47 protein-coding genes and 1 rRNA gene (1 of these 48 running past the window's edge) are annotated in these 57,671 nt (G+C 61.4%); 8 read left to right on the plus strand and 40 right to left on the minus strand.

Annotation, left to right across the window (positions count from 1 at the left end; translation table 11 throughout):
* From F8C90_RS04930 to F8C90_RS04980, 11 genes are all read right to left on the minus strand, one after another.
* A 16S ribosomal RNA gene (locus tag F8C90_RS04930) occupies nt 1-102 on the minus strand; the annotation flags it as partial.
* A gap of 733 nt (nt 103-835) precedes the next feature.
* Nucleotides 836-1,675, minus strand: coding sequence for a 4-hydroxy-3-methylbut-2-enyl diphosphate reductase (gene ispH / locus F8C90_RS04935; RefSeq protein ID WP_158049349.1), 840 nt, complete (start codon nt 1,673-1,675; stop codon nt 836-838).
* Entirely contained in the window at nt 1,672-2,502 is an 831-nt protein-coding gene (locus F8C90_RS04940; protein WP_158049350.1) for a lysophospholipid acyltransferase family protein, read from the minus strand. Before F8C90_RS04940 ends, ispH begins: the two co-directional genes overlap by 4 nt.
* 81 nt (nt 2,503-2,583) lie before the next feature.
* Entirely contained in the window at nt 2,584-3,258 is a 675-nt protein-coding gene (gene cmk / locus F8C90_RS04945; RefSeq protein WP_158049351.1) for a (d)CMP kinase, read from the minus strand.
* On the minus strand, nt 3,255-4,646 hold the full coding sequence (gene aroA / locus F8C90_RS04950) for a 3-phosphoshikimate 1-carboxyvinyltransferase (protein ID WP_158049352.1): 1,392 nt from the start codon (nt 4,644-4,646) through the stop codon (nt 3,255-3,257). The genes cmk and aroA overlap by 4 nt, the downstream gene beginning before the upstream one ends.
* Nucleotides 4,636-5,808: a prephenate dehydrogenase/arogenate dehydrogenase family protein gene (locus F8C90_RS04955; protein WP_158049353.1), complete on the minus strand. Its 1,173-nt coding sequence runs from the start codon at nt 5,806-5,808 to the stop codon at nt 4,636-4,638. The genes aroA and F8C90_RS04955 overlap by 11 nt, the downstream gene beginning before the upstream one ends.
* A 65-nt stretch (nt 5,809-5,873) precedes the next feature.
* Nucleotides 5,874-6,692: a pseudouridine synthase gene (locus F8C90_RS04960; protein WP_158049354.1), complete on the minus strand. Its 819-nt coding sequence runs from the start codon at nt 6,690-6,692 to the stop codon at nt 5,874-5,876.
* 2 nt (nt 6,693-6,694) lie between these two features.
* Complete coding sequence (gene scpB / locus F8C90_RS04965) at nt 6,695-7,597, minus strand: SMC-Scp complex subunit ScpB (protein ID WP_158049355.1); 903 nt, start codon at nt 7,595-7,597, stop codon at nt 6,695-6,697.
* A gap of 2 nt (nt 7,598-7,599) precedes the next feature.
* Nucleotides 7,600-8,394, minus strand: coding sequence for a segregation and condensation protein A (locus F8C90_RS04970; RefSeq protein ID WP_158049356.1), 795 nt, complete (start codon nt 8,392-8,394; stop codon nt 7,600-7,602).
* Nucleotides 8,395-8,406: 12 nt separating this feature from the next.
* On the minus strand, nt 8,407-9,090 hold the full coding sequence (locus tag F8C90_RS04975; protein ID WP_158049357.1) for a site-2 protease family protein: 684 nt from the start codon (nt 9,088-9,090) through the stop codon (nt 8,407-8,409).
* Nucleotides 9,091-9,308: 218 nt separating this feature from the next.
* Nucleotides 9,309-12,953: an RCC1 domain-containing protein gene (locus tag F8C90_RS04980; RefSeq protein ID WP_158049358.1), complete on the minus strand. Its 3,645-nt coding sequence runs from the start codon at nt 12,951-12,953 to the stop codon at nt 9,309-9,311.
* Between the two features lie 210 nt (nt 12,954-13,163).
* Between F8C90_RS04980 and F8C90_RS10915 the strand changes: the two genes are divergently transcribed.
* From F8C90_RS10915 to F8C90_RS04995, 3 genes are read left to right on the plus strand one after another with little or no spacing between them, the layout of a single operon-like run.
* Nucleotides 13,164-13,565: a zinc ribbon domain-containing protein gene (locus F8C90_RS10915; protein ID WP_170264550.1), complete on the plus strand. Its 402-nt coding sequence runs from the start codon at nt 13,164-13,166 to the stop codon at nt 13,563-13,565.
* Complete coding sequence (locus F8C90_RS04990) at nt 13,549-14,073, plus strand: hypothetical protein (protein ID WP_158049359.1); 525 nt, start codon at nt 13,549-13,551, stop codon at nt 14,071-14,073. The genes F8C90_RS10915 and F8C90_RS04990 overlap by 17 nt, the downstream gene beginning before the upstream one ends.
* The gene (locus F8C90_RS04995; protein WP_158049360.1) at nt 14,066-15,061 is read left to right on the plus strand and encodes a hypothetical protein; all 996 of its coding nucleotides are present in this window, start codon (nt 14,066-14,068) and stop codon (nt 15,059-15,061) included. The genes F8C90_RS04990 and F8C90_RS04995 overlap by 8 nt, the downstream gene beginning before the upstream one ends.
* 97 nt (nt 15,062-15,158) lie before the next feature.
* Here F8C90_RS04995 and F8C90_RS05000 read toward each other — a convergent pair whose 3' ends face one another.
* From F8C90_RS05000 to F8C90_RS05040, 9 genes are all read right to left on the minus strand, one after another.
* Nucleotides 15,159-15,626 carry a tRNA (cytidine(34)-2'-O)-methyltransferase gene (locus F8C90_RS05000; protein ID WP_343030125.1) on the minus strand — a complete coding sequence of 156 codons (468 nt, stop codon included), beginning with the start codon at nt 15,624-15,626 and terminating at the stop codon, nt 15,159-15,161.
* A 178-nt stretch (nt 15,627-15,804) separates the two neighbouring features.
* Nucleotides 15,805-17,895 (minus strand): ribosomal protection-like ABC-F family protein, encoded by a 2,091-nt coding sequence (gene abc-f / locus F8C90_RS05005; RefSeq protein ID WP_158049361.1) that lies wholly within the window; start codon nt 17,893-17,895, stop codon nt 15,805-15,807.
* Between the two features lie 363 nt (nt 17,896-18,258).
* Nucleotides 18,259-19,140, minus strand: a complete 882-nt coding sequence (locus tag F8C90_RS05010) for a 4Fe-4S binding protein (protein ID WP_158049362.1) — start codon at nt 19,138-19,140, stop codon at nt 18,259-18,261.
* Nucleotides 19,137-19,754, minus strand: coding sequence for a 4Fe-4S dicluster domain-containing protein (locus F8C90_RS11295; protein ID WP_170264551.1), 618 nt, complete (start codon nt 19,752-19,754; stop codon nt 19,137-19,139). The genes F8C90_RS05010 and F8C90_RS11295 overlap by 4 nt, the downstream gene beginning before the upstream one ends.
* A gap of 28 nt (nt 19,755-19,782) precedes the next feature.
* The gene (locus F8C90_RS05020) at nt 19,783-20,499 is read right to left on the minus strand and encodes a TorD/DmsD family molecular chaperone (RefSeq protein ID WP_158049364.1); all 717 of its coding nucleotides are present in this window, start codon (nt 20,497-20,499) and stop codon (nt 19,783-19,785) included.
* 155 nt (nt 20,500-20,654) lie between these two features.
* The gene (locus tag F8C90_RS05025; RefSeq protein WP_158049365.1) at nt 20,655-21,500 is read right to left on the minus strand and encodes a DmsC/YnfH family molybdoenzyme membrane anchor subunit; all 846 of its coding nucleotides are present in this window, start codon (nt 21,498-21,500) and stop codon (nt 20,655-20,657) included.
* A gap of 5 nt (nt 21,501-21,505) precedes the next feature.
* Nucleotides 21,506-22,141: a 4Fe-4S dicluster domain-containing protein gene (locus F8C90_RS05030; RefSeq protein WP_158049366.1), complete on the minus strand. Its 636-nt coding sequence runs from the start codon at nt 22,139-22,141 to the stop codon at nt 21,506-21,508.
* Nucleotides 22,138-25,185: a molybdopterin-containing oxidoreductase family protein gene (locus tag F8C90_RS05035; RefSeq protein ID WP_158049367.1), complete on the minus strand. Its 3,048-nt coding sequence runs from the start codon at nt 25,183-25,185 to the stop codon at nt 22,138-22,140. The genes F8C90_RS05030 and F8C90_RS05035 overlap by 4 nt, the downstream gene beginning before the upstream one ends.
* Nucleotides 25,186-25,249: 64 nt before the next feature.
* A complete protein-coding gene (locus F8C90_RS05040) occupies nt 25,250-26,047 on the minus strand; it encodes a hypothetical protein (RefSeq protein ID WP_158049368.1) in 798 nt (265 codons plus the stop codon).
* Nucleotides 26,048-26,256: 209 nt separating this feature from the next.
* Between F8C90_RS05040 and F8C90_RS05045 the strand changes: the two genes are divergently transcribed.
* The gene (locus tag F8C90_RS05045; protein WP_170264552.1) at nt 26,257-27,780 is read left to right on the plus strand and encodes a helix-turn-helix transcriptional regulator; all 1,524 of its coding nucleotides are present in this window, start codon (nt 26,257-26,259) and stop codon (nt 27,778-27,780) included.
* 69 nt (nt 27,781-27,849) lie between these two features.
* On the opposite strand, the gene F8C90_RS05050 is transcribed toward F8C90_RS05045, so the two are convergent.
* From F8C90_RS05050 to F8C90_RS05080, 7 genes are all read right to left on the minus strand, one after another.
* The gene (locus tag F8C90_RS05050) at nt 27,850-29,229 is read right to left on the minus strand and encodes an MFS transporter (protein ID WP_170264553.1); all 1,380 of its coding nucleotides are present in this window, start codon (nt 29,227-29,229) and stop codon (nt 27,850-27,852) included.
* 328 nt (nt 29,230-29,557) lie between these two features.
* Nucleotides 29,558-29,959 (minus strand): pyridoxamine 5'-phosphate oxidase family protein, encoded by a 402-nt coding sequence (locus F8C90_RS05055; RefSeq protein ID WP_170264554.1) that lies wholly within the window; start codon nt 29,957-29,959, stop codon nt 29,558-29,560.
* 97 nt (nt 29,960-30,056) lie between these two features.
* On the minus strand, nt 30,057-31,556 hold the full coding sequence (locus F8C90_RS05060; RefSeq protein WP_158049372.1) for a purine-cytosine permease family protein: 1,500 nt from the start codon (nt 31,554-31,556) through the stop codon (nt 30,057-30,059).
* 304 nt (nt 31,557-31,860) lie between these two features.
* Nucleotides 31,861-33,180 carry a GntP family permease gene (locus F8C90_RS05065; RefSeq protein ID WP_158049373.1) on the minus strand — a complete coding sequence of 440 codons (1,320 nt, stop codon included), beginning with the start codon at nt 33,178-33,180 and terminating at the stop codon, nt 31,861-31,863.
* A gap of 206 nt (nt 33,181-33,386) precedes the next feature.
* The gene (locus F8C90_RS05070; protein WP_158049374.1) at nt 33,387-34,130 is read right to left on the minus strand and encodes a 4Fe-4S dicluster domain-containing protein; all 744 of its coding nucleotides are present in this window, start codon (nt 34,128-34,130) and stop codon (nt 33,387-33,389) included.
* Nucleotides 34,131-34,134: 4 nt separating this feature from the next.
* Nucleotides 34,135-36,726, minus strand: coding sequence for a molybdopterin-containing oxidoreductase family protein (locus tag F8C90_RS05075; protein ID WP_246155789.1), 2,592 nt, complete (start codon nt 36,724-36,726; stop codon nt 34,135-34,137).
* Nucleotides 36,727-37,163: 437 nt separating this feature from the next.
* A complete protein-coding gene (locus F8C90_RS05080) occupies nt 37,164-38,093 on the minus strand; it encodes a LysR family transcriptional regulator (RefSeq protein ID WP_158049376.1) in 930 nt (309 codons plus the stop codon).
* A 287-nt stretch (nt 38,094-38,380) separates the two neighbouring features.
* Between F8C90_RS05080 and F8C90_RS05085 the strand changes: the two genes are divergently transcribed.
* Nucleotides 38,381-38,917 (plus strand): gamma carbonic anhydrase family protein, encoded by a 537-nt coding sequence (locus F8C90_RS05085; RefSeq protein ID WP_158049377.1) that lies wholly within the window; start codon nt 38,381-38,383, stop codon nt 38,915-38,917.
* A 302-nt stretch (nt 38,918-39,219) separates the two neighbouring features.
* Here the strand turns inward: F8C90_RS05085 and F8C90_RS05090 are convergent, their stop codons facing one another.
* From F8C90_RS05090 to trxA, 8 genes are all read right to left on the minus strand, one after another.
* Entirely contained in the window at nt 39,220-40,203 is a 984-nt protein-coding gene (locus F8C90_RS05090; RefSeq protein WP_158049378.1) for a 2-hydroxyacid dehydrogenase, read from the minus strand.
* Nucleotides 40,204-40,235: 32 nt separating this feature from the next.
* A complete protein-coding gene (locus F8C90_RS05095) occupies nt 40,236-41,918 on the minus strand; it encodes an SLC13 family permease (protein WP_211361028.1) in 1,683 nt (560 codons plus the stop codon).
* A gap of 115 nt (nt 41,919-42,033) precedes the next feature.
* Entirely contained in the window at nt 42,034-42,873 is an 840-nt protein-coding gene (locus F8C90_RS05100) for a purine-nucleoside phosphorylase (RefSeq protein WP_158049380.1), read from the minus strand.
* Between the two features lie 87 nt (nt 42,874-42,960).
* Nucleotides 42,961-44,019, minus strand: a complete 1,059-nt coding sequence (locus F8C90_RS05105) for a N5-glutamine methyltransferase family protein (protein ID WP_158049381.1) — start codon at nt 44,017-44,019, stop codon at nt 42,961-42,963.
* A 303-nt stretch (nt 44,020-44,322) separates the two neighbouring features.
* Entirely contained in the window at nt 44,323-45,396 is a 1,074-nt protein-coding gene (gene prfA / locus F8C90_RS05110; protein WP_246155790.1) for a peptide chain release factor 1, read from the minus strand.
* A 160-nt stretch (nt 45,397-45,556) separates the two neighbouring features.
* Nucleotides 45,557-46,837 (minus strand): CAP and S-layer homology domain-containing protein, encoded by a 1,281-nt coding sequence (locus F8C90_RS05115; protein ID WP_158049382.1) that lies wholly within the window; start codon nt 46,835-46,837, stop codon nt 45,557-45,559.
* A gap of 216 nt (nt 46,838-47,053) precedes the next feature.
* The gene (gene trxB / locus F8C90_RS05120) at nt 47,054-47,983 is read right to left on the minus strand and encodes a thioredoxin-disulfide reductase (protein ID WP_158049383.1); all 930 of its coding nucleotides are present in this window, start codon (nt 47,981-47,983) and stop codon (nt 47,054-47,056) included.
* 123 nt (nt 47,984-48,106) lie between these two features.
* Nucleotides 48,107-48,415, minus strand: coding sequence for a thioredoxin (trxA, locus tag F8C90_RS05125; protein WP_158049384.1), 309 nt, complete (start codon nt 48,413-48,415; stop codon nt 48,107-48,109).
* A gap of 264 nt (nt 48,416-48,679) precedes the next feature.
* Between trxA and F8C90_RS05130 the strand changes: the two genes are divergently transcribed.
* Nucleotides 48,680-49,561, plus strand: coding sequence for a patatin-like phospholipase family protein (locus F8C90_RS05130; RefSeq protein WP_158049430.1), 882 nt, complete (start codon nt 48,680-48,682; stop codon nt 49,559-49,561).
* A 149-nt stretch (nt 49,562-49,710) separates the two neighbouring features.
* Nucleotides 49,711-51,312, plus strand: coding sequence for a cation:proton antiporter (locus F8C90_RS05135; RefSeq protein ID WP_158049385.1), 1,602 nt, complete (start codon nt 49,711-49,713; stop codon nt 51,310-51,312).
* A gap of 69 nt (nt 51,313-51,381) precedes the next feature.
* Here the strand turns inward: F8C90_RS05135 and panF are convergent, their stop codons facing one another.
* From panF to thrS, 4 genes are all read right to left on the minus strand, one after another.
* On the minus strand, nt 51,382-52,872 hold the full coding sequence (gene panF, locus F8C90_RS05140; RefSeq protein WP_158049386.1) for a sodium/pantothenate symporter: 1,491 nt from the start codon (nt 52,870-52,872) through the stop codon (nt 51,382-51,384).
* Nucleotides 52,865-53,170: a YhdT family protein gene (locus F8C90_RS05145; RefSeq protein WP_246155791.1), complete on the minus strand. Its 306-nt coding sequence runs from the start codon at nt 53,168-53,170 to the stop codon at nt 52,865-52,867. The genes panF and F8C90_RS05145 overlap by 8 nt, the downstream gene beginning before the upstream one ends.
* Before the next feature lie 83 nt (nt 53,171-53,253).
* Nucleotides 53,254-54,057: a tRNA (guanine(46)-N(7))-methyltransferase TrmB gene (gene trmB, locus F8C90_RS05150; RefSeq protein WP_246155792.1), complete on the minus strand. Its 804-nt coding sequence runs from the start codon at nt 54,055-54,057 to the stop codon at nt 53,254-53,256.
* A gap of 142 nt (nt 54,058-54,199) precedes the next feature.
* Nucleotides 54,200-56,092 (minus strand): threonine--tRNA ligase, encoded by a 1,893-nt coding sequence (gene thrS / locus F8C90_RS05155; RefSeq protein WP_158049389.1) that lies wholly within the window; start codon nt 56,090-56,092, stop codon nt 54,200-54,202.
* A 198-nt stretch (nt 56,093-56,290) separates the two neighbouring features.
* On the opposite strand from thrS, the gene F8C90_RS05160 reads away from it, so the two are divergent.
* Nucleotides 56,291-57,157: an SDR family oxidoreductase gene (locus F8C90_RS05160; protein ID WP_158049390.1), complete on the plus strand. Its 867-nt coding sequence runs from the start codon at nt 56,291-56,293 to the stop codon at nt 57,155-57,157.
* A 48-nt stretch (nt 57,158-57,205) separates the two neighbouring features.
* Here F8C90_RS05160 and F8C90_RS05165 read toward each other — a convergent pair whose 3' ends face one another.
* Nucleotides 57,206-57,671 carry the end of an NYN domain-containing protein gene (locus F8C90_RS05165; RefSeq protein WP_211361029.1) on the minus strand. 980 nt of this gene lie beyond the right edge of the window, so the window shows 466 of its 1,446 coding nt (coding positions 981-1,446); its start codon lies beyond the right edge, outside the window; it ends in the stop codon at nt 57,206-57,208.

The following is a 57,671-nucleotide window of genomic DNA, read 5'->3' on the forward strand; positions in this document are numbered from 1 at the left end:
TCGCCACTTTATCCGCGGCCGAAGCCGCCTTAACCGTTCGACTTGCATGTGTTAGGCACGCCGCCAGCGTTCATCCTGAGCCAGGATCAAACTCTTCGTTCGGGCGCCCCCTTGAGGGGCGCCTAAGTTCGAATCAAAATAAAGAAAAAGCCATCGGAATGATGGTTCGGAGCCCGGGATCGGGCTCCTTTATGGAATTGGTCTCTCGTCGGAGATCTCCGCCGGCCTCATCGCCGGCGGGGGCCCCGCACGCGTTCCTATCCGTTTTCCTCGGTATCCGGTTTTCAAGGTTCCCGGGGCGTCTTATCCGCCCCGCCCCGCCGCTTCCTTCCGTCCGCGGCGCAAGGAGATATATTACGCGACCCTTCGCCTGCCGTCAAGGGGGCTTTCCCGCCTTTTTCCCGGGAAGGGGCGCATTAAGGGACGTTTTCGCCGTACGACCTGGGGCGACGCGCTTCTATTGCCCTTCGCGCCCCGCACACATTCCCTCCATAAGCCCAGGAAGGGCGTTGGGAGGCGAGAATGCGACCCTGCATATAGGGGCGCTTCGCCGCAGGGGGCTCCCCGCCGCAGAGGGATTCCCTCCGCCCTACGGCGACGCCCCTTGCTATGCAAAGAGGCCGGGCGACTCTCAGTTGCGCCCGGCCTCTCAAATAGATAGATAGATAGGGCGATCGCCTCCGGCATTCGCCCCGCAGAGGAGATTTCACTTCGGCACGCTGCTTATATATGCGCGGCTACCCTCCGGCGCTTCTATCTCGTGGGACAGAAGCGCCGCGCAGGAGGCGGCGCCTTCAACGAGCCCGCACGCTTTCAAAGAATAGAAGACTCCGCTCTACCCCAAGCTAGCGATGCGCGCTTCGACGGCGGCGATCTGATCTTCTGGCGTGCTCGCACCCGCCGTGATTCCCACCTCGGTGCACTGGTCAAACCAGACAGGATCGAGCTCAGAAGCGCGCTCGATGTGATGCGTATTCCCACACACCAACGAGCAAATCTCGGCAAGACGGGTCGTATTCGATGAGTTGCGCCCACCGATGACGATCATCGCATCGACCTCCCGGGCAAGCGCCGCCGCGGATTCCTGCCGCTCGCGCGTCGCGAGGCACACCGTATCCTTCACCACGCACTCGACGCCACGATCGCGAAGCGCCGCAAGCACCTCCTCGAACGCCTCGCGCGTCTGGGTGGTCTGCACCACCACCCCCACCTTGCCCGAAAGGCCTGCTGGCACGTCCGCCTCCCGCCCGGCGACGAGCACTTCTCCGCCAGCCTCTCGCGCGTAGGCGACAAGCCCCTCGACCTCGGGATGGCCTGCTTCTCCCACGACGACGACGTGCCCGCATTCGCGAGCGAGCTTCGCTGCCGCCTTCTGCGCCCGAGCGACATGGGGGCACGTCGCATCGACCACGGGAAGCCCGCGCGCCTCTATCTCGCGTCTGACCTGTGGCGTAACACCATGGCTGCGAATAATGACGCTGCCCTCGACGGCTTGCTCGGGGCTTTCGACAGCGCGGATACCCCGCTCGGCAAGCTGCGCCACGACCTGAGGGTTGTGAATCAGCGGGCCAAGCGTGACGGCGCGCGATCCTTCCGACACGGTATCAAGCGCCATGTTGAGCGCGCGCTGGACCCCGTAGCAGGCTCCCGCGCATTTCGCACGCGTCACGTTCATTTCGACTCCTTCGCCGCGATAATCTCCTCGGGAGTGTGCTCGGGAATCGCATGATTCGCAAACACGTCCGTGAAATCGCGCCCGTCAGGGAACAGTGCCACCATGTCGACCTCATCGCGCGGCACGCGCTGGGAGAGGGCGAAGCACTCGCGCATCGCGTACCACGTGCATCCTTCCAGGCGGTCTTCCTTAGGAAGGAAGTCGAAATCACCGACGAGCAGGGGCGACCCAAACTCCATCGTGATCTTGGGGAAACGGAAGAACTTGCCCTTCTGCTTCACATACTCGGCATTGCGCACGGTCATAGGGAGGATAGGCGCATGCCCCATCTTCGCGATGAACGCGGCGCCGGAATGGATTTCGGGCTTCTTGGTTCCCTTACCGCGGCGCGTTCCCTCGGGGAGGATGCCGACGAGCTCGTTGTTCTTCAGGTTGCGCGTCGCGCGCTTGATGGCCACGCGGTCGGCCGCATCGCGTTTGATGGGGAATGCGCCGACGCGCGAGAGAATCTGGCCCACAAGACCGCGGGCGTTGTCGAAGAGCGTCTCACGGCCGAGCAGGCGCACCCACTGGCTGGGACGGCATGCGATGTACATGCAGGCCACGTCGAGAAACGACGTGTGGTTTGCCACAAGGAGCACGCCCGATTTCTTGTTGAATGCCCGCAGGTTCTCGCGCCCGTCGACGCGATAGCGGAAACAGATTTTGAACACGAAGGCGACGACCACCCAAACGATGTTCCCAAACCAATGGGGAATCTGCTTTTCGGTCGACGTGCCCCCGAGCGGCATGTCCCACATCTTCTCGTATGGCAGAAAGACGCTCATGCGCAGCCCTTTCTCTTGAATATGCGCGCGAACCCTGCAAGTTGGGCGCCCCGCCTCGAGAGGCCGGACGCCATTTTGCGATTACCCCTGAGCCTGCTCGGCACGCAAGCAGATGAAGGAGATGATTTCCTCGATGGTTTTGCCGGTGGAATCGAGATGCACGGCGTCTTCCGCCGGTTTGAGGGGCGACGCGGCGCGCGAGGAATCGATTTCGTCGCGCTTCTTGATGTCGGCGAGAACCTCCTCGTAGTTCGTCGAACCCACGTGACGCTCCTCGTTCTGCTTGACACGACGGGTTGCACGCTCCTCCGCGCTTGCCGTGAGGAACACCTTCACGGGAGCCTCGGGGAAAACGACCGTGCCGATGTCGCGGCCTTCGACCACGTAGTCGCCCGCGCGACCGATGCGCTGCTGTTGGGCGACAAGCGCCTCGCGAACTGCGGGAACGGCGGCAACTGGCCCCACGGCGCGGTCGATTTCGGACGTGCGGATGGCATCGGTCACTTCCGTGCCCGAGATGAAGACACGACGGGGAACGGGGTCGCCCTCGACATGCCCGAACTCGATTTCGTTGTCGCGCGCGATCGCGCCGAGCGCCTCGACGTCGTCGAAGGAAACGCCGTCGGCGAGTGCCTTCCACGCGATGGCGCGGTACATTGCCCCCGTGTCAAGGCACGAGAACCCGAGCCGCTTTGCCGCTGCCTTAGCGACGGTTGACTTGCCTGCCCCCGAGGGGCCATCGATTGCGACGATCATTTCGCCAGCCTTTCAATATCGGCGCGAAAGCCCGGATAGCTTACGCGAACTGCCTCAAAATCACGGATAGACACGGGATGGGCTCCCGTGAAGCCAACAAGCGACCAGGTCATCGCAAGACGATGGTCGCCCAGGGAATCGAACACGAGCCCCTCGGGCACGACGAGACCCGGCTTGCCCTCGATATGCAGGTCATCGCCTTCGGCCCACGCGCGCACGCCAAGCTTGGAAAGCCCCTCCAAGATGGCCGCGAGACGGTCGGTCTCCTTCACGCGCAGCTCCCCCACCTCGTGAAAGACCGTCGTGCCTTCCGCGTGGGCAGCTACAAGGGCGAGCACGGGAATCTCATCGACGAGCGAGGCGATCTCGCGCCCCACGACCTCGCACGAGCGCAGATGCTCGACGTAGGAAACCGAGATGGTGCCGCAAGGTTCCTCCCCCGCGCTGCCCGTCGGCTTCAGGGTGATGTCGGCGCCCATGCGCTCGAGCACCCGTGCGAAGCCGATGCGCGCCTCGTTCAAGCTCACGTTCTCAATGTCGATCGTGCTGTCGGGACGAAGAGCCGCCGCGCACGCCATGAACGCCGCAGACGAGGGGTCGCCCGGGACATCGACGTCGCAGGCGTGAAGGCTCTGCCCACCAGCAACGGAAGCCTCCCCTGGCGCCGCTTCGACGTCGACGCCGAAGCCGGGGAGCATGAGCTCGGTGTGATTGCGAGAGGGCGCCGGCTCGTGAACGCTCGTCGTGCCCGACGCGAAGATGCCAGCGAGCAGAATCGCTGTTTTCAGCTGGGCGGAGGCGACCGGCGAATCATAAGAAATCGCAGCGAGACCGCGCGTTCCCGTGATGGAGAGCGGGAGCGTCGTCGCACCTTCCGGCGCGAATCGAGCACCCATCAGCTCGAGCGGGGCCGCAATCCGGCGCATCGGGCGGCGGCGAAGGGAATCGTCGCCCGTAAGCTCGACGGTGATGTCCCACGACGCGAGAACGCCCATGAGCAGGCGAACCGTCGTACCGGAATTGCCGCAGTCGATGGCGCCCTCCGGCTGTGAAGGACCTAAGCCACCCCAGCCGCGGATGTCGCCTGCGAGGCTTCCGTCGGGCCGCTTTTCGAGGTTGACCTCGGCGCCCAGAGCGCGCACGGCGCCGATGGAAGAGCGCACATCGGCGGAGTCGAGCACGCCGGACACGTGCGAAGCGCCTTCGGCCATCGCGGAGAAGAGCACCGAACGATGCGAGATCGACTTGTCGCCGGGGACGCGCACCACACCGGACAGCGGGCGGGCGAGCGGCTCGATAAGGGTCGCCTGCTCTGCCGCAACTACAGGATCGGCAGACGTTGCGGCGTCGTTGCGCACGACGAACGCCAGTTGATCGTTAATCGACATGGATATGCTCCTTCGGAGAGAGCGGATTGAACGACACCGAGAAGCCCGCGTCGATGAGCTGGGCAGACAGCTTCCCAACATCGCCCTCGTCAGTTAGAACGAGCGAGAGCACGGCGCGATCCTCGGTGATGTGATCGATTTCGATCGATTGGATATTACAGCCAGCGGAGCTCGCGATCGTCGTGACTTCCGCGACCACGCCCTTTCGATCGGACATGGGAATGCGAACCTCGAGGAGCTTGTCGGTCGAGGGAACCCAAGCGGCGGGCAGAGCACGGCGGGCCTGTGCCGCCTCCTCGAGAAGACGAGTCGTCGCCTCGCGATCGTGCGCGTCGATGGCGTCGGCGAAATCGCCGATGATGCCCTGCATCTCGCGCAATCCGCTCGTGAGCGCGCAGGCGTTGTCGAACGCGATGCCGCACCATAGCTTCGAAGAGCCCGCCGCGATGCGCGTGGAATCCTTGAAGCCGCCTGCCGCAAGGCGCATGAGCGACTGCTGCTCGTCGGCGTGGCGATGCGCCAGCTGGACGAGCGAAGCCGCGATGATATGCGGAACATGGCTTACAACGGCAATGGAATCATCATGCTCATCAGGCGCTATGGCAACCACGCGCGCGTTCAAGCTCGTGATGAGCTCATGCAGACGCTGGAAATGCTCGGGCGGCGTGTCCGCGTCGGGGCACAGAATCCAGTTAGCGCCCTCGAAAAGATCGGGGCGGGCGCCGTCGATGCCGTTCTTCTCCGAACCTGCCATGGGGTGGCCTGGCACGTAATTGCGGCGGTAAGGCAGAATCTCAGCCGTCGCCGCAAGGATATGCGCCTTCGTGGAAAGCGTGTCGGTTATAACACCGCGGTAATCCCAATCGCGCAGAAGGCGCAGGTAATCGTCGACCGCAGCAACCGGCGTCGCCAAGACGACGAGATCTGCACGGTCCTTCACGAAATCAGAGAACGCCTCGCTTTCAGGGGCGCAAGCGTTCGCCACCCACCCACGCGAGATTGCCTCGCCGCAAGTCGGCGAATCGACGTCAACCCCGAACACCTCGATATCGGGGTCGGACTTCGAGATGGCGGCCGCAAGCGATGCACCGATAAGCCCCAGGCCAACCACTACGATGTGGTCGAACCCGTGAGGAGCCTTGCTTGTTATATCTTCAGACATGCGCATACCTTTTCCTCGCGTGCCCGGATTCTTATCGCCTGGGCAGCAATCCGTTAGTTTAGCAGTTACGACTGGATTGCGGCTTTAAGTTCGCCTACTTCCACATCTGCGAGCTCGCGCCATGAGCCGCGGGGTAAATCCCCCAGCTCAAGCGGACCAAAGGAAGAGCGATGCAGTGCGATGACCGGATAACCCACCGCCTCGAGCATACGGCGAACCTCCCGCTTACGGCCCTCGCGCAAGCCGACGAGCACATAGCTCCCCGTCTTCTCACGGACCGCCCGGCTGCGCTTGCCAGTATGCGAGGCGTTGATGCCGCCCGCGCCCTTGCCCGTCCCGATCGCACGCGCGGCCTTTTGCGCATCACCGCCCCGCAAAAGCTCGGCACGAGCGGGAAGCGTCATGCCGTCGGAGAGCGCAACACCACGGCGCAACCGCTCAAGCGCCTTAGCATCGAGCGTCCCTTCGACCAGGGCAAGGTAGCGTTTCTCCACATGGCGGCGCGGATGCAGAAGCGCGTTTCCAAGCTCGCCGTCGGTCGTGAAGAGAAGAAGGCCCGTCGTGTCGCGATCGAGGCGCCCCACCGGGAACAGCCCCGGGAACCGATCGGCGGGGACGAGGTCGGCCACCGTAGCTCGCCCCTGGGGGTCGTCCATCGTGGTGACGTAACCGGCGGGCTTGTGAAGCATGATTGTAACGTCGCCCTCGGCAAGACGCACCGGCGCTCCGCCGTCGACGCGAATCTCGTCGCTGCCAGGATCGACCGAGCACCCCAGCTCAGCAGGCTGTCCGTTCACCATAACGCGACCGGCGACGATGAGTTCTTCGGCGTGGCGGCGCGACGCAACACCCGCGCGCGCAAGAAACTTCTGCAGGCGCATCATGGCTACTCGTCTTCCGTTTCGAACGTGAGCTCGTCGAAGTCGATCTTGTCGACCACGCCGAAGCCCTGAGCCATGGCCTGGCGAAGCATCTCCTGCGCCGAACCGTCGTCCATGCCGGAAAAGCCCTTGCCATCGCCGTCTTCCCCTGCCTCGTCACGCGACGCAGCCGCACGAAAACCCGCATCCTGCGAGAACAGCGACTCGGGCGCCGTATGTCCCACAAGCGCCTCGCCCGCGACAGCCCCGCTCATGTCGCCCTCCTCGTCGTCGTACACGACGCGCTCGAGCACGTCGCCCTCGTCGCGCTCGAGCGCGGTACCGCTTGCTTCGTGAGCTGCGGAAAGACGCTCGCGAATGAGCGTGCGCGTGGAATCGTCGGGGGCGAACTCGGAAAGGTCGGGCAAATCGGCGGTGGAGCGCAGGCCGAACTTCTCCAAAAACGCGCGCGTCGTGGCGTAAAGAGTGGGGTTGCCCGGCGTGTCCGCGGTCCCCGCCTCGCGCACGAGGCCCTTTTCCACCAGGGAGTTGATGGAGCTGTCGGAGTTCACGCCGCGCACGCTCGCCACCTGGGCGCGCGTCGTAGGCTGGGTATACGCCACGATTGCGAGCGTTTCCATGGCGGCTTGGGAGAGCTTGCGCGTGTCCCAGGAAAGGACGTACTTCTCGATGAGCTCGTGGTAAGCGGGATGCGTGTACAGCCGCCAGCCGCCCGCCACTTCACGCAGCTGGATGCCGCGGTTTTCGGCCTCGAGCTTGTCGCGAAGCCCCACAAGGGCGCTCTCGACATCGGCGGGGTCAACCTCGAGCATGTCGGCGAGCGCGATGGTGCCCACCGGCTCGTCGGTCACGAACAACATTGCCTCAATTGCGCCTGCGAGCTGGTCTTTCTGCAAACCTTCGAACATGGTTACTCCTCCTCGCCCACCGACGTGAGCGCATCTTCGCCCGTCAGGTCAAGCTCGCCCGACCCTTCGATGTAGTCGATCGAGATATCGCCGAACAGCTCGTCTTGGTTGATCTTCACCATGGAGCGCTTGTAGAGCTCGAGCACCGCGAGGAATGTCACGACAACGACCGGCGTCGGCGTGCGCTCGTCGACCAAGTCGGAAAACCGCAGGTGTCCGCGGTTGACGATGCGCTGGTGGATGGCCCGCACGTGCGTCTCGACGGGAATAGGCTTTGCGGCGATATGCTCGCTTTCCAGGAGGAATACATCGCGTCGGGCCAGCGCACGGGCGCACGTGAGCGCGAGACCGTCGAGCGTGACGTCTTTCAGGTAGTCGGGCATGAGGTTCAAGAAGCACGCGTCGGGTCCGAACGGACGCGTGTGCATGCGGCCTTCCGACACGAAGCGAGCATGAAGGGCGGCGCTCGCGTTCTTGTACTGCTTGTAGGCAAGCAGCCGCTCGACCAGGATATCTCGTGCCTCGCTCGGGGTGAGCTCCGCGATATCGTCGTCGATTTCGGGCGTATCCTGCGGGATGAGGCTTTGCGCCTTAATCTCGAGCAGCGTCGAGGCCACGAGCAGAAAATCGCTCGCCACGTCGAGGTCGAGGTTCTTCATGCGCGTGACCTCAGCAAGGTATTGGTCGGCGATCTCGGTGATCGAAATGGCGCCAATATCGACTTTCTGCCCGCTCACCAGGTACAGCAGAAGATCGAACGGGCCCTCGAAGCTTGCAGTGCGGACTTTGTAGGACACAGCTTCGCCCCCCTAGGAAACCCTGAACGGGAACAGCAGGTTGGCCACATTGCCCGCCGTGACGTCGAGATAGACGCCGACGGGATTCACGTGCAGGACATACGGTAGAACGATGAGGACGATCATGAAGACGGGCATGGCGTACTGCTGCACGCGGTAGTACGTGCTCATGTGCTTTTTCGGGATGAAAAGCGCGAGCACCGACGAGCCGTCAAGCGGCGGAATCGGCAGCAAGTTGAAAAAGAGCAGGTAGAGATTGATGAGGGCGAACATGGGCAGGAACATGAGGTAGAAGTACGCGAACGCCCCGCTTTGCGCGACAAGCGCGGGAGCTTGGCCGTAGAGAGCCCAGGCGATGGCGCCGGCGAAGGCGGCCATCACGAGGTTCGCCGCAGGTCCGGCAAGGCCAACGATGACGTCGCCCGTCTTGGGATTCTTGAAATAGGACGGGTTGTAGGGTACCGGCTTCGCATAGCCGAACACGGGGCCGTTCATCGCGAGCATGCACAAAGGCAGGATGACCGTGCCGAACGGGTCAACGTGCTTGAGCGGATTAAGTGACAGGCGCCCCACGCGCTTGGCCGTGGGATCGCCGAGCTTGTACGCCGCAAACCCGTGCGCCACCTCGTGAAACACGATGGCGGGCACGAAGCTTAGGACCGAGCAGACTATGTAGGCAAGATATTGTGATGACATGGGTCATAAGTGTAACGCAAGGGAAAGCCCGCGAAGCGCGCACCCCACTCCCCTGCGCGAAAAGTGCGCAGATGGAAAGCGAGGAGACGTTGCGCTTGCGGGCGCGAGAATCCAGAGCGCCAGCAGCGGCGCCCGCCCTAAAACAGGCAGGCACCGAGCAGCGATCGCGGCTAGGCGCCCGCGCCGATCACGTCACCAGCGCAGGCGTCGGCTTCACGCTACTTCAAAATCCCCTGCCGATACGCCTTCATGATCAGGGTCGCGGCGCGCTCGCGAGAAGTACTCTCGGCGGGCGCGAACGTGTAGGTCCCGTCGTGGTTATCGTAGCCGCTGACAAGGCCAGACTCCTTAGCCCAGGCCACCGAGCCAACTGCCCAATCGGATATGGCGTCGCTATCGGTCAAGTCGCCCAAGGCAGCCGAATCGCCGGCCTGGCCACCATTCGCGTAGTTGCAGAAGATCTTGGCTACCTGCTCAGCGGTCACCGGCTCATTGGGCATAAAGCTGAACGTGCCGTCGCGATTGTCAGAACCGTTGATCACCTGGTTGGCAACAGCCCAGTTGGCAGCACCGGTGTACCACACGAAGGACTCGACATCGTCCATACCCGTCGTGTTGGACGCGTCAGCAGGCTTGTACGCTGCGGCAGCTTCGGGGTCGGCTGCGCGCCAGAGAATCATGGCGAACTGCGCACGCGTAAGGGGCCTGCCCACGCCGAACAGACCGGCATCGGGGCCTTCCGCATAGCCGGTGATAAGGCCCTTCGCGGAGCAGAACGACACGCCCTCGGCATACCACTCGGCATAGTCGACGTCGGGGAACTCAGACGGAATGCTCGCGAATTGCGCGACGTACGTCACATCCTCGGATGCGCGCACCTCGATATCGGCACCACCAGCGACCGCTTCCCGCTCACCCGACGCGCCCTCGCGCTGCCACCCGATGAACACGTTGCCTTCCAATGCACGTGCATGGATTGCGATTTTGCCTCCAGCGACCACCGGACCGCCGCCCCAAACGTCGCCTTCACCTTCCGCGGAAACGGACACCGTCGCTTCTTCCAAGTCCGAGCCCGACGCGACGGAGGAAGCCTTCGCCTCGTCACCGGTCGAGTCGTCCACAAGCACGCAATCGGTAGGGGTATCCTGGGCGGACGCATCGAGCGAGAACACATCGCCTTCCTCGATAGCGACCCCCTGATAACTCTTCACGCTGACAGGATCGCTGCTTAGGACATCTCGCTCCTCGACAGTCACGTCCATCTCGCCACCGTCGGTCGCAGTGACCTCGACGCGATAGTCGCCGCCAGCGGGAATGTCGATCATCTTCACACCGTCGGACGTTACCGCCGCGGGAAGACCCTCTTCGAGCAAGCTCTCGTCAACCTCATCGTTGGAAATCGATGCGACAAGATTGCCCTCGGCGTCGTAAGCCTTGACATCAACCGGGCAGGCAACGAGCAGCGAGCGATAGTTCTTGCGGGCGAATATCTCGGGGAACTCGCCGATCGCAGCCTCGTCGCTTTTCATCCACGCCACGTAAGTTTCCTGCGTATGCCCATGCACCACGCCCTTTCCCGTGATGAACGCCCCATTGAGCGCTCCCGTGCCGAAAATGGCCGTGAACAGGAGCTTGTACTGCGGAATCACCATCGCTGCGTACAAAATGGCATAGTCGCCGTTGTCGGCGGAATCCATGATGGCCGCCTTCACGAGACTCGTGAACACCTCATGCGGTGTCACGCCAGCCAGACGATTGTGGTAGTACCACCAGGTCGATCGAGCGAGCATCGCCATCTCCGTCGAAATCGATGAAGCGGTAACAGAGCCGGTCAGGTAGCCCCGGTACTTTTCCCCGTCGCTGAAGCGCTCAAAATACGTGTTCATCTTTGCCAGTTGCGCCTTGTAGTCGCCTCTAAGCGTGTTCGACCTGGAAGGCAGCGCCAGATCATTGCCGTAGCGGCCGTAGCCCCATTCACCAAGCGGCACCTTGATGACGACGTCCTCGGGGTTCACGATGTTGAAGATGTTGCCGTACTTGGCATCGCTGCGATTGCTTGCGCGCGTGGCGTTGGGCGATTCGAACGTGAAGGTGTAGACGTTGTCGGGCGAGAGCGTCCCCGCGTCGGTCGTCAGCCCATCGTCGAGGCGGGCACCGAGGATGTTCGACACCGCAGCGCCCCGGCTGTGGCCCGCGATGAGCACGCGCGCTTTATCGAGGTCGATACCGTTGTCGAACACGTAACTGCGCAGGGCCCGAAGCACCTGCAGCGCCCCCGCCTTGAAACCCTCGTGCGTTTCCTGGTCGGAATTCTGCAGCGTGTCGGCGACGTTGAGGTTGCTGAGCCACTCGCCGTTGCCAGGCGTGCCGCGCACGATGACGGCGATGATCGGCACGCCGTTTGAGGTCATACGCGTCTCGATGGAGTAGCCAACCTGGTCGTAGTCGCCGTTGTAGTCTTTCCCTTCGGGGTGATATTCCACCGAATCGAACGCGTTGAAGCCGAGCTGTTCTCGCAACGTGTTTTTCACGAACGACTCGTCATAAGCCGCAGCGGCGAGCACGGCGGCAGTGGTGGCAAGATCGTGGTTGTACGTATACGAAGAGGTGTTGAACCAGGCATCATCCCAGTTCACTACAGTCGCAGCTTCACCATCGCCCCCCGAAGCCTTAAACCAAGCGCTTGCCGTGAAGGGGTCGGAGGGGATCGTTTCGGACGGGACTGCGTCCGACGAACCCGCAGGAAGGGCAACTTTGTCCATGACTTGGTAAGGTGTCCACTGTTGTTCTAAGGTCATGTAGCCGAGTTGTCCGTAATTGTTGCAGCCCCACGTCCAAAGCGTGCCATCCTGCTTGAGGGCGGCAGTATGGTTGTAGCCCACCGAAGCGCAGACAACCCCTTCGAGGTATTGTACGGGCTTAAGCTGATCCCAAGAAGTTACTCCCACTTGATTGAACGATCCTTTGCCCCACACCCACAGCGTGCCGTCTTTCTTGACAGCAGAAGAGTTATATCCGCCGAACGATACCGAAGCTACGTCGTCCATCACCTTGACAGGGACGCTGCTGTCCTCGGTCGTTCCATTCCCCAACTGCCCATAAATATTCCACCCCCAGGTCCAAAGCGACCCATCCTGCATGATGACCCCAGCATGAGCAAGACCGAGCGACACAGAGGAAACGCCGTCCATCACCTTGACGGGAACGGTGCTGCCCTCAGTCGTACCGTTTCCGAACTGCCCATGCGAATTGTCGCCCCACATCCAGAGCGACCCATCGCGCTTGATTGCGGCGGCATGCAGATAGCCGAGCGAAACGCTGACGACATCGTCCATGAGCTTTGCGGGAGCGAATCCGCGAGGAGTGCTCATATCCTCGTTGCCGACCACGCCCTTATAGTTCCAACCCCACGTCCAAAGCTCCCCGTTATTTTTGACAGCAGCCGAAAAATTTGTAGCGAGAGCAACGCTCGCAACATTGCCCATGAGCTTGTTCGTATAAGAGTTTTTTTCATCGCTCGACGAATATCCGAGCTGAAATTCCGAGTTGCGTCCCCAGGTCCAAAGCTCCCCATTCTGGGTGATAGCAGCCGAATGATCATTGCCTGCCGCGGAGATGGTGTTTCCGAACGGCAGCGTCTCGGTTGAAGATTGCGCGGCAGTTGCGAGCTGCGTTGAGTCCGTAGGTTGAGCCACAGCTGCGAGCTGCGTTGACTCGGAGGCTTGGGCGGCTTCGACAGCAGAGCCCTCGGATTCGGCATCGCTTGCCCATGCCGAACCATAGAATGACGCGCAGGGCAAAAGCCCTGCCACGAGCACGATGGACAAGAATGATGAGAGCGCTTTGCGCCATGGATTCGCCATGCCGTACCTCCGCGTATCAAGGATGCAATCGGGCTGTTTGGTGCATTGTACCAAACAGCAAGCAACCTTAGTATGCAAATGCTAATGAGGGTGCGATAGACAGCCTGGAGGCAACTTCATCAAGGCAAAGAGGAGGCATTGTCTTTCCTACAGTATGTAGGAAAGACTTGACAGTACTGTCAAGTGCGCGCAGAAAGCAAAGGAGAGAAAATGAAGGTGTTTGGTTTGGGTGGCCCGGAAATTCTTGTTTTACTCGTTCCGGTTCTGTTCTGTATTTGGATAGTCCAAGCCTTCCTCAACTATGGCACCGCTTATCGCCTAACGAGCGCAAATGGTCGCAACGGCGTGTCATTATTCGGATGGTGGTTGGGGCTATCCCTCGCGTCGATTATCCCTGGCTTGGGAATCTATATTTGGAAAAAATACCGAGGCGAGAAAAAGAAAACAACGACCGACGAGGGCCAAGACGATCAACTAGATGGCGAACAATGCCCTCACTGTAAAAGCAATTTGAACCCAACTGACATCTTCTGCTCACATTGCGGAGCGAAAATCCCAAGTCAAATAATAGTCTCAATGAGAAACAAGGTTTCGGATGAAGAAACAGCGTAAAAGCGCGGGCTCAATTCTGCGGATAGCTGTTGCCATCTCGCTTGCAGTAACTCTTACGCCCCAGCCAGCATTCGCAAAGGCTCACTACGGAGGAACACATTTCAGCCCCAACGGACCAGAAGGCGCTGTATCGAGCCAGCCACCAGATGTAGAACTACGAGGGTTATCGTTAGGAGACGCCCTATCGGATGCGAAGGAGCAATCGGACCCTTCAAACGATTCCGAGTCAAACGCAACCGACGATGACCCCGAAGAGGAATCACCTGATAGTGTTTCGCAGGAGGATGCCGAAGCCGCCAACGAAGCGACTACAGCTCAAGAAAATGAGCGCACCACGAGGCTCCATATTAGCATCGACGACGATGATGAAGATAACGTTGACGAAGGAGACAATCAAGAGGAAGACGAGACTGAAAATCCCCTCGTTTTGCTCGTGGTGACAGCAACAGGAATTGCCCTTATCGCCGCCATCTTTAACTACATTGCAAAAAGGAAGAAAAGTGACTAGAACAACGAGCGAAGACGCAGCAATCATCAATCGGGGATCGCTTTCATCCGTCTGGAAAACCGAAAGCGGGTACGCAACGCTTGGCATATTCGCCAACATAGCAATTGTGCTCGCAGTGACTGTTTCCGTTTACCTATCGGGCGGTTCATCAACAATCGGATCGAAAGTATTCTCAGGAACCTGCGCTGCATCTTTTATTGTCGCAGGATTATATTTATTGACAATTTATCGGAGTTATTATTCGAGTAAACCAATCGTTCGTTCGTGCAAAATTGCATCGTTTCTCAACGGATTTCTCGGGGCAGGGTTATTCGGATTACTCTGGAACAGGCTGCTCACGAAAAGCAAGAGCGGAGACAGCGCTGGGGTTCTCGGCGCTATAGCGCTCTTACTATGGGCGGCTTACATCGTCTTCAACATATACACGATAACCAATTACCAGCCAAAACCAATAACCAGCCCGACCGATTCAAGGCTTTACAGCGATGGAGGCTATCAACGTATGGATATCGTATATGCTGGCTACACGTACACCGACGACGACACCGGAGCCACATTTGACGTCCCCAGCGGTTGGGTTAAAGATGAGCAAAGCAGAGGTGTCGTATTCACCAGTACCGACGATACCGCCGAGGCATTGTTTTTAAAGCCACATGATATATGGAGCAGTCTCGACAACAAAGACTCTATCAGCAGGGATGCCATCAATCAAGAAGCCTTCGTAGAAGATGATTTCATTGGCTTTTCCTCAAATTTTATTGCCGATTGCAAGGATGAAAAAGTTAGCAGCGAAACCATCGGCTCCTACGATTATTTCGTCGTAACGGGATCTGGGTATACTAAAGGCGGCACGAAAGTCCAAATGGAATCTTGCACGCACATCGAGAACGGCTATGCATATCAATGGGTGTTCTTCAAGTACGCCGATTCGAGCTCGCAGGATAGATCGAGCGACTATATCGCAATGATCGAAAGCGCCAAATACTGATTTATCCCATTGAGAGCTTCAGACAGTTCCCAAGTTGGAAATTATTTGCGGCCTCCGCACTTCGCTCCACAGCGAAGGCCGCAAATTAAGTAAGGGCTTAGCGCATGTTCGGCCAGGATTGTTGGCGGAGGGCCTCGTAGGTTGCGATGGCCACGGCGTTCGAGAGGTTCAAGCTGCGCTCGTTCTCGCGCATGGGGATGCGGACGCACGCGTCGAGATAGCGCTTGATAAACGCCTCATCAAGCCCGCGGCTCTCGCGTCCGAACAGGAGAAACGCGCCCTCACCGTAAGTCACATCGGAATAGTTGCGCGACACGTGTCCCGTGAACAGGTGCAGCTCGTCTTCCCCGTGCGCCTCGAAGAACGCCTCGGCGCATGGCCACTGCACGATTTCGACGTCGTCCCAGTAGTCGCAGCCCGCACGCTGCAGGTTGCGCTGCGTCAGGCGGAAGCCCATCGGCTCTACCAGATGCAGCACCGAGCCCGTACAGGCGCACGTGCGGGCGATATTGCCCGTATTCTGGGGGATCTCAGGTTCGACAAGCACAATGTTCAGGGGTTTCACTTCTGCCTCTTATTCCTTGCAACTTGATTCGTCGTATAAGAAAAAGCGGGCCGGCGGGCGCTTTCCTCCAAGCGCAGTTCCGCACGAGCCGAACAGCCCAGTGAGCTGTTCGTGCGAGCTCAGGACTGTTTGAGCATGAAGGAAAGCGCCCGCTAGCCCGCGATGCATCAAGCCCGAATCACGCTTGCGCTTTTTGCTTCTCCATCTCGGCCTCAAGCTCCTCGTTAAGCACGAACCACTCTTCCTCCGCCGCAGCGATTCGCTTTTTAAGCTGAGCATGCTCGGCGATGGCGTCCGACGAGGCGTCCTCGTTGATGTAGAAGTCGGGGTCGGCCATAAGTTCGAGCAGTTCCGCCATGCGCGCGTTATCGCGCTCCATCTGCTTGTCGAGCTCGGCAATGCGCTTGCGGTGGCCTTTAAGCGCTGCATAGGCCCGATTGCGCGCCTCGGCTTCGCGACGCTTCTGCTCCTTGGTCTTCGGGGCGCTTCCGCGCGGGGCCGTGAGCTGCGACTTCGCACCCGGCGAAGTGCTGGCGCCAGCCGTGTTGCCCGATCCGGTCTTACCTGACGCCGGAGCCTTTCCTGCCGCCTTCATCGCGCTCGCGGCCTTACTTCCCGAGCCTCCCATGACCTCGTCGACAAGCGAGGATTCCTTCGGAGCCTCACTATCGAGCTGACCACTCTTATATAGGTAGTAATCGTAGTCACCCGCGTAGTTGGTGACGCGTCCGTCCTTCACTTCCACGATACGGTTCGCAACGCCCCTGATGAGGTGCCTGTCGTGCGTGATGAACAGCACCGTGCCCTCGAACGCGTTCAGCGCCTGCTCCAAGATGTCGGCGCTCGCGATGTCCAAGTGGTTGGTCGGCTCGTCGAGGCACAATAGAGGGCGCGGCGCCACGAGCATCTTCGCCAGCGCAAGACGGCTCTTCTCGCCGCCGGAGAGCACGCTCACGCGCTTGTCGACGTCGTCGCCATTGAAGAGGAACGCGCCCAAAAGCGTGCGCACCTGGCTGATCGTCCAGCCCGGCGCCACGTGGTCGATTTCCTCGAACACGGTGTTTCCCGAGGTCAGCTCTTCAAGTTGATGCTGTGCGTAGTAGGTTTTCGACACATGCGTGCCGTACTTGATCGCGCCCGCATCGGGCTCGAGCACGCCGGCGATCATCTTCAGGAGCGTCGACTTGCCAGCGCCGTTCGGGCCGACAAGCGCCACCTTCTCGCCGCGGTACATCGTGAAATCCAAGCCATCGTAGACGTGGTGGTCACCGAAGGACTTCCTCAGGCCGCGCGCCTCGACCACCATGTCGCCCGTGCGCGGCGGCTGCTTGAAGTTGAAGTGCACCGTCTTCTTTTCCTCGGGAATTTCCACGAGCTCTGCCTTGAGCTTCTCGAGCTTCGCCGCACGCTCCTGCGCCTGGCGAGCCTTCGTCGCCTTGTAGCGGAACTTCTCGACGAACGCCTCGAGACGCTTCATCTCCTCGATCTGCTTGGTTCGCTCCTGCTTCAGCCGCTCGATGCGCTCGGCTCGTTGACGCAAGTAAGCGGTGTAGTTTCCCTTGTAGAGGTTGACCTGCTGGTTGTCGACTTCGGCCACGCGATCGACCATGTTGTCCATGAACGCGCGGTCGTGGCTGACAACGATGACGGTGCCCGAGTAGCTGCGAAGGAAGCTTTCGAGCCACTTCACGCTCTCCAGGTCCAGATGGTTCGTCGGCTCGTCGAGCAGCAGCACTTCGGGATTTCTGATCAGCAGCTTCGCAAGCGCGATGCGCATCTGCCAGCCACCCGAGAACTCGCTCGTCATGCGACGCATGTCGTCTTCCTTAAAGCCCAGTCCGAACAGCACGCCGCGCACCTTCGCCTCGATGACGTATCCGCCCAGCCGCTCGAACTCGTCGCGCGCACGGCCCGCAGCGGCAAGGTCGCGCTCGGTGGGGGTTTCCCCGAGCGACTCCTCGAGCGTACGAAGGCGCTTCTCGGCGGCGAGCACTTCGACTTGGGAGGCCATAACCTCATCGAAGATGGGCTGCTCGTCCATCTCGATCGCCTCCTGCTCGAGATAGCCCACACGCGCGCCCTTCGCGAACAGGATGCGGCCCTCATCAGCATCTTCCTCGCCGGAGATGATGTTGAGCATGGTCGTTTTGCCGGCGCCGTTCGGGCCGACGAGCGCCAGGCGGTCGTATTCCTCAAGTTTGAAGGTGACGTCGCTGAACAGCACGCGGCCGCCGAATGACTTGGAGATATGCTCGAGCTGCAAGATCATGGGTATCGTTCGTCTTTCCTAAATGCCAAAAGTACAACCTATTTATGATACCCGAGAATGGGCTTACGCGCCGAGGGAAAGCTCCCCTATACAAAACGAACGCCCGCGAAAGGTCGCGGGCGTTCTGGAAATTATGATGTCAGCAGACGCTAGAGACAGCGGGCCAATAGAGGGTTGGAGCAACGGGACTTGGCGCGATACTCAGGCCGCTTGCATGCGAGGGCAGCAGCCGATAGCGATTGCACAGGTCGACGAGGCGAGAAGGACGTCTTGGGAGGTGTCTGAAAAACTTGAAGGGGGGACTTCAAATGGGAAGGTAAATTGCGTCCCTTCGCCTCGTCGACCTGTGCAATCGCGATACCGCTACTTCAAGAGCTTTATCTTGATCGCCTTTGCCGGACACGCCTCGATGCACGCTGCGCACTTCGAGCATTCGGGAATGTGCCCAGAATGGGGGTCGAGCTTCTCGGGGCACGCGTCGACGCACGAATGGCAATCGATTCCCTCGCCGCGCAAGCACTTCGATTGGTCGACGCGCGGACGCAGCGTGCGGTTCGCGTTCGCGATAAGCGAGGTGAGTGCGCTGATCGGGCATATCTTCGAGCACCACTTCCGCAGAACCGTGAGCTCTAAGACAAGAATAATCGGGAAGACGACGAGCGCCCACGACGGCTCGTTGAACTGGAACAGGTGCCAAAGGCCGATAAGCGTCGCGAACGTCAGGCCGACGGGGCACACCAGGCAGAACACGGGGAATCCGAACACGGCAGCCGACGCGAGCGTACCGGCGAGCACCACATGGCGCGCATCCAGCTGAACCCCGTCGCGCTCGCCGCCCAAAGGCGCAAGCTTGCAGGCGCCGCCGCACGAGGAGCACGCCGGCGATGCGCCCCCCAACTCGCTCTTTTGACCACCAACTGAGGTTTTTCCTCCAGAAGCCTTATTCTTTGGGCGGAAAAACCTCTGCAGCCATGGAACGGGGCAGCCCCAAGCACAGAACGCCTTGCCGAAAACGACGACGAGAACGACCATGGCCGCAAGCAGGATAATCGGATGCAGCATGAACTCCTTCGCGCCGAAGAGGGCCTCGAGCGCACCGAGCGGACACACGGCGGCGATCTGGTCGATGCCGAAGGCCGAAGGCGTGCCCGATCCGATGTGGAAGAGAAGGCCCACGACCACGAACGCGACAAGGGCAAGCGCGACGATTCCACGTGCGCGCCTGAAGTTGAACCGCTTGTTCATCGGGCATCGCCTCCCTTCGAGCTACCTGCCGACAACGCGACGCGCACGTTGATCCCGCGCTCGGTGCCTCCCGCAAACGTAAGGTAGCTATTCGATGGGCAGGCGTACTCGCACGCCCCGCACCCGTTGCACTTCGCCTCGTCGACAACAGGCCGGCTCGACCCATCGATCGATATGGCCCCGTAAGGGCACGCATCGACGCACACGCGGCACCCACCCTGCACCCAGGCGATGCAACGCTCGCGATTGACCTCGGCAAAGCCTATGACCTGGGACTCATCGCGTGCGCCGAGAATGGCCCCCGTCGGGCAGACGTCTTCGCACTTGCCGCAGAAGTCGCATGCCCCCCGGTGGAAGTCCATAATCGGGGTCCGCCAGCTGAGCAGGCCGTCCTCGAGCAACCCCGTGCGAAGGCAGCCCTGCGGGCATACGCTCTCGCAACGGTTGCACTTCAAGCACAGCGCCGTGAAACGGGATGCGTCCTGCGCTCCCGGAGGCCGCAGCAACTCCCCTGTGCCCGTCCCCGCCGCATGCGCCACGCCGCCTAAAGCGAGCATCGACGCGAACGCGCCGCCGCCCGCCAAAAAGGCCCTGCGCGTTATCGGTTTTCCCATTCGATCCAACCCGTCTTTCGTGAGGAGGCTACGCAGCAGCGCTCGCAGCGAGCGCATCCGAAGCCTCAACCATATCCGCAATCACGTCGGTTTCCATATGCACGAAGGCGCGGATTACCTTGGACACACCGCGGTAAAAACGGGTCTCGGCGACGTCGCAAACCGCATCGCAGAAATCGTCGACCCAGTTCAGCTGATGGTCGTTATGGAACTCGACCACCTTTTGCGAAAGCATGGCCGCACGCTCGAAGTCCCCCGCAAGGCAAGCGGCGTTCGTGCGCTCCAAAAGCGTCGCTAGGAACTCGAACTCGAAGGACAGATGATCCTCGGGAGTATGGAGCTCCTCGTCAGGCTGGATATGCTCGCCGCAGAAGGACTTGTACACCTCGTCGCGAGCATCCTGCATCAGAAGGCCCATCTCGGACGTGAACACGCTCTCGAACGGCGTCGCCGCGAACGACTCGTAATTCCCCGCGGCAAGAAAGGTGTGGGCATAGTCGACGGCAAGCTCCTGGCGAGTGCCGGTGTTGCGGCGGCGCAGATAGCTCGCCATGTCCCCGTAACCCTCCGCAAGGTCAGCATCGCCTTGGGCAAGCGACTTCAAATCGAGCGCGGCCAGGTGGTCGATCTGCTCCTGGGTGAGCTCTTTCCACAAAAGCTCGGCGAGCATGCGATAGTACGCCGCACGCCCCGCGTTGACCTCGACGATCTCGTTCACGCTCGATGAGATCTCGGCTTCATCCATGTTGTTCCCCTCTCGTTATCGAATAGATGATCGAAGCTGTTCCATCCGAAGAAGCACAAAAGCGCGAGGTGCGCCCTTTTGCGCCTTCGGATGAAAGCCCGGCCCCGTTTGGAGGGTGGGAATCCGGGAACCGGGCCTTCGATTCGAGCTTGCTTTTAGATGACCGTCATGAAGAGGTCGGCCACGGGAACCGTGACGACCCACATGATGCATCGGTACGCGATGGCGCCCACAAGCGCGCACACGCACGACGCGGCAGCGAGGGCCAGCAGGCTCTCGGGCTTCTTCGGCAGAAGAGCGCCCGCCACGCAGGGCACAACGCCACCCGCGATGACCGCCAGGGCGAGCAGGCCAAACGCCGCGCCATCGGAGGCACCGGCGGAAAGCGTGTAGGCCAAAACACCGACAGCCGAGAGAACGCCCGCCACGAGAAGCGCCATGGGATAAGGCTTCAGCTCAAGCGATGCCGCCGCATCCTTGCCGGCAGCCTCGCCTGCACCTTTGCCCGCCACCGCCGCGACGACGGTGAGGTAGGCAGCGATGCCCGCGGGGGCAACCGTCAGCAGGTAGCCGAGCGGGAGGAGCTGGGTGTTCCAGTTCGGGCGCGCGCTCATGAGATAAGACTCGCCCGCCATAAACGACAGCAGCACGCCGAACACCGCGCCGACGACCGCAACGGCCTTGCGGGCGCCCACGCCTGCGCCGCGCTTCAAAAGCACCAGGTAAACCGCCACGCACACGATAAGGCAGCCAATAAGCACCGCCTCGACGAAGATGCCGGAGGTGGGGTGGCTCAAGGCACCCATGATGCGGTCGGGGTGCGACAGGTGCGTCACCGATGCCAAGCCGCCCACGATGGCAACAACGATCGACACCACCGCAGCCGGGAAGGAAGCCTTCTTCGCGCGGCCCAAGAACTCATCGACCGCAACGCAGACGAAGAGCCATCCGGCAAGGCCCGTAAGAGCCGTGAACAAAACCAATGACCACTGGATTTCCATGTGTCCTACGCCTCCTTCGCAAACCATGCCGGGTCGGCAGAATCGGAAGCCGGCGAGATCTCGTCAACGTCGTGCCAGGTCGCAATCTTCTTGGACAGGATGTAGCGCGTGGCCGGCTTGTTCCCGACGTCTTTCAGCGAATGCACCGAGGAAGCGTCCGCAGCGGCGATTGCCTTCGACACGTCGGATTCCGGATCGTCCAAATCACCGTAGAAGCGGGCGGATGCGCAGCAGCTCGCCACGCACGCGGGCTGCTCGCCCGCCGCCGTCAAGTGGCCGCACAGCGTGCACTTCTCGACGGCCTTCTCGGCGGCGTTCCACGAGCGCACACCGTAAGGGCAGGCCATCATGCAGTACTTGCAGCCAATGCACTTCTCCTTGTCGACGAGCACCTTGCCGTCGGCATCGCGATAGCTCGCGCCCGTCGGGCACACGTGCACGCACGGCGCATCCTCGCACTGCTGGCACTGGACCGGCAGCCAATACTGCTCCAGGTCGGGGAAGGTGCCGTGCGGGCCCACCTGGATGACGCGGTTCCAATATTCCCCGAGTGCTATGCCGTTCTCGTTCTTGCATGCCACTTCGCAGGCGTGGCAGCCGAAGCAACGGTCGAGGTCAACAACTAGACAATAGTGACTCATGACTGGTAAAACGCTCCTCCCGTAAAGTCAGTGGGCTCGGGCATCCAAGGCTCGAAGTCGGTCGGGTCGTACCACACGCCCTCGGGCTTTTGCGCCTTCTCGATCTTCACGTGGATGCCGCGCAGGGTGTAGGTGCCGAACTCGGGGTTGAAGTAGCCCGTGTTCTTGGTGAGCACGTTCATGTTCTCGGTGGTCCAGGACTTGCGGCCGTCCGAGCCGTCCTCCAGGAACTCGGGGTTCCAGAAGCGCTCCATGTAGACCGAGCCCTCCGCGATGCCCTTCGTCACGCGCGCCACGCCGTAGATGCCGTCCTTCACGATCGACTGGCCGTTCGCGGTGAGCTCCTCGCCCGGCGCGAACTCAGACGGGCCGTCGGCGGCGTTCTTGCTCTTGGCGAGCGTCGTCTTCTTGTCGACGCCCGTGGTGATGTCGCAGAACACGTCCTTGCCGTCGGTGCGCGGGGACTTCACGTTCACCCAATCGCCGTCCTTGATGCCGTACTTCTCGGCGTTCTCGGGGCTGATCCACAGCTCGGGCGCTGGGTAGAGCTCGCGCAGGTAGGGGTTGTTGCGCAGCGTTCCATGGTGGTAGTACGGGATGCGGCCCTCGGTGAGGCGCAGCGGGTACTCGTCGCCGAAGTCCGTCTGATCCTCGGGCTCGAAATAGTACGGCATGGGGTTGTAGTCCACTAAAGCCGCGGGCATCTCGAACTTCTCCTTGCCGTGGCGCCCGATGTAGAGCATGGTGTCGGCGTAGGGGCCGCACTTCTTCGGGTCGTCCTTGATATCGGAAGCGCAGGTGGAAAAGCCGGTGTAGGTGACCTTGCCGTCGTCTGCCGCTGCCGCAACGAGGTCGCCCTTCTTGCCGCCGGCGCCGCCGCCTGCGTTCACCTTGCAGTAGCCGTCATAGACCGTGCCGCCCCAGTACTCGTCGTCGGTCGCCCATTCCTCGGGGAACACGTCCATGGCCTGCTTCATCGTGGTGACGCTCGGATCGCCGCCCTGCTGGGCTACCCAATCCCAGTACTCGTTGATCGTCTTCCAGTACGCGGGAACCATGGGGCTTCCGATCTTCTCGGAGTCCATGCACGCCTCCATGTTGGCGTCGTAAAGATCGCTCGACGGGTCAGACATAGCCTCGGCGATCTTGCCCCACATCATGATCTCGTCGGCAGCCTCGAACAGGTTGGTCACCGGCTTGCGCATGAGGTTCACGTTCAGGCGGTTCTGGGCGAAGGCGTTCTCGAGCCACTCGCACACGGGGAAGACGATATCGGCCGCTTCGGTGGTGAAGGAGGTCGGGTACATGTAGCCGTGCACGATAAGGTCGAACTTCGGGAACGCGTCGACCCACGAGCTGGAATTGCCGAGCGCCGCCATCTTGTTGCCCGAGCGCTCGATCCAGACCTTGGGCTGGTAGGGCTCGCCGGTGAGAATGGCCGAGAGGATAGTCGGGATATGGCTGTGCATCCAGCCGCCCAGGCCTTTGTGCTCGGCGTAGCCCAAGCGCTCGAGGACCGCCTCGTCGTCCATGAACTTGTAGGCGGTCTCGCCGATGAAGCCCGAAGGGAAGATGGTCGACTCGGCGGAAGAGAGCCCCGAGGAGCCCTGCCCGCCCGTCTTGTTCGCGGGGCAGCCCGGATGCCACAGGTGCGCCGTCATGCAGTCGAGCGCCGCGGCGCCGATGGCGGCCTGCGCGGAACCCGGGTACATGTCGGTCGCCACGCCCAGCGAGATGCCGCCGTGGGGGCTTGAGCAGTAGATCTCGATCGCCTCGATGATCTTTTCCTTCTGGCAGCCGGTGATCTTCGCGACCGTGTCCAAATCGAAGGCCTCGCAACGGTCTTTGTAGGCCTGGAAAGCAGTCTTGCACGTGATGGTCGTGCCGTCCTTAAGCGTCACGTCCACGGTGCCGAACAGCTGCGGATGGTAGGTGCCGTCGTTGTCGGGGCCGAGCGCGAAGGCCTTGGTGACCTCGCCCTTCTCCGTGTCGAAGTACACATACCCCTCGTTTTCGGCGGTGACGTCGGAAAACACCTCGGAGGCGCGCAGAAGCTGGCCGTCCTTGGTGATGTCTTCTGCCACGGGCGGCAAGCTCACGTTGTCGCGCGGGTCGACGAGGAACGGCAGGTTCGTCCACTGCTCGCAGAAGTCCTCGTATCCGGGAATTTTCTCGTAGAGCTTGTTCTCGATGATGTAGTGCATCCAGCCGAGCATCATCGCCATGTCGGTGCCGGGCTTGATCGGCAGCCACACGTCGGCCTTGGAGGCATCGGCGTTGAAGCGCGGGTCGACAACGACGGTCTTGCACCCGTTCGCGCGCAGCTCAGCCACGCAACGGCCGGAAGTCGAGGGCGAATGCCACGCGGGGCCCGTGCCCCAGATGACGTAAGCCTCGGTGATGCCGCCGTAGCGCGCGGGCTTGTAGAGCTCCGAGCAGCCGGAGTCGGCGATAGACGTGTCGCCCAGGCCGTTCACGAGCGGCATGGTGTAGTTGCGCGGCAGATAGCACTGCGCGCAGCCGGGCTCGAACACGTTGCCCGCGCCCCAGAAGTTGCGGAAGCGCGGCGGGCTGAAGAACTGCGGGTTTCCGCCGCCGCCCGTAGACGTGAGCAGACCGTGCTTGCCGGTCTTGTCACGCATGTCAATGAGCGCCTGAGCGACGGTTTTCGCCGCCTCGTCCCAGGAAATGCGCTCCCATTTGTTGCCAGGCTTCTCGCCCACGCGCTTCATGGGATACTTGTTGCGGTTCGGATGGTACAGTGCCTGCACGCCGGATAAACCCTTCGGGCAGATGCGCCCCTTCGACATGGGGTCGATGGGATCGCCCTTCAGCTTGATGACGCGCCCGTTGCGCACCGTGGCGATAACGCCGCAGTTCGCGATGCACGCGCGGCACGAGGTGCGGACCTCTTGGACGTCATCGTCGGCCCAAGCCTTGTCGCTTTGCGTCAGATTGTGCGCCGAGCCCAAGCCCAGCGCCCCAACTGCTCCGGTTACGGCTGCCGCTTTCATAAACGAGCGGCGCGACATAGTCAAAGACACAGCTTTCCTCCTCCTTCTTACTCTTCCTTGCTCTTTCGTTTTCCGTGCTGATATCTAGAGAGCGCTAAGCTTGGGCCTTATGGGCCTCAAGCAGCGTTTTGCCTGCGTCGGTCGCGACCCAGGCCCCCCTCCAAACAAGCGCCCCGGCCTTGTCGAGCTTGTCGACATAGAAGTCGGGCGCGAGCTGGTGTGAATGAGCCACCACGTCGTGAGCGAACTCGGGGGTGGCGTCGAAGTATTCCTTGATTTGCGGGAAGGTGCGCGGAGTCTTGCAAAACTCGATAAGCGCCCAGAAGGTGTCCGCGCGGTGCGGGTCCTTCGCGAGCTGGGCCTCGATTCGGCGAGCCGGGGAAAGCAAATCGACCGCAGCCGCACCCGCTTCAGTCGTCTCGATGCGATACGTTGCGATGAGGTCGTCCTGCTCATCGAGGGATAAGGCATCGAGGGTCTCGGGGGAGATTTCCCCGCCCTTCCCGTCGAGCGGAATCTCGTCAAGTCCGCCCGCGCGCACAAGCATGCCGATAAGCTCGAACGGAGTTTGGATCACATGGCTATAGACTGCCTCGTCGCTTTTCGCGATGAAGTCCTCGACATCGGTGAACTCGCGGGGGACTTTGCAGAAGGCAAGCGTCTTGTACAGGATTTCGCGAAGCGAGTTCTGCGCGCCGACGCACGTGATGACGGCATCGAGCGCTTCCTCGTATGTGCGCTGCGCCTGCGCCGTGCAGCCCACTTCCGCCTCTATCGCGTTGCGCGAACTTTGACCGTTGCGGTTCTGCTCGACCGTGCCGCCCTTTTCCGCATACGCTTCAAAGCTCGACGGCGCATCGAATTTCGGGAAACGCTTCTCGCTGAGTTTCATTGGTCGACTCCCCCTCCATATCATCCTGCGGGCCCTCTCTCCCGCAGGCATCGAAGTTCATGGCGATCACTATAGAAACGCGGCGTTTTCCCTGCATAGACAATAGTTAACTATATGCATTCAATTCGATAGTCAGTCGTTGACTAGATAAGGCGCGACCATACGCGCTAGAATGAGCCCGTTCCAATAAGGCATTGGAGGGAATGCTTATGAAACAAGGGGATCGGCCTTTGGGAAAGGCCGAAAAGAAAGAGACGAGAAGCACCGAGGCCTCACGCGCCCACACGGCGCTCGCGTCGATCGACAGGCAGGCGCCGAGCCTTACCTACTTGGGTCTCGGGTGCTGGATCGCGTGGAACACCATCGGCTTCTCGGGCGCCTTTTGGCTCCACGACACGGATACGAGCATCCGCTCGGAAAACCTCATGGTGGTCCATCTGGCAGCCTGCGCCGTGACGCTTCTCCTCTTCGCACTCTTCTCGAAGCGCGCATCGAAGGTCGTGGCGAAGAACGCCTTCACCTACGCAGGCGCCGTCATAGCATGCGCGGGGACCATCCTCATCGTGATCACGCGCGAGGCGATTCTGCCTATCGAGGGCCTGTTCTTCCTCGGGTGCATCCTTTCGGGCGTCGGGACGACCACCCTGTTCATGCGCGCCGCAGCCCTTTTCGGCACGCTTGCCCCGCATCGCGCGCTCTACACCCTCGCCATGAGCGAACTTTTCTCCATCATGGTGTTCTTCGTGCTGAACGGCTGTCCGAACGAGGTGGCGAGCATCTGCTTCACACTGCTTCCGCTTCTCTCCGCGTTCTTCTTCAGCCTGCGCAGCCGCAACGTCCGCGGCGAGACGCAGGTGCTCAAAAACGAGGTCCCAATCCCCCGGAAATTCGCGGTTCTTCTCGTGTCGATTGGGCTATGCTCGGCTGCGCTCGAGCTCATCCGCTCCTACATCCTCATCGGCATGCCGCCGACCGCAAGCGTCTCAAGCACGGCAACAGCCCAGTTCGTCGAGATATTCATCATGTGCGGGATCGCGCTTGCTGTGCTGCTCGCGCGAGGAAGCCGCGACGATTTCGGAAAGCTCTACTCGGTTGCCTCAGGGGGGCTCACGCTGCTCATCGTCGTCGTCGCCCTGTTCTCCTTGAAATCAACCATCGTGTCGTCAACGGGCTGGATCATCTGCTCGTGCTACAACATGGTGGTCTGGGCGATGCTCTATTACTTGGTTTACCAGTGGAAAGCAAACGCCGTCCGTGTCGTCGCGTTGGGCAACGCCGCACTTAGCATCGGATCCATCGTCGCAGCAGCGCTTGCCATGACGTACCAAAGCGCTCATGTGGGCGACGATGTCATGAAGGTCATCATCACCTTCGTCGGCGTCGCCGTGCTCATCGACGTGCTCTTCGTCTTCTCGGAAAAGCAAATCAACAACCTGCTCCTTCCCGTGGATGAGACGACCGAAGAGGTCGAAGGCAGCGATCCGCACGCCCAAGAGATGGCGCAATGGACCCAAAAGTGCGACGCTGTCGCGAAACGCTGCCAACTTTCGGCGCGCGAAGCCGAAGTGATGGCTGCGCTCTCGCGCGGGCGAAGCGCCCAGGAAATCGCCGATCGCGAGGTGCTTTCCATCTACACCGTCCGTGCCCACACGCGCTCTATCTACGCGAAGCTCGACGTGCACTCGAAAAAGGAGCTCGTGGACCTCATCAGGGGCGAAGAGGTTTCGCAATAACGGGCAACCTTCCCTGCGCTGGCCAGGTGCGCGATGGCCGCCCCTTCCCTGCCGAAAACGGGGGACGCTCTACAAGTTCGCACCCCTGTTGCTGCGAGGAATCTTCGCAATGATGACGAGGAGGCAGCCGAGCGCAAGGAGTGCCGAGAACCCGAGCGCGGCATAGAATCCCATAAATTTGCCCGATAGAGGGAGACACCCGATGAGGAAGACCATGACCGCCGTCGCGAGGGATGCCGCGATCTGGCGCGACATGATCATCCCCGCCGAGCCGTGCGTCGTCAGCCCCGCCTTCCCCAAAGAACCCAAGCCCCATGACGTCGTGGTGGGAATAAGGGTCGTAAGGCCCACGCAGCGCAGCGTTTGACCTAACGCCATGAGCCACAGCGGGGCATCGCTTGGAACGATCGAGCACAGAAGGGCGCCCACGAGGAGGAAGCATCCTCCGAATATCGCAACCTTTCGCGCGCCGAAGCGATCGGTCGCCATGCCCGCACCGGGCTCGAACACAAGGGCCGCCAACGCTCCGGGGAGCAAAACGAGGCCCGCCTCGAAGGCGTTATGCCCGCCCACCTCGATGACGGTGAGCGGGATGATGAGCGTCATCCCCATGAAGCAACCATAGAGCAAACACTGCGCGACAATGCTCACGCGATATTCGCGAAACGTGAAGATCCGCAGGTCGAGGAGCGGTTCTGAGATTGTGTGCTGGCGCGTTACGAACAATGCGACGCACGCGATTCCCACAAGCGCCGGCGCCCACACGAGCGGCTCGGTAAGCCCCATGTTGGCAGCAGCCGTGAAACCAAGCAGCAGTCCACCGAAGCCGAAGGTGGAAAAGATAAGCGAGGTGACGTCGAGGTAGGCGGCAGCGTCTTTCACCTCGCGCTCCCGAACGACGGCAAGCGCGCAAACGATCAGCACGGCCGACGCGCACGCCAAGATGAGAAACATCGCGCGCCAGCTGAACGCCGTGCACAATGCACCGCCGACAACCGGGCCGATATTAGGCGCGAACCCTAGGGCGATGCCCGCAATACCCATCGCCGTCCCGTGGCGGTTCTCGGGAAAGCGCGTCATGGCGATCGTTTGCAGCAACGGCATGAGCACGCCGGTACCAAGCGCCTCGAGCACGCGGCCGATGATGAGCATCGGGAAGTTGACCGCGAGGCAGTCGCACAACGACCCGATGAGATAGAGACTGTACGAGTACAAGATAAGGGAGCGAACCGACAGTTTCCGCTGCAAATATGAAGCGAGAGGCACCGCCGCACCCATACAGAAGATGTAGATCGTCGCGAGCCATTGGCCCCAGCCGATTTCCGTCCCTAAATCGCTGAGAACGACATCTGCCATGGCATTGAGCGCCGTCTGCGTCATGCCCCCGAGGCCGGTGCCTACTACCACGATGGCGAACAACGCGTAAACGTAGCTTTTGCTCTGATTCATCTTCTGACAGCTTCCCATCTCCCGTTACCTGCGCCCACGCCTTGCAGGAAAGACGATCCCGAGACGAAAAGCGGCCGCAAACCATTTTGCGCACAAGGGAAGATAGTAGCGGAGCGCAAGCGCAGGGTATCCCCGTCATGTGCTGAAAATCGTTGCCGTGGCGAGAAGATATGCTCATACCAGAAGAATGAAGTCTCGGATAGAACGGCGGCTCGGAGCAGGCTTTTTCCCGTCCAAAGACGACTCGGCCCCAAGGTTTTCCGCCTTGGGGCCGAGAATGCGCACCCCCGGCAAAAGGAGGCGCGATGACTATGTCGAGAAAGCCGCGCTACGCGAGCTTCGCGCCGGCGTTGGGGCCGGGCAAGCAGGTGAAGAGCTCGTCAACATGCACGAGCACGCCGCCCTTTGCCGTGATAGGCGCACCCATCGCCGCAAAACAGCCGTCCACCCACGCCTTCAATTCCTCGAACTGCTCACCCTCGTTGATGTAGGTAGCCGTGCCGTGAATCTGGTAGGCGCCTTCGTCTCCCCAGAAGGTGATGGCGACCTTCTGATTCTCCTTCAGGTTCGCAAGCGTCTTGTTGAAGAACTGGTCGGAGATGTAGACCGTCTCGGCATCGATGACTTTCTTCATTCCCATCGGGTCGACGTTCGGCACGCCATCGGGGGTTGACGTTGCAAGCACGACATTCTTCATCTGATTGAACGCGTCCTGTACCTCTTTGGGCATAACCGCCATAGCATCCTTCTTTCTCGCGAGTCCGGCAGGGCGCGTACGGGTGCGCCCCGCAATCTATGGCCCTATGATACCTCCGAACGCCCCTTTGTTAAGCGACCTTTTCAAGCCGCGCTTTCTCGTTTTCGCGCACACGGGTCTTGAAAACGAGGCTCAAGACCAGGTAGAGCGCAACAGTCATGGGAGCGGTGGTGAGGAAGGGGACGGACACGATGCCTGCCGAATACAGGACCATGTTCACGACGCTCGTCACGGCAAGAGTGACCACGCCGCGCCAGTTGACGATCTCGACCGAAGCAAGCGGCACCCCACGGCTGCCAATCTTCAAAGGGCCGCGCACGATGTAGTAGTCCGTGATGAGCAGCATGCACCAAGAGATAGTGAGGATACTGCCGAAGCTCATGAAAGCATTCACCTGGTCTAAGATGTTTCCCAGGATGAAGGCGAGACCGATGGCGTTCGCGATGACGACGGCGACCGGCCAAGACAGCTTCACGCCGAAAAGCGAATCGAACAGGTTCGTCACCGCGTTTGCACCGCCGATGGAGTTGGAAGTCTCGACCTTCATCTGCGAGAGGCAGATGATGGCAAGCCCGACGCCTCCCGCCGCGAGCACAAGCGAGATGCCGGGATTGGTGATCGCCGCATGCGCAGCGCCCGTCGCGTCGTAGCCCTGCGCGCTGAAGTACTCGACGGCTTGCGAGAATCCGAAGTACGTGATGAGCGCACCGAAGAGGTAGGTAATCACGGCGAACAGGCTCCCCACGCCAGCGATGGGCACAAGGTCGCTCTCCTTGCGCGCATAGCGCGTGAAGTCGGCGGCGAACAGCGCAAGCAGGCCGCTCGTCATGATGGCGTAGTTCACACCGTAGGCGAAGCCCTGCCCCACTTCAACACCGGGAATCATCACACCATGAGTGAGGGCGTCCCCCATCTGGCCGTTCGCGGCAATCAGGTACACGACGTACCCCATCACGCAGAACAGTGCAACCACAAACGCCGCGTTCATGCGCGCGATCACCTTCGTACCGAAGAGCGCCATGAAGATCCATACACACGAGATGCCGACGAAGAGCGCCCAGCGCTCCCAGGTCGCATCCCATCCGAAAGCATAGAGAATGGCGTTGCCGAGCTGCACCGTACCAACTGCAAGCACACCGACGAGCAAGAAGATCCAGATGAGCGAGCCGACCGCGGAACCTTTGGTGCCGAAGATATAGAGACGGGAGGCCACGTTGTTGGGCAGTCCCTCGCGGAAGGTGATCTTGCCCACGAGGTAGGTGAGGACAAACGACAGGGCGAACGTGATAGCCATCGCCACACCGCCGAGCTGACAGCCCGCGTAGAAGGCAACGATGCCGCCGCCCATGAGCTTGGAGAGCGAGGAGACGACCCCTGAGAGGATAGCCGCGATGTCGGGCCAAGCCAGGCGCGCCGAATCGGGCACACGCTCGAACAGGGATTCCTTCGCACCCGATGAGCCTGTCCCGCCGGCAGACGCGCTGCTCGGCGCCCTGCCCTTAGCCGGAGCTGCCACTTCGACAGGTGTTTTTCCCTTCACAGCCGAAGCTGCACATTCCCCTTTGTTCATGTTTCCCCTTTTCCTTGCAGTCTGAATCATCAAGCGATGCGAAGATGAGCCGAACATCTCAGGGAAGAGGGCTGCCGAGCGGTCCCTTGTCGAGCGAGGGAAAAGGAACCTGATTTGGAGGGACAGCCGTTTGCGGGGGGATAGAAGAGCTGTTTTGTGGAGGGAACAGCCCTCTTCCCTGAGAGATGGGCGCCCAAGACGGGCACCCATCGTCGAACGAGATCCCGCCATCCGCCCGCCTGCGAATAGAAGGATGGGAAGCGGTCGCATGCGCGTGGCCGCGACCGCTAAGAGCAACTTCGCACTACGCGACGCCCAGGTTCGCGAGCACGATCATGACGATCAGCGCGCACAGGCCGGCGCCGATGGAGATGGCGGCGATGTGCTTGTAGGAGTTGCCGTGGTTCAAGCCCATGGCAGCCAGCATGCCGAACATCGCGCCGGAGTTCGGAAGTGCGCCGCCGATGGTCGCAGCCGTCGCGATAATCTTCGCGAGCGCAGCCGGATCGCAGCCGGTGGCCAGGTAAGGCTCGAGGAAGTTCTGAGCGATGATGCCCACAGCGCCCGAGCCGGAGCCCATAACGCCGCCAAGAACGGCAGCCATGGTGGCGGCGGACACGTAGGTGCCGCCAGGCATGTTGAAGATGGCCTCGTAGATGACGGTGAAGCCGACGGATGCCGCGGCAACCGTGCCGACGCCGACGGCGGCAGAGGTGAACAGCGCGGGGCCGAGAGCGTTCTTCGCGCCGTTGCCCATGGTGTCGCGTTGGCTCGGGATGTACTTGTTGAACACGATCATGGAGACCACGACGGCAACGATCATGCCGATGTAGACCACGTTCGCCACGCCGAGCTGCGAGCCCGCGATGATGATGACGATCAGCAGGATGAGCGGCAGCAAGGACATGAACAGGCTCGGAGTCTCCTTCTGCTCGGCAGCCTCGGAGTCGGCAGCGGTAATCTCGTAGGTCTCGCCCTTGGCCTGAGCGCGCTTCAAAGCGAACTTAATGTAGATGCAGGAAACAACGATCGCGATGATGGAGCCGACGATGCCAAGTATGGGAGCCGCGGTCATGGAGACGCCGCAGCCGTTAGCAGCATTGATCCACGCGATGGCGGGAACGCCCGGGATCATGGCCATCGTGAACGAGCAGGCGGCCAGGGACCATGCAGCGCAGAACAGATGCCAGGGAATGTTGCATTCCTTGAAGATCGGGCGAGCAAGCGGGATGAGGGCGAACATCGCCACGAACATCGAGATGCCGGCATAGGTGAGAATCGCGCCGACAGCGGCAATCGCCAGAAGAACCAGGTACGGGCTCTTCGTGCCGACCTTGCCCACGATTGCCTGCGCGATGGACTTCGCAGCACCCGACTTGTCGATGTACTCGCCCAGAATGGCCGCGCCCACGAAGATGAGCAGGTTCTTCTGAACGAAGCTTGCGAGGCCCGTCACATACGACGACTTCGCGCCGAGCATCGCATCAGCGATGCCCATGCCGTTCGTAACCGCGATGATGACGGCAGTCACAACAGAGGTGATAAGAACATTCCAGCCTTTCAAGGCTGCAATGACGAAGAAGACGAGACCGACGATGATGCCGATAACTCCAATCCACTCCATGTTGCTTTCCCCTTTCGTAAAGCAGGTTGATTATCTGCAATGCCGCTGCAGTCAAGCCCGACCGATGGCGGCGGCAAGGCTCAAACGCAGCGACGTGCATTCGAGAATGCCCGCCCGAGTCCCCTTGATCGATCGGGCGGAATATCGCGAACGACTTAAAGCCCTCCCGCAGGCCGGAGGTTCCCGGCCTGCGGGAGGTCGGGCGCTTACGCCATGTCGTTGCGGGTGGCGCGCATGAGCTCGACGACGGAGTCGTGCTTCATCTGGAGCTCGTTGCGGCGGATGGTGCCCTCGTCGAAGGTCGTGAGATCCTCGGGGCTTTCGAACATCGTGCCCAAATCACCGCGCTGTTGATTCAGGCGGATAGCCTCATCGGCGTCGTACGGGATGAGCGGGGTCTTCTCGCGCGGGTTCCAGATGATGAAGGAGGGCTTGGTCGCATCGGGAGAGGGCATGCCCTCGCAGTAGCGCACGTCGCCGTACTTTTCCACGAGCTCGTCGATCGGGCCGAAGTCGAAAGCGCGCAGCGGACAGCTCTGGGTGCAGGCGGGCTGCTTGCCATCGGCCAAGCGGTCAATGCACATATCGCACTTGCTCATCTTGCAGGTGGGCTCGTCGGTCGCGAAGCGCGGCGCGCCGTAGGGGCACGCGTCGTAGCACTTGCGGCAACCGGTGCATTTGTCCTGGTCAACCAAGACCGCGCCGAATTCATCCTCTTTGTAGAGGGCACCGGACTCGCACACCTTCACGCATGCCGGGTCCTCGCAGTGCGCGCACGGGAACGCGAGCGAATGCAGGCGGATGTTGGGGAACGTTCCCTCTTCCCATTCGTACACCGTCATGTACTTCTCGGCACCCGGCTCGATGCCGTGCCAATCCTTGCAAGCGATGCTGCACGCCTGGCAGGCGTAGCATCGGTTCATATCGAACATGAAACCATACTGGGTCATCGTCTTATTCCTTCCCCTCACCGAGCGAGCGGCGATAATTCAGTGCCACGCTTGCGCCGCGCATGCCGCCGCGCTCAGCCTCGTTGCCGAAACCTTCGGCGTCGCCATCGCGAAGCTTCTCGACTTCCACCAGGCCCGCAGTGATGAGCGCGCCCAGGATGTGGGGCAGATGCCCGTCGTCAAGCAGGATGTTCGGGGTGCCGCGAAGGTCTTCGCCGAACGTGTTGCATTCGGCCGGCGTGCCGTCGGTCTGGAACCACGCGCCGTGGTGCACGGCCGCGGTGCCGGGCATCATGCGGTTCGTGACGTAGGCCGTGAGCTCCACCTCGCCGCGGTCGCTGTAGACACGGCAGATGTCGCCGTCCTTGATGCCGCGCGCCTGCGCGTCGACGCCGGAGATCCACACCGCGTGGCGATAGCAGTCCTCGCGCATGAACGGGTTGTTGTCGTTGCTGGAATGCTGGCGGTAAATCGAAACCGGGGACACCATCGACAGCGGGTACTTCTTGACCTTCGGGTTGTAGAAGCCGTCGTTGGAAGCGGATCCGATGTCGCCTTCGACATAGCTCGGGCTCCACACGGGCATCGGCTCGATCTGGCCGCGCCAACGGGACTCGGTCATGTCGTGGGTCTTCACGTAGTTCGACGAGAACTCGATCTTGCCGCTCGGGGTCTCGAACGGGCTCTCACCGCGCTCGATCCTGGTCCTGAACGGGTAGTACGGCGAGTCGATTTCGGTGCGGATGACCGGATGCGCGTTGAACTCTTCCCAGGTCGGACGCTTCTCGTAGCCGAGATAGGCCATAATCGTCTCGTTGTTCGCCCAGTTCTCGAAGGCCTCCTTGTACACGGCCTCCTGAGCGTCCACCCAGTGATCGACGTCGACGTCGAGCATGCGAGGATTGTACTTGTCGGCCACGCCGAGGCGCTTGGCGATTTCGGTCCAGACCCATTCCTTCGAGCGCACCTCGCCCGGGAAGTCCAGGCCGCGACCGCAGAAGGTGAAGTAGTTACGCATGCCGTTCGGGCCGGACACGAAGCGCTGATGGCCGTACATGTACTCGTCCATGCCCTCGAGCTGCCAAATCGGCGCCGGCAGGATGATGTCGCAGAGTTCGGCGGTGGGCTGGTTCAGATGCCACTGGAAACCCCAGTTGAACTCGGTAGACGCCATACCGGCGAAACGCTTGTTCACATTGGAGTGGTTGTTGCCGTAGTTGTTCTCGAAGATGATCATCTGGATGTTCGGCAGCGGAGAATCGTTGGTCGGAGAACCGATGCGATGACGAAACTCGGACTCGCTCATGCGGCCTTCCCAGTAATCCTTCTGGCAAGCGAGGATCTCGGTGAGGCAGTTGTTGTTGAACAGCACGGGCGGCTTGTAGTTGCCCGGATCGCGATGCCAGTCGGCACGCGGGGCGGGAACACGGCCCGGGGTGGGCAGGCAGGCGCCCGTCTCGCACCCACCGGGGCAGGCGATGTTACCGGTCATGGACTGAAGCAGCATCGACGCGATGGCGGAGTAATCTCCCATGTGACGCTTCGCGCACGAGTAGAAGTACTGCAGGTGAACCGGCTTCGTGGTGCCGTAGAGGCGCGCGAACTCGCGGATGGTCTCGGCAGGAACGGCGCAGATGGGAGCAGCCCATTCCGGCGTCTTCTTGATGCCGTCTTCGCCTTCGCCCATGACGTAGGCGCGCCATTCCTCGAAGCCCGCCTTGTCGACCCACTCGTCGACGAACTTATGGTCGATGAGGTCCTCTTCGTAGAGCACCTGCGCGATGGCGAGCATCATGGCGAGGTCAGTGCCGGGGCGGATGGGAATCCACTGATCAGCGAGGATTTCCGCGGACTGCGTGTAGCGCGGGTCGATGACGATGGTCTTGCAGCCGTATTCGTGCGCGAGCTGCATGTAGTACGACGTCGGACCGAACCATGCGACGACCGGGTCCATGCCCCACATGATGAAGAGCTTGGAGTTGAAGATGTCGGAAGCCTCGAATCCCGGGGATGCGTCGGAGCGGCCGCTCGCGACCTTCGTGAGGTCCACGCCGAGGTGCAGCATCTCGCCAGCGGCATGGCCGGAGGTGGAGTGCTCGCCCCACGCGCCGAAGCCCGCTTCCCACCATGCCGCCAGGGGGAAGCCGTTCTTCTCGAACGACGGGTACTGCGAATGGAAGATGCCGTAGGGGCCGTACTTGGCCTTGATCTCCTTCATCTTATCGGCGATGGTGTCGAGAGCCTCTTCCCAGGAAATCTGCACGAAGTAGCCCTTGCCGGGGCCCTTTTCGCCCACGCGCTTCATCGGGTGCAGAAGACGCGTCTCAGCCTCGATTTCCTTCTTCCAGGAATGACCCATGGCGCACGGACGCATCTGGACGTTGCCCTTCCAGATGTTCTCCCAGCCGCAATCCTCGCGGCTGTCGTTGGCGTTGACCGAGTCGTCCGGTTCAATGGCGATGAGCTTGTTGTCCTTCACGTGGCACTTCAGCACGCATGCCGAGTCCCAGCAGCCGTTTGCCGGGCAGGAAGTGTAGAAGATGCGCTCCCCCTCGCGCTTAGCGCGGCTGGCATCGATGATTCCTTGCTTGTCCACCGACTCCTCCTTTTGTTGCTTGGAGCCGCGCAGTCGGGCAGTCGGGTATGCAGTTCGCATTGGTGCGGCGAGCTTGCGCGACCCCTCCCGTTGCGCAGCCATTCGATACGCCCTCGTCTTATAAGCCGTCGGCCAATTGAAACGGGCCCTGCCAACGGCTTGTATTCGGCGTTGAATGGAAGGATAGGGAGCGCAAACAGCGCTGAAAAGAGGTTTCGAGGATTTCGCTGTCGGAGTCGCTTACCGCTGCCGTAAAGGTTTTCTTGCATGGAAAGAACCGTTTACGGCGGTCGAAAAGCGTGCTTTGCAGCGAGAAAAAGTTAACTTCAGTAATTTAAGTGTGCGACTATAAAGATAATGCTCCCGATTGGGAGCATTATCAGATCGAGCCATCATGCAGATAAGAGGAGCGGAGCAACGCGGCGACGCATCATCCCCTACTGTTTGTCGTCGGAGCAGAAATACCCATCGGGGATGTTGTTGCGAACGAAGTCCATGAACTCGAGCGCAAGCGGCGAGATGGCGCGCTCGGCGTTCCAGGCAAGATCGATGGGATAGCGCATGGGGTCAGTGTCCACTTCGAACCAGATGATGTTCGGGTCGTTGCGATAGCGCCGCGCGATGCAGCGGGGGACCGACGTCCACCCCAAACCTGCGCGGGCCCCGTTCATCATGGCCTCGTGGGTGTCGAACCGGGCAACCATGTTGTGGTCGCGAAGCGAGATGCCGTAACGGTCGCGGAAGTGGCGGTTGCCCACCATATGGCGCCCCGAGTGCCATTCGTAGATGATCATGGGCCATTCGAGCAGCGTCTTGATCTTCACCGGTTGGGGCGTCGAATTGTACGGCGGCTTGTCGGGCGCGCAGAAGAGCAGCTGGGAGTACCCGAGCGTCTCCGTCGCGATCCCCTCCTCGACCGATTCGTTTTCCAGGATCGCGAAGTTGATGTCGCCGTCCTTGAGCTTCTTCAGCAGCCCAGGTTCGTAGCCCGCTTCCAGATGGACGAGCGCATCGGGGTGCAGGTCGTGGAACTTCTTCACGAGCGCCGGCAAAAGCGTAACGCCGTCGGCGAAGCTCATCCCGACCTCGATCGTCGAGTCGAAGTTCTCGTCGACCGCCGCGAGCTCTGCGGCGAGCAGGCTTTCGAGCGACGTCATCTTCCGCGCGAATTTCGTAACAATAACCCCGGCGGGCGTTGGCACCACGCCGGTCGACGTGCGCTCGTAGAGCTTCATCCCGAAGCGCGCCTCGATGTTCGCGATTTTTTGGGACAGTCCGGGGCGGGACATGTAAAGCCGCTCCGCCGCCTGCGACAAGCTTTTCGTCTCCGAAACGGTCACAAGCACTTCGATATCATCAAGCTGCATGACTCCCCCTTCATCATCTCAGCAACTATCAAAGCATCGTCGTAAGCCCGACTTGACAGCCGAATCGCGCCTTTCTGGCAAATCCCCCTTTGCCGTAAAGAGGAGTTTACGACCCTCCTATACGCTTTTACAGCGAAACCCGCAAAGCGACAGGGTATCTTCGCGCGATTCCACGAAGACGACAACCTATGAGCGCGATGGGGCACGCTTCTTCGATTGCGTATAATGAAAAGCATAGCACCCCCCCCCGAACATCAAGTTCGGCGCCTCAGAGAAAGCGTTCGACCATGGACTACCGCGCAGGACTGAACATCGATTCCAAGGCGCATATCGCGAAAAACGCAACCGTCATCGGCGACGTGACGATCGGACCCGACGTCACTGTGCTCGAAGGCGCGACGATCCGCGGCGATTTTGGCGGAAGCATCGAGATTGGAGCCGGCGCGAATATCCAGGAGAACTGTTGCGTCCACGTGAACACCGGAGAAGTAACGCGTATCGGCGAGAACGCGACGGTCGGCCACGGCGCCATCGTCCACGGCTGCGAAATCGGCGACGGATCGCTCATCGGGATGGGGGCCATCGTCATCGACCGCGCCAAAGTGGGCAAGCGATGCCTCGTGGGCGCGGGCTCGCTCGTGACGGGCACGGCCGACATCCCCGACGGGTGGATGGCGTTCGGCTCGCCCGCGAAGCCCATCCGTCCTCTTCGCGACGACGAACTGGCCAGCCTCGTCGATGCCGCCGAGGAATACCGCGAGATCGGGCGCGACATGGAAAGCCAGGGACTTCTTCTGCCCGGAAGCGAGTACAGCCCCATCTAGGTCGCGCTCGCAGAGGGCGACCGCGCAAGAACGCCAAGCGTCCCCCCCTCACGCGAGTTCGAGAGAGGAAACGGGGTCTCCAGGGACAAAAAGACGCGATATGCGAGTCCTAATCGTCAAGTTGGAGACTTGAAGCTGGCGACTTTCAACAAAACCCCAGGTCGCGAAAACCGGCCAGCAGGCTAAACCTTGCGATTCGCGATCTCGGGCTCGCATATCGCATCTTTTTGTCCACGACTTCCCGATTCCGCTGCAATTCGCAAGAGTCAACCCCAATAATGATCAGGAAAAGCCGAGGGGGGCTAGCACACGCGATTGACGAGCTCTTCCCCCGCCGCAAGGCGCGCGGTGTTCTCCCAAATGCCCCGATGGGCACGGTAGAACATGCCTTCCGCGACGCCGCCCACGTGCGGCGAAAACACCACGCGCCTCGACGCAACGGCAGAAAGGTTCACGAGAGGATTATCGCAGGTCACGGGCTCTGGCGAGAGCGTGTCGAGACCCGCCGCGGCGATGTTGCCCGCTTCGAGCGCCGCCGCGAGCGCCTCCTGGTCCACGATATCGCCGCGCGCCGTGTTGATGAGCACACCGTCAGGACGCATCTTGGAGAGAAACGCTTCGTCCACCATGCCGCGTGTCTCGTCGGTCACGGGAACGTGCAGGCTCACGATGTCGCAGGTGGCAAGCAGGTCGTCAAGGCTTGCGAAGCGAACACCCAGCTCGTTCTCGAGGCCCTTGTCGAGCGGATGGTGCTTGTTGTAGAGCATCTTGCAGCCCCAGGGACGAAGGTAGCGAGCAGTCGCCTGGCCGATCGCGCCGAAGCCCACGAAACCGACCGTACAATCCCCCAGCTCGCGAAAGCCCTCCACCATCATGCGTTCCTTGAGGGCGATCTGGCGACCCTCGCGAACTGCTCTGTCGCCTTCGAGCGCACGCCTTAAGCACATGAGCATGAGCATGACAGCCTGCTCGGCGACGGTCCCCGCGTTCACGCCCGCGCAATTGCACACGGCAATGCCCCGAGCGCGCGCCGCCTCCACATCAATCGCGTTGAACGCCACGCCCTCGGAATGAATGAGCTTGAGATTCGGCATTGCCGCGATGAGCTGCGCGTCTATCGGGCTTATGGCGTCGGCGACGACAACGGAGGCATCGGGCGCGAGAGCGAGCAGCTCATCGTTCGCGACGCCTCGCTCGGCGCACACGAGATCCACGTCGCGCGTAATCGGCAGGTCAGGCAGATACTTGCGCGTGCGCGCCTCGCTCCCAACGGTCAGAACCAACATGTAAGTCCCCTTTCGAGTCTTGCGGCAAGCCGCTACAGCAAGCCCATCCACTGCCAATACGGCACGGAGACCGCGAGCCCCACAAGGCAGGTCGCAAGATAGGCCCCGCAGTACTTGGCAAGTTCTGAATGCTTCGCCATCTTACCATCGACCGCGTAGAACGCGGCGAGGTAAATCGGGCTTTGATATTTCGCGAACCAAGCAATGACGAGCGCATACGCCGAGAATCCGAGCACCCACGGGTTCACGCCTACGCTCGCCGCCATCGGCACAAGGAACGCCATAATCAGATTGAGATACGCCACCTCGGAAACAATGAGGAACCGAAGCACTACCGTGATCACGCCGATCCCGAGCACGAGAAGGTACGGATTACCCGCAAGCACCTGGAAGGCAGGGCCGCACGTCTGCATGACCCAATCGTTGAGCCCCGCCTCGGCGAACACCGACCCCAACCCGAGCGCGATGCCGATGAAAAGGAGCGACGTCCAGTTCACACCCGACTTGAACGCGGGGACGTCGATCACCTTCAGCACGAACATGACGACAAGTGCCGCAAGACCGACCGCCATGGCGGAGATGTGGTGGAACGGCTCGGTTGCCCACAAGACGACCGTCACCAAGATGATGGCGAGCATGCGCTTCTCCACTGCCGAAAGCGGTCCCAGGCCATCGGGAATCGACTGGTTGTCGTTCAAGTTCGTCCCTCCGCGCGAGGGCTCGCCAGCAGAGTTCTCAGCTTCACCCTGCTTGGAGTCGGCGCATTCGGCGGCGCCCACAAAGCGAGTTCCGCAGCGCAGCGAGGACTGTTCGAGCGACTGGGCGTTGCCGGGTGCGCCGACGGTGCCCGGAGCTTCGCCTTGCCTGGAGTCGGCGCATTCGGCGGCGCCCACAAAGCGAGTTCCGCAGCGCAGCGAGGACTGATTGAGCGACTGGGCGTTGCCGGGTGCGCCGACGATCTCAGAAGAAGAACCAGCCTTCTCCCCTCGCCCGTACATCCCCATAATCAAGAAGTAGTTCAGCGCAAGCACGACCACCAACCACGGTAGCGCCGCCACAAACCACGACGCCATGTTGAACTGCTCCTGCACATCGGCAGGCAGCGTCGCCATGAGCGCATAACCGGTAACGGAGGCGGAAACAATCGTCGGCGCAACCGTGCGGATGCCCACGAGCATCGCCGCAAACAGCCCAGTCGCACGCTTCCCCTGACGCTCATATCCCAGCTCGTCCCCGATGCTCATGGCAAGCGGGGCGAGCATGGCGCCTTTGACGGCAAGGCTTGGGATCAAAGGGCCGAGAACCGTGCCCGTGACAAGTTGAGCGATGACCTGGCATCGGAACGTACGCGGGAACTTGCGCACAATCGCCAGCGCGATGCGCCTCATAAGACCGCTCGTCTTCATGCCGACTCCCAGCGTGAAGGCCGAGAGCAAAAGCCACCAGGTAGACGACGCGAACGTCGAGAACGTCGCGCCAACGGAGATACCGGCGACCACAACGAAGAGCACCGCCATCACCACCGCGGTAACAAACTCGGGCAGAACGCCGGTAATCCACCACACGATAGCCATGATGAGGATACCAAGCACCGCGGTTGCCTGATAGGACAGTCCCGGAATCGGGCAGGTCGCGATAAGGAGCGCCGCCACAAGCGCAGCCGCCGCAGCACATCCCAGCTTGATCCTTCGCTTCGCTTCCTCTTTCACCAGCACACGCCTTCCCTCGCAATTGACGCGGTCAATCATACTCCCAAATGAAAACGGCGACGCGATTCTCTTCACGCCGCCGCTCGGTTATCTTGATTGGGAACGCATATCGGAACGCACCTTAGAGCACCGCCTCCTCGACGATGCCCTCGATAAGCCGGCAGAACTTCGGCTCTGCTTCTTTGGCGACCTCGAACACCTCCACATCGCTCGGGGAAGCGCCCTCGACCCCGCACGCCATGTTCGACACGAGCGAGATGCCGAGCACGCGCATGCCCACATGGCGAGCTGCGATAACCTCCTCGCACACGCTCATGGCAACCGTGTCGGCACCCCAGGCGCGAAACGCGCGGATTTCGGCGGGAGTCTCGAAGCTCGGGCCCAAAAGCCCCAGGTAAACGCCCTCTTGGACCGCGACACCACGCTCGAGCGCAACCCTGTGAGCCACAGCGCGCAGCTCAGGGTCGTAGGCATCCTTCATCGAGAAGAAGCGAAACGCGATACCGTCGGGCTCGGTGCCGACGATCGGGTTTCGCCCGGTGAAGTTGATGTGGTCGCTCATGATGCAAAACTCACCGGGGGCATAGGACTCATTGATGGCGCCTGCCGCGTTTGTCGTGATGAGCGCGCGCACGCCCAGAAGATGCATAAGCCAGATGGGGAACGCTACCTCCTGCGGCGAATTCCCCTCGTATCCGTGCAGGCGGCCCTGCATGGCGAGCACCGTCTTCCCGCCAAGCTCGCCACATACGAAGCGACCCTTGTGACCCGTCGCCGTGCTGCGCTTCATATGGGGAATCTCGCCGAACGGGACGATGATGGCATCCTCAATCTGCTCGGCCAGGGGGCCGAGGCCCGAGCCGAGCACGATGCCGACCACAGGCTCGCGATTGCCGAGGCGCTCCCGCAGGACGCCAGCCGCTTCTTCGAGGTTCGCTTTGAGCACGTTATCAGCAGACATGTACGCTCCTCACCATAGTAGACATAGTCGAATAGCGCTATTCTAGCGCAAAGAGAGCGACCGCCGAAGCTCGCGTTGCACAAGGTGCTAGCACTCCGGCTTTCGCGCCGTGAGAACGCGTGGCCTGCCAGCGAGGTCGGCGACGATGCGCACATCGACGAAGCCCGCCGCGCGCGCAAGCGATGCCGCTTCGTCAAGGCAGGTCTCGTGCAGCTCGAACGCGCAGCCGCCGCCGGGACGCAACGCCTGCCGGCACCATTCGATCTCGCGGCGGAACACATCGAGCCCATCAGCGCCCCCTTCAAGGGCAAGCGCGGGCTCGAAGGCCGCAACCTCCTCGGGAATTTCTGCCATAACGGCGGTGGGAACGTAAGGCGGGTTGGAAACAACCAGGTGAAGCTTGCCGATTGCCGCCTCGGGAACGCCCGCCGCAAGGTCGCATTCGACGACGCGCACGCGGTCGGCAAGCCCGAGCGCGCCCGCGTTCTCGCCCGCGAGCGCAACGGCGTCAGGCGAGATGTCGGTAGCGATGACGCGCGCGTCGGGACGCTCGTAGGCTATCGAGCAAGCGATACAACCACTCCCCGTGCACAAATCGGCCACGAAAAGCGTCTCGGCGCCAGAATCACCCGAGGCTTCCGCGCCCTCCGAAGAGAAGCCACCCGCCTCCTCAAGCGCACTTGCTACCTGGGAAAGCGCATCAGAGCCATCGCCTGATTCCCCGACAGCGGCCTCCGCTGCGCGCAAAAGATCGCCCTCCCAGGCACCGATTTGCGAGTCGCGCGCCACACGGCGGCCTGCGGGAGGCAAAAGCGAGAGCGCCTCGCTTACAAGTACTTCAGTCTCGGGACGCGGGATGAGCACGCCCGGGCGCACCTTCACCGCAATATGGCGGAACGCGACCTCGCCGGTGATGTATTGCAGCGGCTCACCAGCCCCGCGGCGCGACACGTAACCGCGAAGGATATCGCGCTCCTCCATCGAGAGGGGCCTCTCGAAATTGACGTAGAGCTCAACACGACGCAGGCCCGTAGCCTCGGCAAGAAGCCATTCCGCCGACAGACGCGGATTCTCGTCGCCCTTGCGCGCAAGATACCCCTGCGTCCATTCGAGCGCAGCCTTAATCGTCCACACGTCATCCGTCATAGGGAAACAACCCCTTCCAAAGGCACACGATGGTTGATGCCCCTGCGCTCGGCTTCGCCGTGCTCGGGGTTGAAAAGCCCACTGGGCTTTTCAATCGTCCACACGTCATCCGCCATCGGGTAACATCCCCTTCTCGCATCGCACTAGCTTGCAGTAAAACCAACAAGAAGGGCCCCTCCTTGAACTCGCAGGATGCAGGGGCAACGCGCACTCTTTTGGTACGCGAGCCCGCATCATCGTGCAAGCGCAAGGCCGGGACCCTTCGCAGCGTCACATTTCTCGTCGCACGTCAGAACAGCGAAACTAAACAGCTTCGGCGAGCTTGCGGGCGCGGTCTGCCGCCTGAAGTGCGGTGATAACATCGCCCAGCCCATCGCCGTCGAGAACCGAGCTGTACGTGGAGTTGAAGCCAATGCGGTGGTCGGTCACGCGGTCCTGAGGAAGGTTGTAGGTGCGAATCTTCTCGGAGCGATCGCCCGAACCGATCTGCGCGAGGCGCTCGGCACCTTCGGCAGCCTGCTGCTCAGCAAGCATCTTCTCGTAGAGGCGCGCGCGAAGAACGGCCATCGCCGCAATCTTGTTCTGCAGCTGCGACTTCTGGTCCTGAGACTGCACGACAAGGCCGGTCGGCAGGTGCGTGATGCGCACGGCGGAGTCGGTCGTGTTGACGCACTGTCCGCCGGGGCCGCCGGCGCGGAACACGTCGATGCGCAGGTCATTCTCATTGATGTCGACCTCAACCTCGTCGGCCTCGGGAAGCACGGCAACAGTCGCCGTGGACGTGTGGATGCGGCCCTGGCTTTCCGTCTTGGGCACGCGTTGCACGCGGTGCACACCAGACTCGTACTTCATGACGGAGTACACCTTGTCGCCCTTCACCTTGAACTGGATTTCCTTGTACCCGCCTGCCTCGGACGGGGAAACGTCCATAAGCTCGATCTTCCACTTCTGAGAAGAGCAGAAGCGCTCATACATCTTGAACAGGTCGCCCGCGAAGATCGCCGCCTCGTCGCCGCCGGCAGCAGCGCGGATCTCCACGATGATGTCCTTCTCGTCGGCAGGGTCCGAGGGAATGAGCATGAACTTGATGTCCTCTTCGAGGGCAGGCATCTTCGATTCGGCCTCGGCGATGGTCTCCTGTGCGAACTCCTTCATGTCGGGATCGGCGAGCATCTCTTTGGCGTCGTCGATGTCGCTGCAGCATGCGAGGTACTCGCGCGCCTTCGCGGTGAGCGGGCCTTGGTTCGCGTATTCCTTGGCGAGGTGGTTGTATGCCTTTTGATCGGCGAGAACTGCAGGGTCGCTCATCTTCGCCTGGAGCTCCTCGTAGGCGGAAATGATCTTCTCAAGCTTCTCGCGCATGTCGTTATCTTGCATTGCGTGCGTTCCTTTATGCGAATTGCGTTATCCGTAGCTGAACAATGATACCAAAAGGGCGCCCCTCGTGTGAGGGACGCCCTTGGACTTTCGCAGGAAATACGCTCATGGAGGCGAAATCGTCGGCGAAAGCGAAACCTTGCAGGTTAGAAGCTTCGTTTTACTGCAACACGTCACGCTCAAGCGTTGCGGTCATCTTGCCGACGGCAGAGCGCCAGGCCGAACCTTGCGGGTCGAGGTAACGCGTACCATCGATCTCCCGACCGTCCATAACGCCCGCGTCGAGCGCCCAAGCCAAGCTGGCGCGCGCCCAGGGGCTCACCGTCGAAGCGTCGGGCATGGAGGCAAGCTTCGTGCCGTCGCTCGACACATCGACTCCCCAGAGAATATTCGCGTACTTGGCGATCATCACCGCGAACTGCTCGCGCGTGACATAATCTTCGGGCCCGAACAAGTTGAGCGGAGTGCCGTAAACGGGGTCTGTGTAGCCGCCGATGATTCCCGCCGCACGAGCCCAGTTGATTGCAGCCGAATAGTACGAGTCGCTGGGCACGTCATAGAACTGCTCCACCGAAACGTCCGGCTTGCCCGCCATACGCCACAAGATCATCGCAACGTCGCCGCGCTTGATCGAGTCGTAGACGCCCAGTCGGTGAGTGCCGTCGTTGTAGCCCGTGATGAGGCCATTGTTGAGCATGTACACCATGGTATCGGCATACCACTCGCCCGCCTCGAAATCGGGGAAGAACAGGCCCAGATTGCACTGGCCCATTTCGAGATTAACATTGTAGGTTCCGTTTACGGCATCCTGCTCGGTTGTCTCGAACGGTTGATAGCCGAAGAACTCGACCCAATAGCCATTGAAGCATGCAACGCCGACCATGTTGAAGTTCTCGTTGATCATGTTCGCGTAGTGGCCGGGGGAGTTTGTCCACCAAGAGTTAGCCGTCGCTACGTCGTACGTTGTCCCAAGGATGTTCTCGCCGAGCGCGTAGTAGGGATTGCTCAGCATGACGTCATCAACCACAGTGTAGCAAGTGTCGCCGCTCGGGCGCGTATGGCTGAAAAAATCGCCACCTATAGAAATCTCGGCGGCACGCTGCATCGCGCAGACCTCGAGCTCGTAGCTCCACGTCAGAGGGGCCGCGCCCACCGCGCCGCGGGCCTTGTTGATATAATCGAGCATGTTGCGGGCAGTGTCCTGATAGAACGTGCCCTCCGTGACGAAGGTGACCGTCGGCTTGTCCACGCGGCCGTAAACGCTCTCGGGAGCAATGCCCCCATCGGAGCAGTCCCATGTGGCAACCTGGTCCGCCTGAAGCGCCCCATTCGCGGCGGGTTCCGCGTTGATAGTGCCATCAGCCCAGGCTACAGCAGGAATCGTACTGAGTAGTGCGAACGTCGCAAATGCGACGATGCCCTTTCGAAGCGAACTTATCATCTCTCTCCTCGTTATCGCAAGCTTATACGCCTCCGACACTATACCTCAATACGGGCCCTATTGAAACGGTCCCTCACTTGCATTAAAACGTATTTACCTTCGCTTTTGCTTTCGGCCTCACCCGCCGAGATTGCTCCGCCACGCGCCCGCCAGCGGACCCGCCGAGCGCACACCGCGCGCCCACCCGCCGGCCTCGCCCGCGTTCCTGCTCACCCGCTATCGCGAGGCAACGTATGCGGCGGCGCTCTCGGCGGCTATCGCCCCGTCGGAGACGGCCGTCACCACCTGGCGCAGGCCCTTCGCGCGCACATCGCCCGCCGCGAACACGCCGGGCACGCTCGTAGCGCCCGACTCGTCGGCCACGATGTAGCCGCCCTTGTCAACAGGAAGCACGCCCTCGAGGAAATCGGCGTTGGGAATCGTTCCGATAGCAACGAACAGCCCTCCGACAGGAAGCGTCCTCCGCGCACCCGTCGCCACATCCTCGACTTCCACAGCGGCAAGACGACCCTCCTCCGAGTGCAGGTCGGCAATGCGCGAGTTCCACACGAACTCGACGTTGGGAAGCGAGGAGAGGCGCTCCCGATCGATCGCCGAGGCGCGCAGGGTATCGCGACGATGGACGAGATAGACGCGCTCGCAGATGCGCGCAAGATATTTCGCGTCCGCCGCCGCCGTGTTCCCGCCGCCGAGCACGCATACGCTTTTCCCACGGAAGAAGTTGCCGTCGCAGGTCGCGCAATACGACACGCCGCGGCCTGCGAGCCGTTCCTCCCCCGCAAGGCCCATCTTACGCGGCCGCGCGCCCGTCGCCACGATGACGCTTCTCGCCTTATGTTGGCCGAAAGGCGTCGTGAGCGTCTTCACCTCGCCTGAAAAGTCGACCGCCGTCACTTCCTCGCTCACGATAACAGCCCCGAAGTGCTCCGCCTGCTCCTTCATCGCCCAAGCGAGCTCGAAGCCGTCGGCCCCCTCGGCAAAGCCTGGGTAGTTTTCCACCCGTTCGGTTTGCGCAAGCTGCCCACCAGGAGAAATCCTCTCGTAGATGGCGACTGAAAGCCCCGCGCGCGCCGCATAGAGCCCTGCCGTGAGCCCAGCGGGCCCCGCGCCGATCACCGCCACGTCGAGCACATCGTTTTCATTCATAGCATTTCCGCCTTTCACCCGATTGGGTCCCGTTCCCGCAGAGTATACCCTCGAAACGCGAAAAGGCGCCGCAAGGCGAACGTCGCCCCGCAGCGCCTTCCCATTGCGCTCGGAAAATACGCTTTACGCAAACAGCGCGAGCACGTTCTGCTTCGGCTGCGCGCCCACCATCTGGCGCTTCGGCGCGCCGCCCTCGAACAAGATCAGCGTCGGCACGCTCATCACGCCGTAGCGCTGCGCAATGTCGGGGCTTTGATCGATATCGAGCTTGTACACCTTGGCCTCGCCGGCCTTCTCAGCGGCGACTTCCTCGACCACAGGGCCGAGCATGCGGCACGGGCCGCACCATGTCGCGAAGAAATCCACAAGAACGGGGACGTCGGACTTCAGAACCTTCTCTTCGAAATCCGAAGAAGTTACCATTTCGCTCATGTTCCCTTCCTCCTGAACAAGTGATTTGAAAGCAGGATTCGCGTCAGGCGTCAAGCCCAACGCTTGTACCAACGTATTGTATCGCTTACCCGCGAAACGTAAACGAGGCGTTACTGGAACGGCATGAAACTGAACTATAATGGCACCCGACAAGAGAAAGGGTGGCCCATGAGCGAACCTACAGAAGATCAGCTTTCGGTTTTTGCAACCAAAACCGCAGATGAGAAGAAAGAACCGAGCGAAGGCGGCAGCGAGGGCGCTCCTATGCACGGCGCGCCTGCATGGGAGGGCGCGACGCTTGCCCACGCGAACCTCGTGCTCGAAGGCGGGGCGATGCGCGGGCAGTTCACCGCAGGCGTGCTCGATTTCTTCATGGACCAGAAGTTCTTCTGCGAATATGTCGTCGGCGTGTCGGCGGGTGCGCTTTGCGGCGGGAACTACGTGGCGGGCGCGCCCGGCAGGTCGAGCCTGATCAACGTGAAGTATGCTGCCGACAACCGCTACTTGTCGATGCAAAGCTTCGTCCGCACGGGAAACGCCTACGGCCGCGAATTCGCCTTCCACGAGATTCCCGACGTGCTCGACCCGTTCGACTATGAGGCGTTTCGACGCTCGCCTATTCGATTCGAAGCCGTGTCAACCAACCTTGAAACCGGCGAAGCCGACTACCACGAGATGCACGATTACCACGATGACCTGCCCTATCTCATCGCATCGTCGTCGATGCCGCTCGTAAGCCAGATCGTCGAGGCGGACGGCAAGCTTCTCCTCGATGGAGGCACCTCCGACAGCGTACCGCTTCTCCACTCGATGCTCACCGGCGCAAGCAAACACATCGTCGTGCTCACCCAGGCCGCTGGCTACAAGAAGAAGCCGAACAAGCTCATGGCGCTCATGCGCCAGCGCTACGCCGACTACCCGTACTATCTCGATCGATTGCAGTATCGTCACTACGAGTACAACCGCCTCTACCGTTGGATCGAACGTGAACAGGCAGCCGGACGCATCTTCGTGATCCGCCCTCCTGAGCCCGTCACGGTCTCCTCCATGGAGCACGACGCCGATAAGCTGCTCGCACTGTACGAACAGGGGCTGGCAGCTGCGGCACAAGCGTGGCCGAAGCTGCAGGAGTATCTTGCGGGCTAGCAATACGTCGGGCTCACAACCCGCAAGCCCATCGTGAACGAACGTCCACCAGCCCACCGCTCGCACGTTTCGCCTAATCGCAGCTCGCCTGTGCCCCACCAGCGCTCAGCACGCAAGCGCCCTCGACCCCCTCAGCAGAAAAGATTCCCATGCCCACCGATTTCATATCGCTGTTCACCGCCGCACTTGTCGCCGCGGCAGCCCCCATCATCGCCAAGCTTGTTCCACGCGGACTCGTTCCCGAAACCGTGATTCTGCTTTTGGCGGGCGCGCTATTGGGCCCCTATACGGCAGGGGTCATCGAGCTGACCGACTCGATCGATATGCTCTCCGAGCTCGGCCTCGCATTTTTGTTCCTTCTTGCAGGCTATGAGATCGACCCGAAGAGCCTTTCGGGAACGCAGGGAAAGAAAGGGCTTGCCACCTGGATCGTCAGCATGGCGATCGCACTTGTCCTGGTACTGTTGTCACCAAGCCTCTCCGTAAGCCACATCGACGGGCTCGCCGTCGCCATCGCGCTGACCACAACGGCACTCGGCACGCTTATGCCGATCATCAAGGAGCGCGACCTCGAGGGAACCCCCGTCGGCGGGGGAATCCTCTCGTTCGGCACCTGGGGCGAGTTGTGTCCCGTGCTCGCCATGGCGCTTCTGCTCTCGTCGCGCAGCGAGTGGAAGACGCTGCTCATCCTCGCGGTGTTTGTCCTCGTTTGCGTGATCATGGCGATCGTTCCTGCCAAAGCGCGCCGCGGCGGGCATCGCATCTACCGGTTTCTCGCGAGCAAGCGCAACACCACCTCGCAGGCGTTCGTGCGCGTGACGGCGGTGCTTTTGATCGGGCTCGTCACCGTATCGGCGGTGTTCCAGCTCGATATCGTGCTCGGCGCCTTCGCCGCGGGATTCATTCTGCGCTACGTCATCCCCGAAGGCGACCACGAGCTCGAATCGAAGCTCGACGCCATCGGCTACGGGTTCCTTATCCCCGTGTTCTTCGTCGTCTCCGGCGCGAAGATCGACCTTGCCGGCGTGGGCGAGAACCCGCTTCTGCTCGTCCTGTTCATCTGCGCGCTGTTATTGGTGCGCGCCGTGCCCATCGTCGTGGCACTCTCGCTCGGCAAGGGCGAGGACAAGCTGTCCATGCACAACCGGATCACCGTGGCGCTCTACTGCACCACAGCGCTACCGCTCATCGTGGCGGTGACATCGGTGGCGGTGAAGGCGGGGGCGATGGCACAAGACGTCGCGGGCACGCTCGTCGCCGCAGGCGCGGTGACCGTTTTCCTCATGCCGTTTCTGGCATCGCTCACCTACCGCGTGGTCGATGCGAAGCCGATCGTCGCGGTGCAGGAAATCGCCGCACACCCGAACGACATCCGCACGATCTTGCACGAGCACTTGGACATGGAGCGCATGATGGTGCGCCAGGAGGCCGCCGCCCGCCTCGCCATGCGCTCAAGCGAGTCGAAGGACGAGGATATCCCCTGGCAGGAAGCTGCTTTCGCCCTGCAACGCAAAAGCGAGCGCAAGCGAGCGCTCGACACGCTGCTCGATGCCGCGGCACAGGACCTCGCTGCGCATAAAGATGAGATCGAGCACTTCATCGAAGAGGGACCCCGCGGCGATATCGTCGAGAAAGCGACGCAGCAACGCGAAGAGCGGCGCAAAAGGCTCGCTCGGGCGGCGGTGCGCGAGCACCAACGCCGGCAAAACGAAATCGGCCGCATGATGAATAGCGACAAGAAGGAGCGCTAACAAAAGAAGCCAGGTTGCGTCCACGCGGCCCGGCTTCTTCACAAAACAGTTAGGTTCCTTCGCGATATCCTATTCGGGAAAGAACACCTCGCACATGCGCTGCTCATCCGCCGCGTCCCGGCGCCCGAAGAGGCTCCCCGCCATCATGAGCGCGCCCGCGACCGTGATGCCGATCACGATTTGGTGCAGACCCATCACCTTGAACCCGAGCGCCATGCACAGGCAGTACGAGGCAGTGCCGCCGGTCATCGACAGCAGCGCGCCCCACTTCCCCGCGCGCTTCCAGAACAGACCGCACACGAGCACCCAGAAAAACGCTGTCTCAAGGCCGCCGAACGCGAACATGTTGATCTTCCAGATGACATCGGGCGGAACGATTGCCAGCACGAATACGATCGCACCCACGCAGAGCGTGACCGCCTGGCTCGAGCGCGCGATTGTGCGCTCGGTGGGTTTTTTGCCAGATGATTCGCAATGATGCAAGTAGACGTCCTTGATAATCGCCGAAGACGAGGCGATGAGCAGGGACGACACCGTGGAAATCGACGCCGCGATCGGGCCTATGATGGCCACACCGGCAAGCCAGGGCGGAAGCGTCTGCGCGATGGCCTGCGGGATGATATTGTCGACGCTGCCGCCATAGCTGGCAAGGTCCCCCGTGAGCACGCCCGCGGACAGCACGCCCAAAGAAGTCACGCCAATCATCATGAGGCCGATGATGACCGTGCCCATGATCATCGCACCGTGGAGCGCTTTCGTGTTCTTGAAGCCCATGCAGCGCACAGCCGATTGGGGCAGGACGAACGTGAAGATGCCGACGAGCAGCCACTGCGTGAAGTACAGCGACGCGGGCATGGAACCACCGCCGAAGGGTTCGAGCATCTCGGGGCGGTTTGTGCGGATAGTATCCATTATGTTCTCGTAGCCGCCGCCGGCAGCGAGAATACCCGCCGCAAGCACGAAAATACCGATGAGCATGGCGACGCCGCATATCGCGTCAGTCACCGCAACCCCGCGAAAACCGCCGATAGTCGTGAACAGCACGACCGCCACGCCGAAGAGCACAAGCCCCACCAGATACGAATACCCGGTAACAGCCTCGAAAAGTTTCGCGCCGCCCACAAACTGCGCGACCATGGTCGCCGCGAAGAAGAGCACAACCACAACCGCACTCACATTGGCGAGCGCATTCGAGGAATAGCGCGCGCGGATGACGTCGATCACGGTGACGGCGTCGAGCTTGCGCGAAACGAGCGCCATCTTCTTCCCCAAGATACCGTAGAGCAAAACGAGGGCCGTGACCTGCACGACCGCCATGTAAACCCAGCCCCAGCCGACGAGCCACGCCTGCCCAGGCCCGCCCACAAACGAGCTCACCGAGCCGTAAGTGGCGATCGTCGTCATGGCGAGCACGAACCCGCCGAGAGCGCGGTTGCCGATGAAGTACTCCTTCACGAAGCCGCCGCCCGCCGCATGCGCGCGATGGCGCACGACGAGGCTCACCGCAAGCGCGAGGGCAAGGAATATGACAAGGGGGACGAGCGCGACAAGGTTACTCATGGCGCGCAACCTCCTCGCACGCCGCACCAGAGATGGCGGCATCGTCGTCCAAGTCGAAATCGACGAAGACGCGACGGCTCAGCACGACCGCAGCGACAATCGCGGCAATCCATGGCGCCACGCATCCGCCAATAATCCAAAGGGGCGTGTGGAACACTTGGATATCCGACCCGGCAAGCCCAAAGCCACCAACGAGCCACACGACGATGATGCAGGCCAGCGCGATAACCGTCGCCCGCGCCTCCTTGTTCGCCTGCCGCATTTTGCCGCAATAGCTGCGGATTGATGGATCGCCCACGAAACGCCCCTTCCCAACCAGTGTCGTTTGGCCCATGCTATCATCTAGCACGCAGGACGGGTCGGGCGATTCTACCAACTTGGCTAAACGATGGGCGGACGCCAATCGGGCAGCCCTTTTTTGCGGCGGTTCGCATTGTACCCGACGATGTTGTCGATCGAGCCCTGCATGCCGAAGGGGATGTAATCGAGGCTTTCCAAATCCTCGGGAAGATAGCTCACAAGCGAGAGCGGAGCGGTTTGCTCCACATGCTCGGGGGCAGGTCCCGGCACCGCGCAAAAACCGACAACGGGCGCGCCTTTCGCCACGAGCTTACGCTCATAGCCGCTCCAGGGCTCGTCGGGAAACATCCCGCGCACGTCATCGGTTTCCCATTCGAGCTGGTAGCCTGCCAGATTGAGCTGCGTTAAAGAGAAGTCGCGAAACGGCGTGGAATCGGTGCGCATGCGCACGGTACCGCCATTTTCAAGCACGAGGCGGTACTTCATCAGGCGATCGAGGTAGGTCAAGCGACGGGGGGCGCGCTTCTTCTTGGGAAACGGCGTCGGGAAGTTGATGAGGATACTTGCAAGCTCCCCCTCGCCGAACAGCTCAAGGACATCAGGGTCCTCATCGTGCACGAAGACGACGTTTCCCACGCCCGCCTCGCATGCCGCCTCGGCCGAGCGCATCACGCAGATAGGGTCAACATCGATGCCCACGAAAAGCGTCTCAGGATCGGCCTCGGCGCGCGCCACCGTGTACTCGCCCTTGCCGCACCCCAGATCGAGCACGACGCGGGAGAACGCCTCGCCATCGGGGCGCACACCCCCTTCGGGCGCCCAAAGACGCCACGCCCCTCGGCGAGCGGACGGCTCGAACTCGAGCGCCGCCTTCGCGCCTTCCATCCGCTTCTCGAGCGAAAAACCCTTGTGCAAGCGACATGCCGCCGTGCGCATCTTCCAAGCCTCCAACCAAATCAATAAAAACGGCGGGCGCCCATCGCAGGACAGCCCGCCGCAACAGCCAATCACACCAGGTCACACGAGGTTACGCGCGCGTGCGAATCTCCTCGCGCACCTTCGCGCAAAAGTCCTCAATCGTGAAGGGATGCGTCTCGTTCGTGCGGTCGCGCACGGAAATGGTGCCCTCCTCGGCCTCCTTCTCGCCCACGATCACCATATAGGGCACGCGGTCGATGGAACGCGCCTCGCGGATCTTATAGCCAATCTTCTCGTCGCGGTTGTCCACCACGACGCGGATGCCAGCGGCCTCGATCGCGTCGGCGACCTTGTGCGCGTAATCGCGGCTCTTCTCGGACACGGGAAGCACCTTCACCTGCATCGGCGAGAGCCACACGGGGAACTTGCCCGCGTAATGCTCGATCAGGATGCCGATGAAGCGCTCGACCGAGCCGTAGCACACGCGATGGAGCATGACCGGGCGCTTCTTCGAGCCATCCGCATCGGTGTATTCCAGATCGAAGTTCTGCGGCATCTGGAAGTCGAGCTGCACGGTGCCGCACTGCCAGGTGCGTCCAAGCGAGTCGGTCAGATGGAAGTCGATCTTGGGGCCGTAGAAGGCGCCATCGCCCTCGTTGACCTCGTATTCCATACCGAGCTCCTCGAGCGCGGTCTTGAGGCCCGCCTCGGCTGCTTCCCAATCCTCGTCCGAGCCCATCGAATCCTCGGGGCGCGTGGAGAGCTCGACATGGTAGGTGAACCCGAACTGCTGGTACACCGAGTCGATGAGCTTAACGACGCCCACGATTTCCTCGGTCAGCTGGTCGGGGCGCACGAACAGGTGCGCATCGTCCTGGTTGAAGCAGCGCACGCGGAACAGGCCATGCAGCGCGCCCTTCATCTCGTGGCGGTGCACCAGGCCGATCTCGCCCGCGCGAATGGGCAGGTCGCGATAGCTATGCGGCTTGGACGCGTACACGAGCACGCCGCCCGGGCAGTTCATCGGCTTCACGCAGTACTCTTCTTCGTCGATGACCGTCGAGTACATGTTGTCCTTGTAGTGGTCCCAGTGGCCCGACGTCTGCCACAGCTGCTTGTTCATGATCATCGGCGTGGAGATTTCCACGTAGCCGGCCTTTTTGTGGATCTCGCGCCAGTAGTCGAGCAGCGTGTTCTTCAAGATCATGCCGTTGGGCAGGAAAAACGGGAAACCCGGCGCCTCGTCGCGCATCATGAAGATGTCCATCTCGCGGCCAATGCGGCGATGATCGCGCTTCTCGGCCTCCTCGAGGTTGTGCAGGTATTCCTCGAGCTCCGACTTCTTGAAGAAGGCCGTACCGTAGAGACGCTGCAACTGCTCGCGCGTCGCGTCGCCGCGCCAATAGGCACCGGCGAGCTTCATCATCTTGAAGGCGCCGATCTTGCCGGCGGAGGGAACATGCGGGCCGGCGCACAGGTCAACGAAGGACCCGTGGCGGTAGATCGAGATTTCCTGGTCGGTCAAATCGTCGATGTGCTCGAGCTTGAAGCGCTGGTCAGCGAAGATCTTCTTCGCCTCGTCGATGCTCACGACCTCGCGCACGAAAGGCTCGTCTGCCTTGACGATTTCGGCCATCTTCTTCTCGATGGCGCCGAAGTCGTCGGAGGAGATATTGTTAGGAAGCTCGAAATCGTAGAAGTAGCCGTCGTCGGTCGCAGGGCCGAAGGCGATCTGCGTGCCGGGATAGAGCTCCTGCACGGCTTCCGCCATGATGTGGGCGCAGGAGTGGCGCATGATGTGGAGCGCCTCAGGGCTTTTCGCGGTGATGATCTCAACGGTTGCCCCATCCGTCACGGTCGCTGTGAGGTCGACCAGTGTGCCGTCAACCTTGCCAGCCAGCGCAGCCTTCGCAAGGCCCGCGCCGATGGAAGCCGCAACGTCGGCGACGGTCGCGCCGGCAGCGAGCTCTTTTACCGAGCCATCGGGTAGTGCAATATTCATGAGAGTCCTTCCCCATGTCAGGCGGCCATCCCGCCTGAACCGTTGATTTCCTCGCTTGCGCAATTCGATGCACAAGCCAAACAAACATGATAAGCGATGAAAACGCTTGCGCAACCGCAAGCACGAAACTTGCGTTAAGATAGTGCGGTTTCGGAAGGCGAAACGAAAACGAACCGTACAACGAAGGAGCATCCGTCCATGAGCGTTGAGTCTCAGGCAACCGTATGGATCACCGGCGCCGCCGGGCGCATGGGCCGCACAATCAGCGCGCGACTCGACCACAACCGATATCGCGTCGTGACGACCGACAGGGAACTCGATATCGTCGATTTGCAACGAAGCCTCGCCTTCGCCGAGTCGGAGAGACCTTCTTTCGTGATCAACTGCGCCGCGCTCGCAAGCCGCACCGAGGCCGAGGCCAACCCGGACCGCGCCTACCAGGTGAACGCGCTCGGCGCGCGTAACCTCGCCATAGCGAGCGCCTCCGTGGGGGCAACGCTTGTGCATCTTTCGACCGACGACCTGTTCCCCGCCACGTCCGAGCACCCCTTCAACGAGTTCGATCCGACCGACCCGCCGCATGTTTACGGCAAGTCAAAGCTTGCTGGCGAACGGTTCGTGTGCGAGCTCAACCGCCGCCACATCATCGTGCGCTCGTCGTGGGTCTACACCGCCGAGCCCGACGACATCCTCCCTCGCGCTTTGAAGGCGAGCCGCGAAGGTCGCACCGTGTACGTGCCCGCGAACCAGTTCGCGTGCCCCACCTCTGCCGACACATTCGCGAAGGCCGTCGTGTCAGTTATGGAGTCCAATGAGTTCGGCACCTTCCATGCCGCCTGCACGGGCGTGACGAGCCGCTTCGAGTTCTTCGAACGCGCCTTCGAGCTTGTGGGAGAACCGATCGGCAACCTGCGCGGAGCGAGCAAGCCCGAGCACGGCTACCGCATCGAACTCGACAACATGATGGCGCGCCTGACGGGCGTGTTCGAGATGCCCACCTGGGAAGACGACCTGGCCGCCTTCGTCGCATGCCACGATTTGACGGCAGCAGGCAGCGAGAAATAGGCAGTTCGCCCGGCCCCGCGCCGTAGATCTTTGACGTCGGGGACTCCGCTACTCCTTCGCGACCCAGTTCTCACGGCCTTGCTTGTACACGCGCACGCCCTCGACGTCGGCGAGGTAACCTGCAAGATGCGGATACCCGAGTTCGCGGACTTTGAAGGACTTGAAGCGCGTGCGCACGCGCTTCGAAAGCTCAGCAACGGCCATGCCGTTCTTGCCCGACGCCGTCACTTCCGCGCGAATGAAGTCATCAGGGGCCGTAGGAGCCGCAGGAGCCTTACGCGAACGGCTGCGGCGGCGTTTCACAGGCGCCTGAGACTTGCTGTCTTCGCTGGAATCGCTTGCCGCCTGCTCCTGGTCCTTGCCGGCACGGTTCGCCTCGTCGGCTGCCGCAACTTGAGCCTCGGCCTCTTCGGCCTGCGAGGCGCCAGTCTCATCGGAAACAACCTCCTGCCCCCCTGCGGGCGAATCGCTGGACTCACCCCGCTGATCGGCCGATACCGTCTGCGACTCAGCA

The organism is Ellagibacter isourolithinifaciens, from assembly GCF_008831035.1.
GTDB lineage: Bacteria > Actinomycetota > Coriobacteriia > Coriobacteriales > Eggerthellaceae > Ellagibacter > Ellagibacter isourolithinifaciens.

What these genes read in the sequence shown, in the direction of transcription:
- ispH (WP_158049349.1), bottom strand. Translation starts at nt 1,675, where the DNA reads ATGAACGTGACGCGTGCGAAATGCGCGGGAGCCTGCTACGGGGTCCAG.
- F8C90_RS04940 (WP_158049350.1), bottom strand. Translation starts at nt 2,502, where the DNA reads ATGAGCGTCTTTCTGCCATACGAGAAGATGTGGGACATGCCGCTCGGG.
- cmk (WP_158049351.1), bottom strand. Translation starts at nt 3,258, where the DNA reads ATGATCGTCGCAATCGATGGCCCCTCGGGGGCAGGCAAGTCAACCGTC.
- aroA (WP_158049352.1), bottom strand. Translation starts at nt 4,646, where the DNA reads ATGTCGATTAACGATCAACTGGCGTTCGTCGTGCGCAACGACGCCGCA.
- F8C90_RS04955 (WP_158049353.1), bottom strand. Translation starts at nt 5,808, where the DNA reads ATGTCTGAAGATATAACAAGCAAGGCTCCTCACGGGTTCGACCACATC.
- F8C90_RS04960 (WP_158049354.1), bottom strand. Translation starts at nt 6,692, where the DNA reads ATGATGCGCCTGCAGAAGTTTCTTGCGCGCGCGGGTGTTGCGTCGCGC.
- scpB (WP_158049355.1), bottom strand. Translation starts at nt 7,597, where the DNA reads ATGTTCGAAGGTTTGCAGAAAGACCAGCTCGCAGGCGCAATTGAGGCA.
- F8C90_RS04975 (WP_158049357.1), bottom strand. Translation starts at nt 9,090, where the DNA reads ATGTCATCACAATATCTTGCCTACATAGTCTGCTCGGTCCTAAGCTTC.
- F8C90_RS04980 (WP_158049358.1), bottom strand. Translation starts at nt 12,953, where the DNA reads ATGGCGAATCCATGGCGCAAAGCGCTCTCATCATTCTTGTCCATCGTG.
- F8C90_RS10915 (WP_170264550.1), top strand. Translation starts at nt 13,164, where the DNA reads ATGAAGGTGTTTGGTTTGGGTGGCCCGGAAATTCTTGTTTTACTCGTT.
- F8C90_RS04990 (WP_158049359.1), top strand. Translation starts at nt 13,549, where the DNA reads ATGAAGAAACAGCGTAAAAGCGCGGGCTCAATTCTGCGGATAGCTGTT.
- abc-f (WP_158049361.1), bottom strand. Translation starts at nt 17,895, where the DNA reads ATGATCTTGCAGCTCGAGCATATCTCCAAGTCATTCGGCGGCCGCGTG.
- F8C90_RS05010 (WP_158049362.1), bottom strand. Translation starts at nt 19,140, where the DNA reads ATGAACAAGCGGTTCAACTTCAGGCGCGCACGTGGAATCGTCGCGCTT.
- F8C90_RS11295 (WP_170264551.1), bottom strand. Translation starts at nt 19,754, where the DNA reads ATGGGAAAACCGATAACGCGCAGGGCCTTTTTGGCGGGCGGCGGCGCG.
- F8C90_RS05020 (WP_158049364.1), bottom strand. Translation starts at nt 20,499, where the DNA reads ATGGATGAAGCCGAGATCTCATCGAGCGTGAACGAGATCGTCGAGGTC.
- F8C90_RS05025 (WP_158049365.1), bottom strand. Translation starts at nt 21,500, where the DNA reads ATGGAAATCCAGTGGTCATTGGTTTTGTTCACGGCTCTTACGGGCCTT.
- F8C90_RS05030 (WP_158049366.1), bottom strand. Translation starts at nt 22,141, where the DNA reads ATGAGTCACTATTGTCTAGTTGTTGACCTCGACCGTTGCTTCGGCTGC.
- F8C90_RS05040 (WP_158049368.1), bottom strand. Translation starts at nt 26,047, where the DNA reads ATGAAACTCAGCGAGAAGCGTTTCCCGAAATTCGATGCGCCGTCGAGC.
- F8C90_RS05045 (WP_170264552.1), top strand. Translation starts at nt 26,257, where the DNA reads ATGAAACAAGGGGATCGGCCTTTGGGAAAGGCCGAAAAGAAAGAGACG.
- F8C90_RS05050 (WP_170264553.1), bottom strand. Translation starts at nt 29,229, where the DNA reads ATGAATCAGAGCAAAAGCTACGTTTACGCGTTGTTCGCCATCGTGGTA.
- F8C90_RS05055 (WP_170264554.1), bottom strand. Translation starts at nt 29,959, where the DNA reads ATGCCCAAAGAGGTACAGGACGCGTTCAATCAGATGAAGAATGTCGTG.
- F8C90_RS05060 (WP_158049372.1), bottom strand. Translation starts at nt 31,556, where the DNA reads ATGAACAAAGGGGAATGTGCAGCTTCGGCTGTGAAGGGAAAAACACCT.
- F8C90_RS05065 (WP_158049373.1), bottom strand. Translation starts at nt 33,180, where the DNA reads ATGGAGTGGATTGGAGTTATCGGCATCATCGTCGGTCTCGTCTTCTTC.
- F8C90_RS05070 (WP_158049374.1), bottom strand. Translation starts at nt 34,130, where the DNA reads ATGACCCAGTATGGTTTCATGTTCGATATGAACCGATGCTACGCCTGC.
- F8C90_RS05080 (WP_158049376.1), bottom strand. Translation starts at nt 38,093, where the DNA reads ATGCAGCTTGATGATATCGAAGTGCTTGTGACCGTTTCGGAGACGAAA.
- F8C90_RS05085 (WP_158049377.1), top strand. Translation starts at nt 38,381, where the DNA reads ATGGACTACCGCGCAGGACTGAACATCGATTCCAAGGCGCATATCGCG.
- F8C90_RS05090 (WP_158049378.1), bottom strand. Translation starts at nt 40,203, where the DNA reads ATGTTGGTTCTGACCGTTGGGAGCGAGGCGCGCACGCGCAAGTATCTG.
- F8C90_RS05100 (WP_158049380.1), bottom strand. Translation starts at nt 42,873, where the DNA reads ATGTCTGCTGATAACGTGCTCAAAGCGAACCTCGAAGAAGCGGCTGGC.
- F8C90_RS05105 (WP_158049381.1), bottom strand. Translation starts at nt 44,019, where the DNA reads ATGACGGATGACGTGTGGACGATTAAGGCTGCGCTCGAATGGACGCAG.
- prfA (WP_246155790.1), bottom strand. Translation starts at nt 45,396, where the DNA reads ATGCAAGATAACGACATGCGCGAGAAGCTTGAGAAGATCATTTCCGCC.
- F8C90_RS05115 (WP_158049382.1), bottom strand. Translation starts at nt 46,837, where the DNA reads ATGATAAGTTCGCTTCGAAAGGGCATCGTCGCATTTGCGACGTTCGCA.
- trxB (WP_158049383.1), bottom strand. Translation starts at nt 47,983, where the DNA reads ATGAATGAAAACGATGTGCTCGACGTGGCGGTGATCGGCGCGGGGCCC.
- trxA (WP_158049384.1), bottom strand. Translation starts at nt 48,415, where the DNA reads ATGAGCGAAATGGTAACTTCTTCGGATTTCGAAGAGAAGGTTCTGAAG.
- F8C90_RS05130 (WP_158049430.1), top strand. Translation starts at nt 48,680, where the DNA reads ATGCACGGCGCGCCTGCATGGGAGGGCGCGACGCTTGCCCACGCGAAC.
- F8C90_RS05135 (WP_158049385.1), top strand. Translation starts at nt 49,711, where the DNA reads ATGCCCACCGATTTCATATCGCTGTTCACCGCCGCACTTGTCGCCGCG.
- panF (WP_158049386.1), bottom strand. Translation starts at nt 52,872, where the DNA reads ATGAGTAACCTTGTCGCGCTCGTCCCCCTTGTCATATTCCTTGCCCTC.
- trmB (WP_246155792.1), bottom strand. Translation starts at nt 54,057, where the DNA reads ATGGAAGGCGCGAAGGCGGCGCTCGAGTTCGAGCCGTCCGCTCGCCGA.
- thrS (WP_158049389.1), bottom strand. Translation starts at nt 56,092, where the DNA reads ATGAATATTGCACTACCCGATGGCTCGGTAAAAGAGCTCGCTGCCGGC.
- F8C90_RS05160 (WP_158049390.1), top strand. Translation starts at nt 56,291, where the DNA reads ATGAGCGTTGAGTCTCAGGCAACCGTATGGATCACCGGCGCCGCCGGG.